Annotated in this window: 40 protein-coding genes and 2 tRNA genes (1 of these 42 running past the window's edge); 28 read left to right on the forward strand and 14 right to left on the reverse strand. The window is 53.6% G+C overall.

Annotated features, from left to right (window positions below; translation table 11 throughout):
- Window positions 1-438, forward strand: the end of a protein-coding gene (locus RT657_RS09720; RefSeq protein WP_288474920.1) for a glutamine synthetase family protein. 978 nt of this gene lie to the left of the window's left edge; 438 of the gene's 1,416 nt are visible here — the last part of the coding sequence; the start codon falls outside the window, past its left edge; its stop codon occupies window positions 436-438.
- A gap of 403 nt (window positions 439-841) precedes the next feature.
- Window positions 842-2,200, forward strand: a complete 1,359-nt coding sequence (locus RT657_RS09725; RefSeq protein ID WP_313654103.1) for an APC family permease — start codon at window positions 842-844, stop codon at window positions 2,198-2,200.
- 110 nt (window positions 2,201-2,310) lie between these two features.
- Here RT657_RS09725 and ygbI read toward each other — a convergent pair whose 3' ends face one another.
- Window positions 2,311-3,072: a DNA-binding transcriptional repressor YgbI gene (gene ygbI, locus RT657_RS09730; RefSeq protein WP_313654105.1), complete on the reverse strand. Its 762-nt coding sequence runs from the start codon at window positions 3,070-3,072 to the stop codon at window positions 2,311-2,313.
- A gap of 266 nt (window positions 3,073-3,338) precedes the next feature.
- Here ygbI and ltnD point away from each other — a divergent pair, with 266 nt between their 5' ends.
- From ltnD to RT657_RS09755, 5 genes are all read left to right on the forward strand, one after another.
- On the forward strand, window positions 3,339-4,244 hold the full coding sequence (ltnD, locus tag RT657_RS09735) for an L-threonate dehydrogenase (RefSeq protein ID WP_313654107.1): 906 nt from the start codon (window positions 3,339-3,341) through the stop codon (window positions 4,242-4,244).
- A complete protein-coding gene (otnK, locus tag RT657_RS09740) occupies window positions 4,244-5,506 on the forward strand; it encodes a 3-oxo-tetronate kinase (protein WP_313654174.1) in 1,263 nt (420 codons plus the stop codon). Before ltnD ends, otnK begins: the two co-directional genes overlap by 1 nt.
- Window positions 5,499-6,143, forward strand: coding sequence for an aldolase (locus tag RT657_RS09745; protein ID WP_313654109.1), 645 nt, complete (start codon window positions 5,499-5,501; stop codon window positions 6,141-6,143). Before otnK ends, RT657_RS09745 begins: the two co-directional genes overlap by 8 nt.
- The gene (locus RT657_RS09750; protein ID WP_313654111.1) at window positions 6,143-6,928 is read left to right on the forward strand and encodes an HPr family phosphocarrier protein; all 786 of its coding nucleotides are present in this window, start codon (window positions 6,143-6,145) and stop codon (window positions 6,926-6,928) included. Before RT657_RS09745 ends, RT657_RS09750 begins: the two co-directional genes overlap by 1 nt.
- Before the next feature lie 125 nt (window positions 6,929-7,053).
- Window positions 7,054-8,412, forward strand: coding sequence for a GntP family transporter (locus tag RT657_RS09755; protein ID WP_313654113.1), 1,359 nt, complete (start codon window positions 7,054-7,056; stop codon window positions 8,410-8,412).
- Window positions 8,413-8,478: 66 nt separating this feature from the next.
- On the opposite strand, the gene sbcB is transcribed toward RT657_RS09755, so the two are convergent.
- On the reverse strand, window positions 8,479-9,906 hold the full coding sequence (gene sbcB, locus RT657_RS09760; protein ID WP_313654115.1) for an exodeoxyribonuclease I: 1,428 nt from the start codon (window positions 9,904-9,906) through the stop codon (window positions 8,479-8,481).
- Between the two features lie 539 nt (window positions 9,907-10,445).
- A complete protein-coding gene (locus RT657_RS09765) occupies window positions 10,446-11,546 on the reverse strand; it encodes an acyltransferase (protein ID WP_313654116.1) in 1,101 nt (366 codons plus the stop codon).
- 756 nt (window positions 11,547-12,302) lie between these two features.
- On the opposite strand from RT657_RS09765, the gene dacD reads away from it, so the two are divergent.
- From dacD to tmaR, 3 genes are all read left to right on the forward strand, one after another.
- Window positions 12,303-13,466: a serine-type D-Ala-D-Ala carboxypeptidase DacD gene (gene dacD, locus RT657_RS09770; RefSeq protein WP_313654175.1), complete on the forward strand. Its 1,164-nt coding sequence runs from the start codon at window positions 12,303-12,305 to the stop codon at window positions 13,464-13,466.
- A 260-nt stretch (window positions 13,467-13,726) separates the two neighbouring features.
- Window positions 13,727-14,785 (forward strand): FUSC family protein, encoded by a 1,059-nt coding sequence (locus tag RT657_RS09775; protein WP_313654117.1) that lies wholly within the window; start codon window positions 13,727-13,729, stop codon window positions 14,783-14,785.
- Window positions 14,786-14,945: 160 nt separating this feature from the next.
- On the forward strand, window positions 14,946-15,272 hold the full coding sequence (gene tmaR / locus RT657_RS09780) for a PTS system regulator TmaR (RefSeq protein WP_004571340.1): 327 nt from the start codon (window positions 14,946-14,948) through the stop codon (window positions 15,270-15,272).
- A 101-nt stretch (window positions 15,273-15,373) separates the two neighbouring features.
- Here tmaR and RT657_RS09785 read toward each other — a convergent pair whose 3' ends face one another.
- From RT657_RS09785 to RT657_RS09795, 3 genes are all read right to left on the reverse strand, one after another.
- Window positions 15,374-16,435 carry a LacI family DNA-binding transcriptional regulator gene (locus tag RT657_RS09785; protein ID WP_313654118.1) on the reverse strand — a complete coding sequence of 354 codons (1,062 nt, stop codon included), beginning with the start codon at window positions 16,433-16,435 and terminating at the stop codon, window positions 15,374-15,376.
- Window positions 16,436-16,569: 134 nt separating this feature from the next.
- A complete protein-coding gene (locus tag RT657_RS09790) occupies window positions 16,570-17,484 on the reverse strand; it encodes a ketopantoate reductase family protein (RefSeq protein WP_313654119.1) in 915 nt (304 codons plus the stop codon).
- Between the two features lie 138 nt (window positions 17,485-17,622).
- Window positions 17,623-18,396 carry a PhnD/SsuA/transferrin family substrate-binding protein gene (locus RT657_RS09795; RefSeq protein ID WP_313654120.1) on the reverse strand — a complete coding sequence of 258 codons (774 nt, stop codon included), beginning with the start codon at window positions 18,394-18,396 and terminating at the stop codon, window positions 17,623-17,625.
- A 311-nt stretch (window positions 18,397-18,707) separates the two neighbouring features.
- Here RT657_RS09795 and RT657_RS09800 point away from each other — a divergent pair, with 311 nt between their 5' ends.
- A complete protein-coding gene (locus RT657_RS09800) occupies window positions 18,708-19,730 on the forward strand; it encodes an LLM class flavin-dependent oxidoreductase (protein WP_313654121.1) in 1,023 nt (340 codons plus the stop codon).
- 370 nt (window positions 19,731-20,100) lie between these two features.
- The gene (katG, locus tag RT657_RS09805) at window positions 20,101-22,320 is read left to right on the forward strand and encodes a catalase/peroxidase HPI (protein WP_313654122.1); all 2,220 of its coding nucleotides are present in this window, start codon (window positions 20,101-20,103) and stop codon (window positions 22,318-22,320) included.
- 587 nt (window positions 22,321-22,907) lie between these two features.
- On the opposite strand, the gene RT657_RS09810 is transcribed toward katG, so the two are convergent.
- Window positions 22,908-22,983: transfer RNA gene (locus RT657_RS09810), tRNA-Asn, on the reverse strand.
- A gap of 331 nt (window positions 22,984-23,314) precedes the next feature.
- Between RT657_RS09810 and RT657_RS09815 the strand changes: the two genes are divergently transcribed.
- Window positions 23,315-24,436: a Gfo/Idh/MocA family oxidoreductase gene (locus RT657_RS09815; protein WP_313654123.1), complete on the forward strand. Its 1,122-nt coding sequence runs from the start codon at window positions 23,315-23,317 to the stop codon at window positions 24,434-24,436.
- A gap of 42 nt (window positions 24,437-24,478) precedes the next feature.
- Here RT657_RS09815 and RT657_RS09820 read toward each other — a convergent pair whose 3' ends face one another.
- From RT657_RS09820 to RT657_RS09830, 3 genes are all read right to left on the reverse strand, one after another.
- On the reverse strand, window positions 24,479-25,309 hold the full coding sequence (locus RT657_RS09820) for a glycosyltransferase family 8 protein (protein WP_313654124.1): 831 nt from the start codon (window positions 25,307-25,309) through the stop codon (window positions 24,479-24,481).
- 12 nt (window positions 25,310-25,321) lie between these two features.
- A complete protein-coding gene (locus tag RT657_RS09825) occupies window positions 25,322-26,704 on the reverse strand; it encodes a D-arabinono-1,4-lactone oxidase (RefSeq protein ID WP_313654125.1) in 1,383 nt (460 codons plus the stop codon).
- Between the two features lie 82 nt (window positions 26,705-26,786).
- Window positions 26,787-27,419 carry a TetR family transcriptional regulator gene (locus RT657_RS09830; protein WP_313654126.1) on the reverse strand — a complete coding sequence of 211 codons (633 nt, stop codon included), beginning with the start codon at window positions 27,417-27,419 and terminating at the stop codon, window positions 26,787-26,789.
- Between the two features lie 150 nt (window positions 27,420-27,569).
- On the opposite strand from RT657_RS09830, the gene RT657_RS09835 reads away from it, so the two are divergent.
- The gene (locus RT657_RS09835; RefSeq protein ID WP_313654128.1) at window positions 27,570-28,109 is read left to right on the forward strand and encodes a DUF2058 domain-containing protein; all 540 of its coding nucleotides are present in this window, start codon (window positions 27,570-27,572) and stop codon (window positions 28,107-28,109) included.
- 12 nt (window positions 28,110-28,121) lie between these two features.
- Here the strand turns inward: RT657_RS09835 and RT657_RS09840 are convergent, their stop codons facing one another.
- Window positions 28,122-28,820, reverse strand: coding sequence for an RluA family pseudouridine synthase (locus RT657_RS09840; RefSeq protein ID WP_313654129.1), 699 nt, complete (start codon window positions 28,818-28,820; stop codon window positions 28,122-28,124).
- Between the two features lie 406 nt (window positions 28,821-29,226).
- On the opposite strand from RT657_RS09840, the gene RT657_RS09845 reads away from it, so the two are divergent.
- Window positions 29,227-29,487 (forward strand): hypothetical protein, encoded by a 261-nt coding sequence (locus RT657_RS09845; RefSeq protein WP_313654130.1) that lies wholly within the window; start codon window positions 29,227-29,229, stop codon window positions 29,485-29,487.
- 379 nt (window positions 29,488-29,866) lie between these two features.
- Here the strand turns inward: RT657_RS09845 and RT657_RS09850 are convergent, their stop codons facing one another.
- Window positions 29,867-31,789 (reverse strand): methyl-accepting chemotaxis protein, encoded by a 1,923-nt coding sequence (locus RT657_RS09850; protein WP_313654131.1) that lies wholly within the window; start codon window positions 31,787-31,789, stop codon window positions 29,867-29,869.
- 1,268 nt (window positions 31,790-33,057) lie between these two features.
- On the opposite strand from RT657_RS09850, the gene RT657_RS09855 reads away from it, so the two are divergent.
- The 5 genes from RT657_RS09855 (at window position 33,058) to RT657_RS09875 (ending at window position 37,106) form a co-directional block, all read left to right on the forward strand.
- Window positions 33,058-33,840 (forward strand): alpha/beta fold hydrolase, encoded by a 783-nt coding sequence (locus RT657_RS09855; RefSeq protein ID WP_313654133.1) that lies wholly within the window; start codon window positions 33,058-33,060, stop codon window positions 33,838-33,840.
- A gap of 99 nt (window positions 33,841-33,939) precedes the next feature.
- Window positions 33,940-34,521, forward strand: a complete 582-nt coding sequence (locus RT657_RS09860) for a peptidylprolyl isomerase (RefSeq protein ID WP_313654134.1) — start codon at window positions 33,940-33,942, stop codon at window positions 34,519-34,521.
- Between the two features lie 25 nt (window positions 34,522-34,546).
- Window positions 34,547-34,873: a hypothetical protein gene (locus tag RT657_RS09865; protein ID WP_313654135.1), complete on the forward strand. Its 327-nt coding sequence runs from the start codon at window positions 34,547-34,549 to the stop codon at window positions 34,871-34,873.
- A 10-nt stretch (window positions 34,874-34,883) separates the two neighbouring features.
- Window positions 34,884-35,720 carry an MBL fold metallo-hydrolase gene (locus RT657_RS09870; RefSeq protein ID WP_313654137.1) on the forward strand — a complete coding sequence of 279 codons (837 nt, stop codon included), beginning with the start codon at window positions 34,884-34,886 and terminating at the stop codon, window positions 35,718-35,720.
- Between the two features lie 174 nt (window positions 35,721-35,894).
- Entirely contained in the window at window positions 35,895-37,106 is a 1,212-nt protein-coding gene (locus tag RT657_RS09875) for an acyltransferase (protein WP_313654139.1), read from the forward strand.
- A 151-nt stretch (window positions 37,107-37,257) separates the two neighbouring features.
- Here the strand turns inward: RT657_RS09875 and RT657_RS09880 are convergent, their stop codons facing one another.
- On the reverse strand, window positions 37,258-38,145 hold the full coding sequence (locus RT657_RS09880) for a LysR family transcriptional regulator (protein ID WP_313654141.1): 888 nt from the start codon (window positions 38,143-38,145) through the stop codon (window positions 37,258-37,260).
- Window positions 38,146-38,608: 463 nt separating this feature from the next.
- On the opposite strand from RT657_RS09880, the gene prpD reads away from it, so the two are divergent.
- Genes prpD through RT657_RS09900 form a run of 4 tightly spaced genes read left to right on the forward strand, consistent with a single transcriptional unit; the run spans window position 38,609 to window position 43,614 of the window.
- On the forward strand, window positions 38,609-40,036 hold the full coding sequence (gene prpD / locus RT657_RS09885) for a 2-methylcitrate dehydratase (protein WP_313654143.1): 1,428 nt from the start codon (window positions 38,609-38,611) through the stop codon (window positions 40,034-40,036).
- Between the two features lie 47 nt (window positions 40,037-40,083).
- Window positions 40,084-41,226 (forward strand): hypothetical protein, encoded by a 1,143-nt coding sequence (locus RT657_RS09890; RefSeq protein ID WP_313654145.1) that lies wholly within the window; start codon window positions 40,084-40,086, stop codon window positions 41,224-41,226.
- Complete coding sequence (locus RT657_RS09895) at window positions 41,223-42,203, forward strand: hypothetical protein (protein ID WP_313654146.1); 981 nt, start codon at window positions 41,223-41,225, stop codon at window positions 42,201-42,203. Before RT657_RS09890 ends, RT657_RS09895 begins: the two co-directional genes overlap by 4 nt.
- A gap of 28 nt (window positions 42,204-42,231) precedes the next feature.
- Window positions 42,232-43,614: an MFS transporter gene (locus RT657_RS09900; protein ID WP_313654147.1), complete on the forward strand. Its 1,383-nt coding sequence runs from the start codon at window positions 42,232-42,234 to the stop codon at window positions 43,612-43,614.
- Between the two features lie 233 nt (window positions 43,615-43,847).
- Here RT657_RS09900 and RT657_RS09905 read toward each other — a convergent pair.
- Window positions 43,848-43,923, reverse strand: a tRNA-Asn gene (locus RT657_RS09905).
- 503 nt (window positions 43,924-44,426) lie between these two features.
- Between RT657_RS09905 and RT657_RS09910 the strand changes: the two genes are divergently transcribed.
- The 4 genes from RT657_RS09910 to nac all read left to right on the forward strand — a co-directional run bounded on the left by RT657_RS09910 (window position 44,427) and on the right by nac (window position 49,281).
- Window positions 44,427-45,350 (forward strand): sugar ABC transporter substrate-binding protein, encoded by a 924-nt coding sequence (locus RT657_RS09910; protein ID WP_313654149.1) that lies wholly within the window; start codon window positions 44,427-44,429, stop codon window positions 45,348-45,350.
- A 32-nt stretch (window positions 45,351-45,382) separates the two neighbouring features.
- Entirely contained in the window at window positions 45,383-46,867 is a 1,485-nt protein-coding gene (locus RT657_RS09915; RefSeq protein WP_313654151.1) for a sugar ABC transporter ATP-binding protein, read from the forward strand.
- Window positions 46,868-46,890: 23 nt separating this feature from the next.
- Window positions 46,891-47,916, forward strand: a complete 1,026-nt coding sequence (locus RT657_RS09920; protein ID WP_313654176.1) for an ABC transporter permease — start codon at window positions 46,891-46,893, stop codon at window positions 47,914-47,916.
- 447 nt (window positions 47,917-48,363) lie between these two features.
- A complete protein-coding gene (gene nac / locus RT657_RS09925; RefSeq protein WP_313654153.1) occupies window positions 48,364-49,281 on the forward strand; it encodes a nitrogen assimilation transcriptional regulator NAC in 918 nt (305 codons plus the stop codon).
- Window positions 49,282-49,661 lie beyond the last annotated feature (380 nt).

Genomic DNA, 49,661 nt, shown 5'->3' on the forward strand with positions numbered 1-49,661 from the left:
AACGTCAACGCCTATCGTCGCTTTGTACCGGATGCTTATGTACCGTTGCAGGCGTCATGGGGGCACAACAACCGGACCGTGGCGCTACGCGTCCCCTGTGGTGATATCGACAACCATCGTATTGAGTATCGGGTTGCGGGGGCGGATGCAAACCCCTATCTGGTGGTCTCGGCTATACTGGCCGGAATGCTACACGGACTCGATACCCAGTTGCCGCTGCCGCACCCGGTCACCGGCAACGGTCATCAGGCCGAGGGGCTGGCGCTGCCGATCCGTCAGAGTGATGCCCTGTATGAGTTCGACAGCAGCTATCCGCTGCAGAAGCTGCTGGGTGAACGTTTTGCCAGCGTCTGGCATAGCTGCAAGAACTATGAACTGATGCAGTTTGAGCGGCTGGTGACAGCGACGGAAATTGACTGGATGCTGAAAAACGCCTGATGCCCCTGTTATAGGCAATCTGACGTACTTTTTTTGCATAAGATGCCCCGATGGCTTGAATTCCTGCCGCGGGTTAGGGCAGAATACGCGGCCTGCAAAATCAGATGATAACCGTCGCCTCCAGCGTCGGTTATTTTTTTTGCATCCAGTTTTAACAGAGCGTTTTTGCTGACTTAACCGAGGCCGGGCACGCACCCGGATAGATAAACACTGAAAACACGCATACGCGTGAGATTGAGGATTACAAAGATGGGGATGTTTTACACTCTGCCAGCCAATGCTGGTACGCGTTTTCGTGATGACTACGGCGCCGTGTCCACTACCAGCCTGACTCCCTGTCGCTTAATGCGCAGTTGCCCTGTGACCCAACCCAGCCAGGTTGTCGCACATGGGGGACTGAAGCATGTCGCTTAATACCTCCGCCGCACCACAGCGTGCGCAGCTCAAAAAAACACTTACGTTACTTCCGGTCGTCATGATGGGCTTAGCCTACATGCAGCCTATGACCCTGTTCGATACCTTTGGCATCGTTTCCGGGCTGACCGATGGTCACGTCGCCACCGCCTATGCTTTCGCGCTGATTGCGATACTGTTCACTGCTGTGAGTTACGGTAAGCTGGTACGCCGCTTCCCCTCTGCGGGCTCCGCTTATACCTATGCTCAGAAGGCAATCAGTCCGCACGTCGGCTTTATGGTTGGCTGGTCATCGCTGCTGGACTACCTGTTCATGCCGATGATCAATATCCTGCTGGCGAAAAACTATTTCGAATCACTGGTGCCGGGTATCCCGTCGTGGATTTTTGTGGTGCTGCTGGTGGGCTTTATGACGCTCTCTAACCTCAAGGGCATCAAAACCGTCGCCAACTTCAACAGTGTGATTGTGGTGCTGCAGGTTGTCGTCATGGTCGGGATCACCGGCATGGTGATCTACGGTGTGGCAAGCGGCGTCGGTGCCGGCACGCTGGTGAGCAGCCGTCCGTTCTGGTCTGAGAATGCGCATGTGGTGCCGATGATTACCGGTGCGACAATACTCTGCTTCTCGTTCCTCGGCTTTGATGGCATCAGTTCACTGTCGGAAGAGACAAAAGATGCAGAACGCACCATTCCGCGCGCGATTTTCCTGACGGCGCTGATTGGCGGTGTGATCTTTATCGCGGCATCCTATTTCCTGCAGCTTTATTTCCCGGACATCACGCGTTTCCAGGACCCGGACTCCTCACAGCCTGAAATCATGCTGTTTGTGGCCGGTAAAGTATTGCAGATCGGCATCCTGATCTTCTCGGTGGTCACGGTGCTGGCATCCGGTATGGCGGCGCATGCAGGTGTATCACGCCTGATGTATGTCATGGGTCGTGATGGCGTATTCCCGGAGCGTTTCTTCGGCTATATCCATCCTAAATGGCGTACCCCGTCGCTGAACGTTCTGCTGGTAGGCGCGATTGCGCTGATGGCGATTAATTTCGACCTGGTGACTGCTACGGCGCTGATTAACTTTGGTGCGCTGGTCGCGTTTACCTTTGTAAACCTGTCCGTCATCGCGCAGTTCTGGATACGTGAGAAGCGTAACCGGACGCTGAAAGACCACGTTCAGTATCTGCTGCTGCCTCTGCTGGGCGCACTGACCGTTGGGGCGCTGTGGGTGAATCTGGAAGAGAGTTCAATGGTGCTGGGCCTGATCTGGGCCGCCATCGGTATTCTCTACCTGGCATTTGTGACCCGCAGCTTCCGTAACCCGGTGCCGCAGTTCAGCGAAGAAATTTAATTGCGCTGACGTTGCCGCCTTCCCGACGCACTCGGGAAGGCGGCAACAGCCTGACATACTCGCTTTTCGCCTCTATCCCCGGCCTGTATCCAGACTCTTTTTAGAGCGGACTATCCCGCCAGCACCAGCTCCCAGCTCCCCGCACTCAACTGTGCCAGTGCCGCTTCGCCGAGTTTTTTGTCGGTGACCACCTGATCAAACGTCTCCAGTGGCAACGCCAGAAACGTCGCGATCCTGTTATATTTCGAGCTGTCACTCAGCAGTACCCGCTTGCTGCTGACATCGCAGACGGCCTGCTTGACCATCACTTTATCTTCATCCGGCGTAAAAAGGCCGCGCGGCCCCCAGCAGGAGGCGGAGATAAACGCGATATCGATGGCCAGATGCCGCAGGCTGCGCGCCGCCGACTCCCCGACACAGGAGCGGTTTTCACGACACACGGTTCCGCCCGTGTGGATCACCCGGCACTGACTCGCCTCCATCAGCAGATTCGCCACCATAAAATCGTTGGTCACAACCAGCAAATCATCGCGATCCACCAGCTCCCTCGCCAGAGCCAGGGTGGTGGTGCCCGCATCCAGATAGATGCAGCTGTTACGGGGAATATGCCGTGCGGCGGTACGGCCGATCGCCCGTTTCTCATCGTTAAACAGGGTGCTCTTCGTCAGATGCGAGGGTTCAGCCGCCAGGCGATCGGCAGAGCGCACGCCGCCGGAGACGGACAGCACGGCGCCCTGTTCCTCCAGCTTCTGCACATCGCGGCGGATGGTCATGTGTGACACCCCCAGCCGTTCTGTAAGTTCGGCAATACTGACCACGCCGCGATCGGCCACCAGCGCAAGAATCTGTTGATGACGTTCAACCGGAATCATATCTGCTCCCTGACAATTACCATTTTTTCACATTGTAAGGGATCTGCCAGTTAACCAGAACAGAAAATAACAGCTGCCTTGAAGCGCCGTGCTGCAAAGAGTTCGGCAGCCCACGCAAAGCGCGGCTGAGCAGGCAATGTTAAAAATTGTTCTGCTTCACACTCACGATGTTTTTTTGTGAGACGAGACACGTTTTTACCGGCAGGAAGCTGGCAGGATTAACAGTAACAAACAAATAATCACTTAATTTAACAGTGGGGGCTGACATGCCAGCTGAAAATATCTGTGTTATCGGGTTGGGCTCTATGGGCATGGGGGCCGCTCAATCCTGTCTGCGTGCCGGGCTGAATACCTGGGGCGTGGATCTCAATCCCGCCGCGCTGGAGACCCTGCGTCAGGCCGGTGCGCGCGATGCGCAATCCTCGGCGTCCGCGTTTGCTGACCAGCTCGACGCCGTTTTGCTATTGGTGGTCAACGCGCAGCAGGTCAATGCGATCCTGTTCGGCGAGGATGGCCTGGCAGCAAAACTGCGTCCCGGCACGGTCGTCATGGTCTCCTCCACGCTCTCTGCCCGGGATGCGCAGCAGATCGAACAGCAGCTGGCGCACTTTCAGCTGTTGATGCTGGATGCACCGGTTTCGGGCGGCGCGGCCAAAGCGGCCAGCGGAGAGATGACGGTGATGGCCTCCGGCAGTGACGCCGCTTTCGCAAAACTTCAGCGCGTGCTGGATGCGGTGGCGGCCAGCGTCTACCGCGTCGGCAGTGAGATCGGCCTCGGCTCAACGGTGAAAATCATTCATCAGCTGCTGGCGGGTGTCCACATCGCCGTCGGCGCAGAAGCGATGGCGCTGGCCTCCCGCGCCGGTATCCCGCTGGAAACCATGTATGAGGTGGTAACCCATGCGGCGGGCAATTCGTGGATGTTCGAAAACCGTATGAAGCATGTCGTCGACGGCGACTACAGCCCGAAATCGGCCGTCGATATCTTCGTGAAAGATCTGAACCTGGTCGCCGATACCGCGAAGTCGCTGCACTTCCCGCTACCACTGGCCTCTGTCGCGCTCAACATGTTTACCGAAGCCAGCAACGCCGGTCATGGACGTGAAGATGACAGCGCGGTCATTAAAATCTTCAGCGGCATCACCCTGCCGCAGGCCGGGGAGAAAAAGTGATGCGTCTTGGTGTGATAGCAGACGACTTTACCGGGGCGACCGATATCGCCAGTTTCCTGGTGCAGAACGGTCTCAGCACAATTCAGTTTAACGGCATCCCCGGCGGGGAAGTCGTCACAGAGGCACAGGCGATTGTGGTCAGCCTGAAGAGCCGCTCCTGTCCGCCGGAACAGGCTGTTGCGCAGTCGCTGGCCGCGCTGGCGTGGCTGCAGCAGCAGGGCTGCCAGCGTTTCTACTTTAAATACTGCTCGACCTTCGACAGCACCGCGCAGGGCAATATCGGTCCGGTGACCGACGCGCTGCTGGCGGCTCTGGGTGAGACGCAGACGGTGATCTGTCCGGCGCTGCCGGTGAACGGACGCACCGTCTATCAGGGCTATCTGTTCGTCGGCGACCAGCTGCTGTCGGAGTCGGGTATGCGGCACCATCCGGTAACGCCGATGCATGACAGCAACCTGCTGCGCGTGATGAACGCGCAGGCCAGCGGCAATGCGGGCCTGATCGCAGCGGCGCAGGTCGAACAGGGTGCCGCCGCGGTTCGTGAGGCGCTGGATCGGCTCGCGGAGCAGGGCGTCAATTACGTGGTTACGGACGCGCTGCATCAGAATCACCTGCTGACGCTGGGCGAGGCCGTGCGGGATCTGCGGCTGGTGACCGGCGGTTCAGGACTGGCGATCGGTCTGGCGCGGCAATGGGCGGGCGCACAAACGGATGCCGGTGCTGAACAGGCGGGGCGTCCGCAGGGCGCGCGCGCCGTGGTGCTGTCCGGCTCCTGCTCTCAGATGACCAACCGCCAGGTCGCCGCTTATCGCCAGCTGGCGCCGGCCCGCGAAGTGGAGATTGCGCCCTGCCTTGAGGATGCAGAGGGCTATGCCCGGCAGCTGTGCGACTGGGTGGAGACTAACCATCATCAGACGCTGGCGCCGCTGCTGTTTGCCACCGCGGATGCGCAGCAGTTGCAGGCGATTCAGCAACGCTACGGCGCCGCGCGCAGCAGCGAGGCTATTGAACAGCTGTTCGCCGCCGTCACCCGTGAGCTGAAACGGCGCGGCTGGCAACGTTTTATCGTGGCGGGCGGTGAAACCTCTGGCGTGGTGGCGCAGAGTCTGGGTGTGACGGCCTTTCACATCGGGCCAACGATCTCGCCCGGCGTACCCTGGGTTCGCGACATTCATCAGCCGCTTTCACTGGCGCTGAAATCGGGCAATTTTGGCGACGAAGATTTCTTCCGCCGGGCGCAAACGGAGTTTACTTATGTCTGAATCAATCTCTTCCGCTGAGCAGCGGGCGCGCGACGAGATGGTGCGTCTGGGTGCATCTTTCTTTCAGCGCGGCTACGCCACCGGCTCGGCGGGCAATCTGTCGATGTTGCTGGAGGATGGCAATCTGCTGGCGACGCCGACCGGCTCCTGTCTGGGAGAACTGCAGGGCGACCGCCTGTCGAAGGTGACGCCCCAGGGGGAGTGGCTGTCCGGTGATAAGCCCTCCAAGGAGATCGCGTTTCACCGCGCGCTCTATCTGAACAATCCCGACTGCCGGGCGGTAGTGCATCTGCACAGCCACTACCTGACGGCGCTCTCCTGCCTGGAGGGTCTGGACACCACAAACTGCATTCGTCCCTTTACCCCCTATGTCGTCATGCGGGTCGGTGACGTGCCTGTGGTGCCTTACTACAAGCCGGGCGATGAACGACTGGCTGAGGATCTGGCCGCGCTGGCGCCGCACTACCGTGCTTTCCTGCTGGCGAACCATGGCCCGGTCGTCGTGGGAAAATCCCTGCGCGAAGCGGCCGACAATACGGAAGAGCTGGAAGAGACGGCCCGTCTGATATTCACCCTGGGCGATCGTCCGATCCGTTATCTCAACGAAGCCGAAGTGGCTGAGTTAAGGAGCCGATAATGCCAAAGTTTGCTGCCAATCTCTCAACACTGTTCACCGAACTGCCTTTTGCTGAACGCTTCGCGGCGGCGGCGGAAGCCGGTTTTACGGCGGTCGAGTTCTTGTTTCCTTACGACTATCCCGCCACGCAGATCAAAGCGTGGCTGGATGAGAACCAGCTGCAACTGGTGCTGTTTAATACCGCACCCGGTAATGTCGCGGCGGGAGAGTGGGGCGTATCGGCCATCCCTGGCCGGGAAGCGGAAGCCAGGGCGGATATCGATCGCGCCCTGAGCTACGCGCTGGCGCTGAACTGCCCGCAGGTGCACATCATGGCGGCGACGGTACCGCCCGGTGCCGACCGTCAGCGTTACGTTGACACCTTTATCGCCAACATGCGCTATGCAGCGGAACGCTTTGCGCCGCACGACATTCATCTGCTGATCGAGGCGCTTAATCCTGTCACCAAACCTGGCTATCTCTACGCCAGCCAGTATCAGACGCTGGAAATGGTCGATCAGATCGATCGGCCCAACGTATTCATCCAGCTTGACCTGTTTCACGCACAGCGGGTAGATGGCAACCTCAGCCATCTGATCCGCCACTATGCCGGACGCTATCGCCACGTGCAGATCGCCTCGGCTCCGGATCGCCATGAGCCGGATGAGGGAGAAGTTAACTATCCCTGGCTCTTTGCGCTGCTGGATGAAGTCGGCTACGACGGCTGGGTGGGCTGCGAATATTTTCCGCGCACCACTACCACGGCGGGCCTGGGCTGGTTCGCCCCCTGGCGCACACGCCACTGAACACCCGCAGCGACGCATCCCGTTTGTCCGTCAGACAGGGTGAATCGCTGCAGCTTAATGACACCAGTGCTGAATCAACAAAAAACATAACTTACTGAAAATTATAATTAATCAGAGGTCTTCCGATGTCCACTACGCTGCTGTTATCCATCGCGCTGGTCAGCGTGATTCTGCTGTTGTTGCTGGTGATCAAAGCCAAAGTTCATCCCTTTATTGCTCTGCTGATTGCCAGCCTGTTTGTCGCCATTACCACCGGTATCCCGGCCGAAAACATCATGAAGGTGATACTGGGCGGGATGGGGAGCCTGCTCGGCAGTATTGCCGCCATTATCGTGCTGGGCGCAATCCTCGGCGCTATCATAGAGACGTCGGGCGGTGCGGACCGGCTGGCGAACCGCTTTGCTCAGCTCTGCGGGCCACAGCGCATGGTCGCTGCGCTGACGACCGTCGCCTTTATCTTAGGGCTGCCGGTATTTTTTGACGTCGGATTTATCATCGTGGTGCCGCTGATTTACGGTTTTACCAAGGTGATGCGCGTCTCGCCGCTGAAATTCGGTTTACCGATGGCGGGGATGATGCTGATGGTGCATGTGACGGTGCCTACCCATCCGGGGCCGGCAGCGGCGGCGGGCCTGCTGAATGCGGACCTTGGCTGGCTGATGATGACCGGTATCGCCCTGTCGATTCCCACGGGCATTGTCGGTTACTTCGTGGCTAAAGCGTTAAACCGCAAAAAATATCACCTCTCCGTTCAGGTGCTGGAACAGCTGCAGCTGACGGAACCCTCTGCTCAGACGCCGTCGGGCAGCCACAAAGAGGCGCCGGGTGCGCTGCTGATTTCGGGCTTAATCGTTCTGCCGATCCTGCTGATTATGCTCGGGACTTTACTGCCACCGCATCTTACGCCAGGCAGCCTGCCGCTGCAGATCCTGACGCTTGTCGGGTCGCCGGCGGTTGCGCTGTTGATTACGCTGGCGCTTGCCGCCTGGCTGCTGGGACTGCGGCGCGGCTGGACGACAGAGAAGCTGGAGACGCTGTCGAACAACGCCATCTCTTCCGCGGCCGGTGTGATTTTAGTGTCAGGCGCCGGTGGCGCATTTGGCAAGGTACTGGTGGAGTCGGGCGTGGGTAAAGCGCTGGCCGGTTCCCTGCAGACCATTCATCTGCCACTCATTCCGGCAGCGTTTATTCTCTCTCTGGCGCTGCGCGCCTCGCAGGGCTCGGCAACGGTGGCGATTGTGACAACCTGTGGACTGCTGAGTACGGCTGTGACGGGGCTGGGGGACATGCAACTGGTACTGGTTGCGCTCTCAGCCTGCTTTGGTGCGCTGGGGCTGTCTCACGTCAATGACTCCGGCTTCTGGGTTGTTACCCGTTATCTTGGACTGTCGGTCGCTGACGGGCTGCGTAGCTGGACGGTACTGACGACATTGATGGGATTAAGTGGTTTTGCGCTGACCTGGCTGGTATGGACGCTGCTGTAATTTACGCTGTTTCAACAGAAGAGAGTCTGACCCGGCACAGGTGGCCGGGTCGATGCATGGGGAGCGTCAGGAAACCAGCTCCTGAGCATAAAGATAGAGGGCTTTTAGCTGTCCCATCTTTTCGGTATCTGCCTCATGCAGGTTAGCCAGAGCCTCCAGCTCCTGTAAAAAGGCCTGTACGCGATCGCCGTTAAGCACTTCGCGGCGGTGCGCTAACCAGCGCTGCTGTTCGGCATCATCCAGCGTGCCGGGGAAATTACGTGCGCGATAGCGGAACAGTAGCTTCGCCACCCGTGCGCTCTCAAAGCTCAGGTCCAGCGCAGGCAGGTTAGCCGGGGCGGTCTGCCGGATGATGTTCATCCCGGCACGGTCGGCATCACTGAAGAAACCATCATAAAGCTGCGTGTCCACGTCGTCTGACGGCGTGAAAGGTTCAGCCTCGGCAAACAGCGTCACCAGTTTTTCCCGTACCTCGGGCTGCTGACGCAGCAGGGCCAGATTATCCAGACAGTGCTGACGATCGATATTCAACCGGGCCGCATCCTCCGGCCGCAGTGTGCTGGCAGGGGCCAGCACCGGACACTTATTGATATGCACCAGTTTCACCGGCACCGCAGGCAGATCGCCCAGGTCATTTTTCGGCGTGTAAAGACGTTCGCGCAGCGTGTCGGCATCCAGTTGCAGCAGCGGCGACATGTCACCCGCCAGATCAACCACGATCAGCGCATTGCGGTTATCAGGATGCCAGGCCAGCGGCACAATCCAGCTGGTATTGCCGCGCGCGGCGCCGAACATGCCGGAGACGTGAACCAGCGGCTTCATCTGCGGAATATCGATCAGGTTCATCAGCTTGTTTTTGTTCCGATGGGTAAACAAAAACGAAAACAGCTTTGGCTGCTTCTCTTTGACCAGCTTCGCCATCGCCAGCGTGGCATAGACATCGGACATCGCATCATGCGCATTTTCATGCGCCACACCGTTGGCTTTGGTCAGATGTTCCAGCCGGAAACTGGGAAAGCCCTCTTCATTTTCTGGCCAGTTAATGCCTTCCGGGCGCAGTGCGTAGCAGGCCCGCATGACGTCGAGCAGGTCCCAGCGCGAGTTGCCGTTTTGCCAGCTCCAGCCATAGGGATCGAAGAAGTTGCGATAGAAAATATTGCGCGTCACTTCGTCATCGAAACGCACATTGTTATAGCCCACCACACAGGTCTGCTCCGTGGTGAACAGCGTGTGGATACGCTCAGCAAACTCGGCTTCATTGACGCCGCGACTCATCGCTATCTGTGGCGTGATGCCCGTAATCATGACCGCTTCGGGCTGGGGCAGATAGTCATCAGGCGGACGGCAGTAGAACACCTCCGGTTCGCCGACCGGATTGAACTCGCTGTCGGTGCGCAGGCCAGCAAACTGAGCAGGGCGGTCACGTGAAGGACTGGTGCCAAAGGTTTCATAATCGTGGAAGAGGAAAGTAGGCTGTACGCGGTCGTTATTCAAATTTCATATCCGTTTATTGCGTTCACTGACTTAATGAACAGAGTGCGATAGAACGGCTCACTGTTCGTTCTGTATCGGGTTACGCGCCGCAGGGTGAACGCATCATTATCTGACCTGACGGAAAATTCTGTTGGATAGTGCCAGTATAGCGGCCCGAACGGCGTCTGAGGCTACCTCTATGGTAAACCATAATTCGATGTGGCTGAAGTTCAGGCCAGGGTGATTTTCACAGGTTAGCTGCTGCGTGACAGCACCAGCGTATCCGGATGCACTTATCTGATAGGAACATGCACTCAGATATCCAGAGTAGCCAATTTTCATCAGGTAGATAAGCAAAAACGTTGAATTCCCCCGAAGGATTACTATGTGAAAAAATGCAGATATAGCCGGTGTTTTTAAAACTGAATTAATGCGTACGCGCTGCAACGGTTATAATTTCTTCAGATTTTCGGGTGTGGATGAGAACCTGTAGTTAAACAGGCTCTCCGAATTGATGAGGGAACGTATAATTTGCAGTTTAAAAATGGCTTAACTAAATATTATATCTTCTTCACCAGGAAATTTTTTTCGAAAAAATGCCATGAAAGAGCGGATAAGGCTAACGTAAAGAAAACGGTGACTGTCATCGACTGAAGGGGATGCAACCAGGGTAGCTTTTCTTTTACTGACAGTAATACAGGATAGTGCCATAAATAGATGCCGTATGAGATTGTTCCACCATAATAAAAAGGCGTCAGAATTACCCTGATGCTTTTTTTGACTTTTAATGAGCAGAGAAAAACAATCAAGACACCGAAAGTGATTGCGATGCATGTCCTGAAAAAAAGAACCATTAACGGATGAGGCCAGAAAGAGGAATAATTAAGGTATGTGGTGAGTAAGAAATAGAGCATGATTGAAAAAGAAAAAAATAAAATAGCAGGCGTGAATTTATAGGAAAAAACATTGACTGCGTGCCGGGATCGGACAAATCGCGCAATAAGGTATCCCACCAAAAATTCGTCAAGCATACCTGGCAATTGCGTGGCCCAAACAAACGTATGGAAAAAATTACTGAATACGCCTGCATTGCTGCAATAGATAATCATGAGGCGCCAGCAATAAGTTATCAACAGGGCTGCGATTATAACTTTGTAAACATTGCCATTTCTCAGGCAGGCGGCTAATAATGCGATAAGAATATAAAACTGCATTTCAGCACCCAGTGACCAGTTGACACCATTGATATCACCGTGAGTGAAATATGAAAAATTGTGTACAAATAAAAGATGGGATAGCAGATTTACGGTAAAGTGATTGTATATCAGGGAAGGTGATAAAAAAATAATGAATATCAGAATGGTAAGATAGTGCAGAGGGATTATTCTGCAAAGTCTTTTTTTCATAAAAGCACGACGGAACCCCTTCACACCGTTTCTGTCAATCTGTGAAAATGCAGCCAGTGAAATAACAAATCCAGAGATGACAAAAAATATATCTACACCAATCCACCCCATTCGAAACCAGAATGTCCCATAATCAGTTGGAAACGTTGTCCAGGAGAAATGCTCTATGCAGTGATACACTACGACCGACATAGCGGCGAAAAACCTTAATATATCAATTGAAGGAAAGTGATACTTAACCTGAGAGTCGGCCATGTCAGCAGATGTCCATAATTAATTTTTCACAATAAATAGATTTCAATTCTAACATGCATTGTGAATGAAGTGTTAATTTTATGTTATTTTTTGATTTAAATAGGATTTTCGCCATGCGATAATTTTTTTTGACAGCGATGAAAAAGGCCGAAGCAGACTTTTTGATGAAAAACTTTATGGTTCATTAACTTCAGTGCCTGGCTCTTTATGTTTTTTTCCAGTAAATTGCTGGCTTACCCCCTGTCAGGGGGGAGTAGTTTTTACAATTTATTTAAAGCAGAAGTAATGAGCAGTAACTGCGGATTTCATTACATGAAACATTAAGGGCTGCTTACTCCCTGACTCTTTCTCTTGGATTTTTAGTGTGCTCTTTTTTTGGTGTTTTCACGGTTGACATCTGGCTGAAGTTTTATCTTTCAGCAGACTGTTTTTTTGATGTGTAAAACGACAATGCGATATTATCTGAATACGGTCATCCTGACATTTTTCATGCAAGGCATCATTTTTGTGAAAGAGTTATTATCTTATGGTGCGGGTGTGTGAGTGAATATTTCTTAATAGCATTTTTATCTGAACCAGGCGAGTGGCATTACTTCACTCGGGCTGGACTGAAGTTGAAACGTGCATAAAACCACACCTCTTCTATTCATACTTTTTTTCAATTTAATCAAACCTTCACAACGCTTTTGCCGTAAAACGTGCGGCTGTTTCCGTTTCGTTTTAGAAATGTTCTCCCGTGTAATTAAGGATGAAGTGTTGAAAAGGCGCCTGCTGTTCACCGTTACCGCTACTGTTTTCTGGGCCTCGCTGGCACAAGCTGAGGCGATTCCCTTTCCTGTTACGCCTCCGGCGATTGATGCAGCGTCCTGGGTTCTGATGGATGCCACGACCGGCCAGGTTCTGACCGCAGGTAATCCCGACGAACGCCGTAATCCCGCCAGCCTGACCAAACTGATGACCGGCTATGTGGTGGATCGCGCGATCGATCAGAAGAAAATCAGCCGCGATGACATGGTCACCGTCGGGAAAGATGCCTGGGCGGCGGGCAACCCGGTGTTCAAAGGTTCCTCGCTGATGTTCCTGAAGCCAGGCGACAAGCTAAGCGTCCGGGATTTAAGCCGCGGCGTCATCATCGATTCCGGTAACGACGCCTGTGTTGCGCTGGCTGACTATGTCGCGGGCAGTGAAGCCAGCTTTGTCGGCATGATGAACCACTATGTCGAAAAACTTGGCCTGCAGAACACCCATTTTGAAACGGTTCATGGTCTGGATGCGCCAGGCCAGTACTCCAGCGCGCTTGATATGGCGAAACTGTCACGCGCCATCATTGATGGCGAGCCTGACTTTTACGCTATGTATAGCGAAAAGACGCTGACCTGGAATGGGATTACCCAGAACAACCGCAATGGCCTGTTGTGGGACAATAATCTGCATGTGGATGGACTGAAGACCGGTCATACCGAAACTGCGGGCTTTAATATCATCGCCTCAAACGTGGTAGGCAAGCATCGCCTGATTGCCGTGGTGATGGGCGGAAAAAGTGCGAAAGGGCGTGAAGAGCAGGCGCGTAAGCTGCTGGTCTGGGGGCAAAACACCTTTGACACCGTCCAGCTGTTCCATGCCGGTAAGAAGATTGGCAGTGAAAACGTCTGGTACGGCAATCCGCATCAGGTCGACGTGGGCACGGCAGAGGATGTCTTCCTCTCTCTGCCGCGCAGCGATGTACAGAGTGTGAAAGCGAAATATGTCATCAACCGCAAAGACCTGGAAGCGCCGCTGAAGGCCAATGAGGTCATCGGTGAAATTCAGGTGATGGATAAAGATCAGGAGATTGCGCACTATCCGCTGGTGGCGCTGAGTGCGGTTGAACCGGCAGGTGTGCTGACCCGTCTGACAGACTATCTGAAGCAGAAATTCTGATTAGCCGACTTCCGGTTCACGAACGGGCAGCCAGCAGGCTGCCCGTTTTGTCAGCGTGGCGCCCCGAGTCGGCTGCGGACGGGCGGCAGACGTTAAAAAGCCGTGTGGCATTGTTTTAATCTGCTGACAGGGATGTGAGGAGAATGTTGATAATTGTAAGGGAACGTCAAAACGAATCTGAAACGGCCTGGCGGGGCTGAGTCTGCGGCTGATTCAGGGTTAAGATAGCCGCATCGTTATCCCGCAACCGGAAAGTCACTTTGCGTTCTGACAAGCCTATCTCAACACTGGAGTTCTGGTTTTATCGCCACTACCGCTCCGTCCACGGCATCCGTATTGCCATCGCCTTTATACTCTGCTTTATCTTTGTCCGCGCGACAGGGATTCCGGAAGGCACCTGGCCGCTGATTACGCTGGTGGTGGTGATGGGACCGATCTCGACCTGGGGTAATGTTTTTCCGCGGGCGCTGCAGCGCATCAGCGGCACCGTGGCGGGCTCCATCTCCGGCCTGATCGCCCTGAAGCTGGAGCTGATCTCCATGCCGGTTATGCTGGCCTGGTGCGGCCTTATCATGGTGATCAGCGGCTACCTCACGCTGGGCAAACACCCCTATATGGCGCTGTTAATCGGCATCACGCTGAGCGTGGTGGTGGGGGCACCGACCGGCGATTTCACCGTCGCTCTGTGGCGCGGCGGCGATGTGATTCTGGGGTCGCTGATGGCGCTGCTGTTTACCGCTATCTGGGCGCAGCGCGCCTATACCCACTGGCGCATTCAGCTTTCAGATACGCTGGCGGCCATGGCGAAAATCTATCACGCCGGTTTTTCGCCCAACCTGGTGGAAAAGCCGCGTCTCAACAAGCCGCTGGGCAAGCTGCTGAGCAGCGTCATCAAAATGCGGGCACTGCTGGAGCCCGCCAGCAAAGAGACGCGCATCCCCAAGTCGGTGCTTGAAGCGATTCAGACCATAAACCGTAATATGGTTTACACCATTGAGATGCAGATTAATGCCTGGTGGGCTTCGCGTGAGAGCCATCTGATCATGCTTAACGCGCCCGCGCTGCGCCGTATGCAGCAGACCACAGAGAACACGCTGCGGGCGCTGTCGGTGATGGCGATTGAGGGCATTACGGATGAGGGAGGGGCGAACAGCCATGAACTCACCGAAATCAGCGCTGAACTGCGGCGGCTGATCGCCGATGCGCGCAACGACGGACTGGAGGAGACGCCCATCTACGGTTACGTCTGGCTGACGCTGGAACTGGCGAAACAGCTGGAGCGGATGACCGATCTGATGCGGATGGCGCTGCGCAAATAATCACCTCAGACAATGACTTAATGTGAAACCGGGTTTCTTTGCGCTAAGATAAGAGCCAGTCTGAATTTAGCTGTGAAAATTGCTTACCTGGCGGGCTAGCCGCTAAGCTGATCGTTTTGACTCTCTCCCTGCGTCAGCAGGCTCAAAGAAAGGTGCCATCATGGAAAATGCCAAGCAATCATTTCAGGACGTACTGGAGTTCGTACGTATGTTCCGCCGCAAAAACAAGCTGCAGCGTGAAATTGTCGACAACGAGAAAAAAATCCGCGACAACCAGAAGCGCGTCCTGCTGCTGGACAACCTGAGCGAGTATATCAAACCGGGCATGAGCGTTGAGGCCATTCAGGAAATCATCGCCAGCATGCGTGTTGACTATGAAGATCGCGTGGATGAGTACATCATTAAAAACGCCGACCTGTCGAAGGAGCGCCGCGAGCTGTCGAAAAAAATCAAAGCGATGGGCGTGGGTGAACATCCGAAAGCCTGAGGAGAGATCGCACGTTAGTGTGCGATCTGTCTGATGCGAACCCGCATCCACTCCGGTGATGCGGGTTTTTTATTGCCTGCGGCCGCGCAGATTCAGCAGGTTTACTCGCCTGCCAGCCTGCGGGCAATGCTCTGAAGCTGTTGCGACAGTACCGCTAAATCAGCCTGCTTATCGCCCGGCGGAGCCGTGGTTTCGCGGATCACCAGGGTGGTTTCCAGCGCATCGTTTTCCGGCTCTCTGCCCTGCAGCCGGGCCAGCATCCGCTCAACGCTTTGTGCGCCCAGCGCATGCAGGTCCTGTCGTACCGTAGTCAGCGGCGGCTGATACCAGGCGCTTTCGGCCGTATCGTCATAGCCAATCACCGAAATCTCGCCTGGTATCGCCACACCATACTGATGCAGCGCACGCATCGCACCCAGTGCCATCTGGTCGTTCGCCACCAGCAGCGCCTGCGGCAGGTTAGCGGGAAGCTGTGTCATCAGCGCCTGATAACCGGATCGGGCACTCCAGTCACCGCGCAGCGAACAGTAGGGCGTTAACTGATGTTCGGCCAGCGCCTGTCGCCAGGCGTTCTCACGCTGACGGGCCGACACCGACCGCTGTGGCCCGTTCAGCAGGCCAATCTGACGATGGCCCAGTGCCACCAGATGCTCAACGGCGGCTCGCGCACCTGATTCGTTTGGATACTGACACTGCGCCACGGTGGCCTGAGGTTCAACATCCAGAAACAGGACTGGCTTGCTGCCACAGAGCAGCTGGATCTGCTGCGCCGCCTCCGCCTCGAGTGGCAGATTAATCAGCAGCCCATCGACCCGCTGCGCCAGCAGTTCGTTCACGGTAGCGGCCGCATCGTTGCCGCTGTCCATCGCAATCACCAGATGATACCCCGCGCTGGCGGCGCGCTGCTGTATCGCCGAGGCGATTTGCGCCGGGGCCATCAGCGCCAGATCGCTGGTGGCCAGACCCAGAGTGCGCGTCGCCTTGCCCGCCAGCTGCTGCGCCACACGATTCGGCACGTAATTGAGTTGCTGCATCGCTGCCTCAACCTTTTCCCGCGTGCGCAGAGAGACCTGTTGCGATCGATTTAAAACACGTGAAACGGTCTGGTAGGAAACGCCAGCCAGTTGAGCGACATCATCGAGGGTCACAGAGCGGGAAGTCATTGAACTCTCCAAAAAATTGAGCGATGAGTGTAGCAAATTTTCCCGCTGCGCTGCTGCTGTAAGCCACAGTTTCACCGCCACGCGGGCCGGACGCACTGTGGCATCCGGTCAGCACAGGTACCCGGCCCGGGAGGTTATCGCTGCTGCAGATAGACCTGCAGATTGACATCCACGGCATTCAGCAGCGGCGTGACGAGGCTGTGACGTTTTGCCCGCAGCAGCAGGTCGCCAATCACCTGATCGGCCTCAATATCATAGCCCTGGGTGAGATCGCGGTACATAGAGGAAGTCATCGGCGTCGCCGGGTTATTTAACATTTCAAAAATGCGGGCGGTCGCTGCCGGACGCGGCTGATAGCCTTCGGCGGTGATGACGCTCAGGATCTCGGCGAAAACCGCCTGCAACAGGGCTTCGCCTCCGCGCGAGGTAAGGATCTGTCGGGTGTCCCCGCGCGCCAGGCAGCAGACCGCGCCGAGCGTACTGAGCAGCAGCCACTTCTCCCACAGCTCATCCATAATGTTATCGCTGAACCGGCTGTCGACACCGGCCTCACGCAGCGCCGCATCAACCCGCTGCAGTCGGATATCATTGTTGCCATCCAGCGCACCGTAATAGATCTGATGCAGCGGCGTCATCTGAATCACTTCGCCATTCTCACCCAGCGTAGCGTTGATTTTGCACAGGCCGCCGATCACCTTATCCTCGCCAAAACGTTGTTGCAGCGTGGCGATGTGCCGCATTCCGTTGAGAATCGGCATGATCAGCGTCTCCGGTCCGACCGCAGGCGCAATGTCATTCATGACCTGTTCAAGGCCAAAACTTTTTACCGTCACGATAATCAGATCATAATGGCCCGTCAGAGCAGGGGCCTGAACCAGTTGCGGCTGCAGCGTTTCTGTGCCCTGCGGCGTCTGTAAGACCAGACCGTGAGTCTGAAGCTGCTGATAACGCCGCTCGCGCACCAGAAACGTAACGTCCTGGCCCGCCTGCGCCAGTCGGCCACCAAAATATCCGCCGGTCGCGCCAGCACCTGCCATCAGAATACGCATTTCACTCTCCCTCTGCTGAAAACCTCTACCTTAAAACGCCGGGACCGGGCTTGCCAGTGCTAACCGTGTTAAGCGGCGAGGGACGAGCAGGGCAGGCGCAGGCAGAGGGAAGAACGACTGAGGAAACAATCAGGCAGATTACAGACGGGTCACGCCCCACCCTGCAGCCTGCTGTTCCCACGTCAGTACGCGCTGATAGTCGTGACGCTGCATTGGGCTGAATCCGCTAATCAGGCTGGCGTCGCAGACGTGCCGCCAGCGGGGATCGCTGACCAGCTGATGCAGGACTGCACACAACATCGCATGCTGAGTTGCAGAGGTCCGGGCGGACGTGATTAGCGGCAGCCCTGGTGCCGCGGGCGTTTCACCAATGATATGCAACCCGCGCAGTTCATCCGGCGCATAGCGCGCCAGCAGCGCCCAGCTCACGCAGTCGATAGCCGCGATATCTGCCCGTGCCTCACGCACTGCCGCCAGTGACTGACGATGACCGCCGCTCAGCAGAAGCCGCGAAAAGGTGATGCCATGCTGTGCCGCCATCCAGCGCAACGCATTGTAGCCCGAGTGAGAATCCAGACTGTTCGCTACCGCCCGCAGGCCGTGAAAATCGGTTAGCAGAGCCTGTGGGTCCCGCGCAACCAGCCAGCTGCGATAGTCACACCCGCTACAACCGGGTGCCTGATAGTGAAACGCGCCGACCAGCCGGACTGCAGGAAGCTGGCTCATCAGTGGATAACCACAGGTCTGGCTCAGCAGCAGGCGGTCATCCCGCCAGTGCGTCAGCAGATCGTCGGGCCAGACCGGTTGTGCCGCTGTGCCGTATTGTGCCAGCAGCTCAACCATCGCCTCCAGCAGGGACTGTGTGGCGGGCGGCGAAATCGCGTACATCGGAAACGCGAGCAGGTCACACATCACTCCTCTCCCATAGCAGAAATCGGCCTTGCGTCACCACCTCAGATCGTGACCCGTGCGCCATGACGATCGCGACCGGGCAGGTGAACGACGTTAGACGCCTGGCACGGGACAGGGATCTGAGGGTAGTGCAGATTCCGCAGCCGCACAGGAAAACAGGGCCTGACTTCCCTGCAGTGTCGCTATGTCGAAAATCCTGAATATGGCGCTGAAAGATATTGACTATCAGTGGCGGCGCAGAGGGCGTAACCTTGGCTTATCAGAAATTGCCTCTGTTTACGGGCATTTCAGGCCCGTCAGGAGAAACACAGATGAAAAATATTGGCTTCTTATCTTTTGGTCACTGGACGCCGTCGTCGCAGTCCGCCACGCGTACTGCGCAGGATGTGCTGCTGCAGTCGATCGACTTAGCGGTGGCCGCCGAAGAGCTGGGCGCAGAGGGTGCCTACTTCCGCGTTCACCATTTTGCCCGTCAGCTCAGCTCGCCGTTTCCGCTGCTGGCCGCGATTGCTGCACGCACGAAAAAGATTGAGATTGGCACCGGCGTCATCGATATGCGCTACGAGAATCCGCTTTATATGGTCGAGGATGCCAGCGCAGCAGACCTGATCTCCAATGGTCGTCTGCAGCTGGGCCTGAGCCGCGGTTCCCCTGAGCAGGTGATTGATGGCTGGCGCTATTTTGGCTTCGAACCGAAAGCGGGTGAGAGCGATGCGGATATGGGCCGTCGTCACACCGAAGAGTTTCTGGAGGTCCTGCGTGGTGAAGGCTTTGCTAAGCCGAATCCACAGCCAATGTTCCCGAATCCACCGGGATTGCTGCGCCCTGAGCCGCTATCTGAAGGTCTGCGCGACCGCATCTGGTGGGGCTCCGGCTCCAATGCTACTGCCATCTGGGCCGCAAAAATGGGGATGAACCTGCAAAGTTCTACCCTGAAAGATGATGAAACCGGCGAGCCATTCCATATCCAGCAGGCGAAGCAGATCCGCGCCTACCGTGAAGCCTGGAAAGCGGCGGGGCATACGCACACGCCGCGGGTGTCAGTCAGTCGCAGCATCTTTGCGCTGGTGAATGATATGGACCGTGCTTATTTTGGCCGCAGCGGTAACGATCGGGATTCCGTCGGCTTCCTTGATGAGAAAACCCGCGCCATCTTTGGCCGCAGTTACGCTGCAGAGCCGGAGGTGCTGATTAAGCAGCTGGCGCAGGATGAGGCGATTGCCGAAGCCGATACGCTGCTGCTTACCGTGCCGAACCAGCTTGGCGTCGCCTATAACACGCATGTGATCGAAGCGATTCTGAAGTATGTCGCACCGGAACTCGGCTGGCGTTAACTCTCTGCAGGCGCGTCCGCTTACCCGGATGCGCTTTTTTTCACCCCGTTTTTTGCTGCAACCCTTTCCCCTTTTTTCCCGCCCCCCTCCGCCAGTAGCCTCACTCCAGATGAGTGTGACAGCGCCAGCGAATTGTGACGCTGCGAAGCGATGCGGGTTGAGAAACCGTGGCGGTCAGAATAGTCTCAGGGGGCGCCTGCCGCTCCGCTCGCCTTCGCCAGTGGGGCGACAGAGGTTTTTTCATTGTTTTCAGCTTTTGAATGAGCTTCATAAAAAGGTAAAAGCTATCAAACAGATAGGGTGAGACAGGTGTGCGTTCCTGAAAATCCTCTATAGAGTAGCGATGAAAATACAAAAAAGAGGTGTGACCATGAGCAATTCCGTTGATGAAGATGCAAAAGATGCAAAGCCGATCTCTGAAGCCGATCGCGAAGCGCCCGAGAGCAAATGTCCCTTTCATTCGGGCAAGCCTGCGCAGTCCAATCAGGCACCGGGCGGTGGCACCACTAACCGCGACTGGTGGCCGAATCAGCTCCGTGTTGACCTGCTGAATCAGCATTCATCCCGTTCAAACCCGCTCGACGAAGCCTTTGATTACCGTAAAGAATTTGCAAAACTTGATTACGCTGCCCTGAAAGCTGACATCAAAGGGCTGCTGACCGAGTCACAGGCCTGGTGGCCCGCCGACTGGGGCAGCTATATCGGCCTGTTTATCCGCATGGCCTGGCACAGCGCCGGAACCTATCGCTCCGTTGACGGGCGCGGTGGTTCAGGTCGTGGTCAGCAGCGTTTTGCGCCGTTAAACTCCTGGCCGGACAACGTCAGTCTGGACAAAGCGCGTCGCCTGCTGTGGCCGATCAAGCAGAAATATGGTCAGAAGATCTCCTGGGCCGACCTCTACATTCTGGCGGGTAACGTCGCGCTGGAAAACTCAGGCTTTCGCACCTTCGGCTTTGGTGCCGGACGTGAAGATGTCTGGGAACCGGATATGGATGTTAACTGGGGCGAAGAAGCCGCCTGGCTGGAACATCGTCATCCGGAAGCCCTTGCTCAGTCGCCGCTGGGTGCTACCGAAATGGGTCTGATCTATGTCAATCCGGAAGGGCCGGAACACAGCGGCGATCCTGCTTCTGCTGCTCCGGCAATTCGCGCCACCTTTGGCAATATGGGCATGAACGATGAAGAGATCGTGGCACTGATTGCAGGCGGCCATACGCTGGGTAAAACCCACGGCGCGGCACCCGCCAGCCACGTTGGCGTCGATCCGGAAACGGCACCTATCGAAGCGCAGGGGCTGGGCTGGGTGAGCAGCCACGGCAGCGGTGTCGGTCCCGATGCCATCACATCCGGTCTGGAAGTGATCTGGTCGCAGACACCGACCCAGTGGAGCAACTACTTTTTCGAAAACCTGTTCAAATATGAGTGGGTTCAGACGCGCAGCCCGGCGGGGGCAATTCAGTTTGTCGCTGCGGATGCACCGGAAATCATTCCGGATGCCTTCGACAGCGCGAAGAAACACAAACCGACCATGCTGGTTACCGATCTGACACTGCGTTTTGATCCGGAGTTCGAAAAGATTTCGCGTCGTTTCCTCAACGATCCGCAGGCGTTTAACGAAGCCTTTGCCCGTGCGTGGTTCAAGCTGACTCACCGTGATATGGGGCCAAAAGCGCGCTACATCGGACCTGAAGTGCCGCAGGAAGATCTGATCTGGCAGGATCCTCTGCCTGCACCGGTTTATCATCCTACCGTTGCGGACATTGCACAGCTGAAAGAGAAGATTGCCGCAGCTGGTCTGAGCGTCAGCGAGCTGGTGTCTGTCGCCTGGGCGTCGGCTTCAACCTTCCGGGGTGGCGACAAGCGTGGCGGTGCCAATGGCGCACGGCTGGCCCTGCTGCCGCAGCGTGAGTGGGACGTCAATGCCGTCGCCGCGCGCGTGCTGCCGACGCTGGAAGCGATTCAGCGCGAAGCCAACAAAGCTTCTCTGGCGGATGTGATCGTGCTGGCGGGTGTGGTTGGTGTGGAACAGGCGGCGAAAGCGGCAGGCGTATCCATTGATGTGCCCTTTACCCCTGGCCGGGTGGATGCGCGTCAGGATCAGACCGATGTTGAGTCGTTTAATCTGCTGAAACCGCGTGCAGACGGTTTCCGTAACTACGGCACCGGCTTTGGCAAAACCACTACCGAAAGCCTGTTGATCGACAAGGCGCAGCAGCTGACGCTGACCGTGCCAGAGTTAACAGTGCTGGTGGGTGGCATGCGTGCGCTGGGCGCTAACTTTGATGGCAGCCAGCACGGTATTTTCACGCAGAATGTCGGTTCACTGAACACTGACTTTTTCGTGAATCTGCTGGATATGCGCACCGAGTGGAAAGCCGCCGATAGCCGCAATGAGGCGTTCATTGGCCGCGATCGCGTCAGTGGCGAAACCCGCTATACCGCCACCCGTGCCGATCTGGTGTTTGGTTCCAACGCGGTGTTACGCGCCTCAGCGGAAGTCTACGCCAGCAGCGACGCCCACGAAAAATTTGTCAGAGACTTCGTGGCTGCCTGGACCAAAGTGATGAATCTGGATCGTTTCGATCTCTGATTGTCCTGAAACCTGAACCAGTCTGAAATGCGACTGCACCCCAAACGCTGGCATGCCAGTTGAGTAAGGTGCAGTTTTTTTGCGTTCCTCTCTGTAAGCCTGCACGCTGTAATCAACAGGTGGAAGAGGCGCTGCAATCCTTCTATCCGTTCTGACATCATCCTTTGCATCCCGCTGAGCTGAAAACGCTGTTGTTATCGCCAGGCAGCGACGCCGGTATGCCCTTCGACAAGGGGCTGACCGTTAAACCTCACAACCGTCCGTTCTGTTCCTTTGAGGAGCGGCATGGGTAATGCAATCCGCACGCTGAAGTGAGCCTTTTCATCACCTACGGTGGAAACGTTGCCCGTGCAGCAGGCTTAACCGTACACCCGATGGCGCAGGTTGCAGATTAGTGTGCGTGATTCGCTGTGATCAGCCTGGGCCGCTGGACACGGACGCCAGCTAAGGGCGGGGGCAACTCCCTGAAACGTTCGTCAATGACGTGCTGGCCCGGCTGGAAGCCATGCTGTCCTGAAGAGCGGCGAGGAGGAAACGATAGCCAATAAAAAACCCGCTCAGGTTTCCCTGAGCGGGTTTCTTGAATCTGGCTCCTCTGACTGGACTCGAACCAGTGACATACGGATTAACAGTCCGCCGTTCTACCGACTGAACTACAGAGGAATCGTTGGAACGGGGCGCATAGTAACGGCCACGCCCGGCCATGTCAAAGCTCTTTTTCATAAATCCTGCTGACTGCTGAAATAGTCGCCACTTTGCTGTGTCAGATTCCGGAACCGCGCCTAAGCGGGATGACGAGGTCGCTGAAACCGGCGAAGAAACTGAGGTGTTTATGAGGGGTTCTGGCAGGGTACGGCGCTTGTCAGACGGCATAAGGCGTGATTTTAACCAATAGTTTTTTACTGCCGTCACAAACTGTTATTTCCGGCTTTGTCAGCCGCAAAACTGAAACGTAGATTTCATTTCATCCCTGAACTGAATTTCTGGAGTTGAAATGAACAAAGTCAGAATCGGCATGATCGGCAGCGGCTATATCGGACGTTGCCACGCCATTGCCTATGCGCAGGCGCCGACCGTGTTTGCGCTGAAAGGCGAAATCGTGCGGGAGATGCTCGCCGAGGTGAATCCTGAGCTGGCGGCCCGCCAGGCCGCTACCTTTGGCTTTGCACGCTCTACGGGCGACTGGCGCACGCTGGTCAGCGATCCCGCCATTGACGTGGTGGACATCTGCGCACCCAACTTTCTGCACAAAGAGATGGCGCTGGAAGCGATACGTCACGGCAAGCATGTCTATTCAGAGAAGCCACTCTCCCTGAGTGTGGCGGATGCGCAGGAGATGGTGGCGGCCGCGCAGGCCGCTGGCGTCAAAACCCTGGTCGGCTTTAACTACATGAAAAACCCGACCAGCCAGCTGGCGAAAGAGATTATTGCCGGTGGCGAGATCGGTGAGGTGGTGCATTTCTACGGTACCCATAATGAAGACTATCTCGCCAGCGCGGAAACGCCGCGTGACTGGCACTGCCAGAAAGCGCTGGCGGGACTCGGCGCGCTGGGCGATCTCGCCGCACATATCGTTAACATGGCGCACTATCTGGTGGGGGAGATTACGGAGGTGAGCGGCGATATGATGACGGTCATCACCTCGCGGCCAGACCCTAAAGCCCCCGAAAAGCGACTGCCGGTAGAAAATGAGGATCAGGCCAGCGCGCTGCTGCGGTTCAGCAACGGTGCGCACGGTGTAATTGAAACCTCACGTATCGCCTGTGGTGCAAAAATGGGCCTGACTTATGTCGTAACCGGCACCAAAGGCACGCTGCGCTATACCCAGGAGCGCATGGCCGAGCTGGAACTCTATCTGCATGATGAACCTGCGGGTCGGCAGGGATTCAAAACCCTGCTGACCGGCCCCGCCCACCCGGACTACGCCAGCTTCTGCGTCTCCGCCGGGCACGGTATTGGCTTTAACGACCAGAAAACCGTGGAGATTCGCGACCTGATCAACGGGATTGCGGCTGGCGATCGGATGTGGCCCGATTTTGCGGAGGGGTTACAGGTACAGAAGGTGCTGGAAGCGATTGCGCAGTCTGCGGAACAGCGCCGCTGGATGACGGTGTAATGGCGGGCAGGGCGGGAAACCAGTGCTTCCCGCCCGTGAACATCAGATCAGGCCGCTTTTTTCCCACCACAGCCTGTCGAGTGCATAAAAGCGGTCGCGCTCACTTTCGGGCTGGTTAAGATCGCGTTTCCACGGCTTGGCCAGAATATAGTGCAGGTTCTTCACCTGATTATCCTGCCAGAGGCCGCTGTGCTGGAACGGCAGGGTTTTTAGCGCGTTGTAGATATAAGAGAGCGGCTTCCAGCGTCCGGCAAAGACTTCGTTCAGCAGATCCTGCTCGGAGAAGGGATAGGCACTGAGATCGTCAATGGCGGCAATACGCTTTTCCAGCGCATCGAACACCGCGTTATCGGGCTCAAGCACCAGAAAACCGCCATTCAGATAGATGTCCAGTTCTGCAGGCGCGCTTTCACCCCGGGCCTGCCAGGTATAATGGCACTGCTCGGGCTGCCACTCTGGCGGATAAGAGGCGATTTTATTCGGGTTACAGCGGCAGGCGTGGCAGGCAGCCAGCGCATTCTCGCCGAGATCCAGGGTAAACAGCTCATCCATATTTTTCAGCACCAGCATATCGGCATCCAGAAACACCACACGCTGATAATCGGTAAGCTGCCAGGCACGCAGCTTGGTCCAGACTTCACCGAACTGCGCTGACGCGTAATGCTGAGCCAGATCGTCGCGTGGATAGATCGGCTCGACCGGCTTAATCATACAGCCCGCATCCCGCAGAATCTGACAGTCAGCCTCAGAAATCGCGGGCGTGGTCATGACCACCAGCGGCCACTCGCTCTGGCTCTGTTGCAGTGAACGGTGCAGCGCTTTGACGCCCACCAGATAGTCGGGTTGTGTTAACAGCGTTACCCAGGCAAACATAGTGTTCCTCAGTCAGTCAAAAAGTGGCGTGATGTAGTCATTGCCCAGCCGACCCTGCGGATCGAGCTGGCTTCGCAGGGCGCGGAAGGCGTCCCACTGCGGATAGAGCTCACGCCAGTTATAGCGATCTTCATCGTAATACTTACCCCAGTGCGGGCGACCCCCCTCTTCGGCGAGCAGCTTTTCCACTTCCGTCAGGAAGTGCAACCCTTCCTGCGACAGCGAACCATCGTCAGCGTAATAGACCACAAAGCCAAAGAAACAGGTGGGCTGATCCGACGCCGGGCTGAGCCAGGCGGACGACGCGCCGGTACAGCGCAGGATAATGGGGTAGTGCATGTGCGGACGATTCTCCGCATACCACGCCTTAATCCGGCGAATGATGGCGGGGGTTTTTGCCAGGGGGACGCCAATCTCCACATTGATCTGCGGCACCGCAATTCCACGGCAGAAAAGCTGATAAATGTCACCGGTCACATCGGTGAAGTCACGGAAGCGGGTAACGGTGCGAAACTGTTTACCGCCTTTGCCATGGATCTGCGTATCGCGATGCATGTGTGCCAGCGTCTGATCGATGGTGTCATTAAGACTTTCATCAACCTCACCTTCATGTTCCACCACCTGACGTCCCTGTGCTTCGTAACGCTGACGCTCTTCATCACTGGCTTCATGTGCGTTCCAGACGTGCATCAGGTTATCGTCAACAAACCACCAGGCTTTGCTCAGCGTGTAGTCGTCGTTCCAGCGCAGCAGATCCTCTTCCAGCGTGTCGGCAGAGACGGCGTTTTTATGGCAGGTAAAAATGCGGAAAGGCTGAGTTCGCAGCGTGACTGCCGTGACAATGCCCAGCGCGCCCAGAGAAACCTGCGCCGCCGGGAAATCGGCGTCACCGCGCACAAACTCGCGCACGCTGCCATCAGCCAGCACCATGCGTATGGAAAGCGCTTCATCGGCAATCGAACTCTGCTGCAAACCCTGGCCGTGGGTACCGGTCGCCATTGCCCCGGCGAGCGTCTGTATCGCAATAACACCTGGCGATGAAGCCAGCATGCGATTCATTTCAGTCAGGCGGCGATAAACCTGCTCCAGCGGCGTCGCACCCGCAAAGGTGACGCTGTGGTCATCACTGGCAATCAGGCCGCGCAACGCACTGAGATCCAGCAGCAAATCATCTTTGCCGACCTTCAGCATGCGACCGGGCGAGAGCTTGCTGCCAATCACCCGGATCTGACCGCGTGATGTCTGAATAAGCTTCTGTAACTCCGCTTCACTGGCGGGACGCCGCACCTGATTGCTTGTACCGATTTGCGCATTCTGCGCCCAGTTCCACAGCGCATCATCGTCGGGTTCAACATGGGTCTGGCGAAGCGGATAGAGGCGTGCGTCTCTGCTCACAACAGCGTTCCTTTTACAGGGGTTAATGACTTGGATTTACTAAGCGTAGACCATGAGTAAGCGGAGCCCGGGCAATGACCTGTTATTTCAGGATGTAGCGGAGCGTTGCGGTGACAGCCAACTGACGATTGCGGCGGATACTCTCCTCTTCGCTATTATCAGGCGTGAACAGGGCGCTGAAGGTATAGCGGTTTGAGACGTGATGCACACAGATACTGCTGATCAGACGATGGACATCAATAGTCTGGACATCGGCAATGAAAATACCCTGCTGCTGACCACGTGACAGGATGTCATCCAGTAGATCCAGCGCGCTGCGGTTAACGGTTTTAATCTGCGGCGACTGCGTGATGTAACGGCCACGCAGCAGGTTCTCGCTGCAGACCAGCCGGATAAAATCGGGATGCGCGACGTGATAATCGAAACTCGCCTCCACCAGGCGCGTCATCGCCAGCTTCGGCTCCATCACCGCCAGGTTCAGACCCGTTTCATGCTGGCGGATCTGCTGATAAACCTGCTCCAGCACCTCAATGTAGAGCTGTTCCTTGCTGCCAAAGTGATACACCACCATGCGTTTGGTGGTCTGCGCATGTTCGGCAATCTGCTCCAGCCTGGCGCCCTGCATACCAAACTCCGCGAAGGTTTTCAGTGCGCCGGCAATAATGCGTTTCTTCAGCCCTTCAGGGTCATTTTTACGTTTTGTTAGTTCAGACATGGTGCTCAACAGGATAATTTTGACCGGAGAATGGTAGCACAGTGCGCAGGAGGAGCCCGCTATTGCAGAGGCCGCAAATGCGACAACCTGGCACAGGCCGGATGATTGCAGGTATAATCCGGCGATAATTTAACAGGTTCAGAGACGACAATGACAAAACTCACCTTGCAGGAGCAGATGCTGAAAGCGGGACTGGTATCCAGCAAAAAGATGGATAAGGTTAAGCGAACCGCAAAAAAATCCCGCGTTCAGGCCCGCGAAGCCCGGGCAGCGGTGGAAGATAACAAAAAGGCCCAGCTTGAGCGGGACAAGCAGCTGAATGAGCAGCAGAAGCTGGCTGTGCTATCCAAAGAGTACAAAGCCCAGATCAAACAGCTGATCGAAATGAACAGAATTGACGTGTCGCGTGGCACCATCAGCTTCAACTTCACCGATAACAACCTGATTAAAAAAATCATGGTCGACAAGCCGACGCAGAATCAGCTGATCAATGGCCGCCTCGCTATCGCCCGTCTGGCAGGAGAGAAGGAAGGTGAAAGCCAGTACGCCATTATCCCGGCCAGCGTGGCGGACAAGATTGCCCAGCGCGATGCCAGCGCCATTGTTTTAAACAGCGCCCTGAGCGAAGAGGCTGAGGATGAAGATGATCCTTATGCGGACTTCAAAGTCCCGGACGATTTGATGTGGTAACGCCCAGGCGGTTCAGAATGGGCTGGGCACGGAGAGCGTCATGCGTTCGCCGCTGACCGGATGCGTCAGCGTCAGTTCGCTGGCGTGCAGCATCAGCCGTTCTGCCTGCTCTGCGCCAGGCAATAACCGGCCGCCATAAAGATCGCAGCCCAGGATCGGATGGCCCAGTTGCTGACAGTGAATACGCAGCTGGTGGGTACGTCCGGTTTCCGGCGTCAGCGCAACCCGCGTCACCGGCAATCCACCATGGCCTTCTCCCGGAAAGATTTCCCGTTCAACAACCCGATAGCGTGAACGCGCGGGTTTTCCTGTGCCCGGGCAAATCACCATTCTGGGAAACTGCGCCGGATCTTTCGCTATCGCGGCCTCTATCACCCCTTCCTCATCAGCCAGATGGCCACACAATAAAGCCTGATAAGTTTTGCTGACGCGACGCTGGCTGAACTGATGGCAGAGCGCCGCGTTGATCGCCCTGTTTCGTGCCACCACCATCAGCCCGGATGTACCAAAGTCGAGCCGGTGAACCAGCGTACAGCCAGGAAAATGTGCCACCAGACGATGATGCACGGAATCACGATTCAGCGGGTTTTTACCTGACAGACTCAGCAATCCGCTGGGTTTATTAATAATCAGCAGATGCTCGTCTTCAAAAAGCAGGGTAATTGCCTCCACGCAGGGCGGAGCAATGAACGTATCGTTAATGGCAGACATCGGACAACCAGCAGGAAAAAGAGAGCGGATCATACCTGATCACCGGGTCAATGACGACGCCGCCACAGACAGTCAATCTCCTGTCAGAATTCACCGCCCTCTGTTACAGAGGGGGCGCTTGTCTGTTGCGAGGTCAGGTGGCCGTAAGCGGTAAAAACAAAGCAGACCGTCGCCGCCAGCAGCGTAAGAAGAACAGAAAGTTTCATGGTGATGCCCGGAAGCGGGAGAATCACCAAGTCTGGCAGGCGGGGCGATCGGCGACAAACAGAACAATCCGGAAAAAAGATTAAGCACATTTGTTCAGCAGGTTACGGAATTATTAGTGATTTATTCGGGCAGTTCTTCTTTTAACGACTACAGTCTCTGGTGAGGTTGTCATCAATTCGTACCTAATGGAGGATTTTCTGTGTTAATTCAAAACGACGAGAAAGGCCACGTCATTATTGGTGAAGCGGCACTGAGCCTTGCCCTGGGTAAAAAAGAAATCAGTATCGCAACACTCTTTACTCAGTTGGGTTACATGGCGAAATCTGAAAGCAACGCGGATCGGCTGGCGCAAATCTCCGAGGCCAGAAAATGGCTGAGTAGTTTTAAGTCACCGACGATTGCTCAACAGCAGGTGCCGTACCTGCAGACACTTGCAGGCCTGAACGACGAACTGAACTAGCAATAACTGAACTGACACCAGTAGACGTAGTCCGGCTCCGGCCGGAAAACGACGAAGCGGACGACCTCATCGGTTGCGCGAGAGCGTATACCGGCCGGAGAAACTGTCACGGACGACACTCCTCCCGCCACATTCCCTTTTTTTCACCTCAAACCTCAGACAGACACAAAATCATCAGGCGCTGACCAGACTGTTTCGGCTCCCTCTCTCGTTCATCTCGTCCTGATGCTGCCCGGTTAGCCTCATCCTGTAGTGTCATTCACGCATAAGCGGAGACAACACTTCCTGCATTAAAGGGAGAATGAAAGGGTGAAACATCCCGGCCAGTCTTTTCCGGCAGACTGGCGGAATGATTATTCAGTTGTGGCTGGGCCCGCCGTCAGAAGCTTTCCCAGCCGGCATCTGAGGAGGCTTTGACCGGCATAGCGGGCACCAGGCGTGGTGTTACAACCGGTGTGGTCCGGCTGACGCCGTTCTGCACTGCAGAGAGCCGGAATACCGCTACCGTTTTTTCCAGCTCGTCGGCCTGAGACTCCAGCGACGTGGCAGCGGCGGATGACTCTTCAACCAGTGCGGCATTCTGCTGGGTAGTAGAATCCATCTCGGCCATGGCGGTTGCAATCTGAGAAATACCGCGGTTCTGCTCATCTGAGGCCGCAGCAATCTCACCCATAATATCCTTGACCTGGCTGACCGAACGCACAATCTCGTTCATGGTTGTCCCGGCGCGTTCCACATATTCAGAGCCATCATGTACCCGATCAAGCGACTCGCGAATCAGCGTTTCGATCTCTTTAGCGGCCAGCGAACTGCGCTGGGCCAGGTTACGAACTTCGCCAGCGACAACCGCAAAACCGCGGCCCTGTTCACCTGCGCGCGCGGCCTCGACGGCGGCATTCAGCGCCAGAATATTGGTCTGGAAAGAGATGCCGTTAATGACGTTGATGATTTCGCCAATTTTGCCCGAGCTCTGGCTGATGTTATTCATCGTGTTAATAACGTCATGGATAATTTCACCCCCGCGTCCGGCATTGACTGACGCCTCTGTCGCCAGCTGACTGGCATGATGGGCGTTTTCCGCATTCTGCTTCACGGTTGAAGAGAGCTCTTCCATACTGGCTGCCGTCTGAACTACCGCGGCAGACTGCTGTTCGGTACGGGAGGAGAGGTCGGTATTCCCTGCCGCAATTTCGGCGGAGGCACGAGCCACGCTGCTGACGCCATCCCGTACCTTCGTAATAATGGTCTGCAGACTGGTGCTCATGGCATCGACGGCCTGCATCAGCTGGCCTAATTCATCTCCCCGCGTGGAGTTCAGCGAGGTGGTTAAATCCCCCTCGGCAATACGCTGGGCAACATTGAGGGTCTCTTTTATCGGGCGTGTAATACTGCGGGTAATCTGCCAGGCGATCAGCAGACTCAGCACGACGCAAATCAGTGACGCAAAGCCAATGCGCCATTCCGCCTGTTTGATGAAGGAAGCAGACAAATGGGACTGGAAAGCAAAAATATCGGATACGGCGCTGTTTAATCGTTCTGCGGCCGTGGTCAGTTCGGCGGATTCCTCTTTCTCTTTCACGGTGGCCGCAAGATAGAGCGTCACGGGCTGGCGCTGCTGGGTCAGAATGGTGAGGACGGCGCGGGAAAGCTCATCGATAGCCGGCTGGCTGAAGCTGTTCAGCTGTTCGCTCAGTGTGGTAATGAGCGTGTACTTTTCAATGACCGCGTCCCGGCCAGCCTCAGAGGGCTTGTCCAGAAACGCTTTTTCAATATTCACAAGATCGAATAATTCCACTGCCAGTCGGGAAAGGAGGAGTGCGGCTTCGGGGGGCTGCGCCAGATCCAGTGATTTGAACTGATGCGCCACCCTGTTCAGCTGGTCGGTTTTTATTAATTCCAGCTCGCGGGTGGTTGACTGAGCGGCGGTCAGAAACTTCTCACGCTGTTTCAGATACTGCTCAAGCAGTTGTCCCATCATAGAAACTTTCTGCTGGCCAGTTTCATCCCATTGAAAGGCAGAAAGGCGCTTATAAAGGACTTCAAGTTCCGTCAGCGCCTGAACGTTGAGTGCGGCAAACTTTGGATCTTTTGTGTACTGGAAAAGGGTTCGGTTCAGGCGCGCCTTACTCAGCACGTTGACCATCTCCACCGTCACAGAGCGGCGTGCAGAGTTGTCTTTGATGCTGCGAAAGCAATCAAAAGCCATCATGGTAATAGCAAGCGAAGCCGCGATGACGATAATAAATCCGGTACCCAGTTTTTTTCCGATTTTAATGTCGGAGATGCGTTGAGAGAGACCCATAGGTTCTACCTTTAGTGAGGAGCAGAAAACGGAAACAGATAAAATGAAGGCTGATTTTCTTATCGTCACGCGCGGGTTAATCTTTAATTCTATTTGTCATATACCAGGGGGTTGGTTGATTAGCGTGATAGTATTTCAGCAGGTTATTACTCTGCCTCCGGAGTGAGAAATAAATATAAATTAATGATTTTTTTGTTTTTATTTTCTGGTTAAATTATTTAAGCCCGAATGGGTAAATAGTTGATCTGAATCAATTCATCAATTTTCTGGGCCAGAAAAGCCTGATTAAGTAAAGAATGATAAAATGATAACGCAGTGAATTGCAGTAAAATTAATCACTAATCTGCAAACAGAGCTGATTCATGTTGAAGGCCGATAAAAGACGCCTGCCATGCCGGATGGCTCAACAGATGTTGCCTGTATCAGACGCCCAGGAAGTGACTTATGTGAAGCAACGCACATAGTATCAGAGTATGCGCGTTTACTTTCCTGAGCCGTAAATCAGACAGATGAAGATGTATGACCGGGTAAGACTCTTGTTAACTTACCGCATCCAATAGCAATGTCGCGCCCTCTTATTATTGAACGCAGAGCCAGTGCAGGCTGTTTTTTCTTCGTACACCAGTTAAGCCATTATCCTGAACTGAACAGATGGAGCCATCGGATTACATTGATAGCCCCGGCGGATAAAAAAGAGCCTGAAGAGATCGGGGCGACGGATGAAAACCATTCTTTCAGACATCTGACGGACATTAATATGAAAATGTCTTGATCAGTATTTTTTCTGGCATGAAGAACATTCATTTAATGGGTTCTTAATCAGATTAAATTATCTTTTAGCAAAATAAGTAACGTCATTTCTCTTTTAAGAAAATCTGGTTATATTTTTCTTATACACGCCATCTGATCTGCCTGCAGATAGTTTCATTCATGAACAGTCACGCACTGAGATAACAATCAGAGCATCAGCGCATAATGCGCGCCTTAAATCGCTACGCAATAAACGTCACATTGATAAAATCGATAGCTGCATCGAAATTATTCGCTAGAGGCAGAGCGTTAAGTGTTTTATTAATGATAGCGCCAGCTGGAGTGATTTGAAAAGAGCAGCAAAGTTATTTTCCGGAACCGGATAACTGTTTAAAGAAGTGCCTCTCCTGAAAGAGCGTTGATAACCTTTCGCCGGAAAGTGAACTTTCTTTTTTTTCATTTTCTGGTTGACGGATTATCACTGCCACACAACGCAAAAATAAGGGCGTATTAATCAGATGTTTATTCGACCGCTTAAGTTGACCCAGCATGTTGATGTGCAGGGAAAAGAAAATGCGCCAGTATTGGTGCTTCTTCACTCGTTGGGAACAGATTTGCACCTCTGGGATTTGCAGATGCCACGTCTGATTGAACGCTATCGGGTTATTCGCCTGGATATCCGTGGTCACGGTTTAAGTGCCATCGACGCCATTAAGTTTTCAATGTCAGATTTAGCCGATGATGTCATAGCCGCGCTGGACTACCTCCACATTGACACATTCTATGTTGCCGGCGTCTCAATCGGGGGAACCATAGCGCAGTGGTTAGGTTACAGAATCCCGAAAAGAGTGCTGGGCATGATTATTGTGGATACCGCATTGGTTAATGCTGCGCCGCCAGCACTCTGGCGAGCCCGGGCAGAAGATGTCTTCCAGCACGGTATCGAGCACCTTGAAATGGGCATTTTAAGTAAGTGGGTGACACCGAAGTTCCTGGATTCGCCCTATGCTGACGGAATGAAGCAGATGCTACGGCGGACGACAGTCGAAGCTTTTGCGGGTTGCTCGTATGCGATTGCTGATACGGACTTAACCAATATGAACATCCCGGATATCAGAGCGGTGGTGGTGAGGGGAAGCGAGGACCAGCTTACGCCACCGGATTACGCACAACGGCTTGCCAGAAAAAGAAAAGCACAATTGCATAATCTTGAGGGGGCGGCGCATTTGCCTAATTTCGAACAGCCTGAGGCGCTGACCAATGAGATTATCTCTTTTATAGGAGTGGATAAAAAACAGTAACCCGGTAAGCAGTCACTTAACTTGCAGGATAAATGCAAAAGTGAACCACTGCATCGGGCATTACGGGCTAAAGGCCTGATTCAGAATCGGGAAAAGCAGATGAATCGTCGAATGTTTATTGGCGGAGGACTGGGGCTGTGCGCAGGCGCAATCATACTCCCGGCTCTGTCTCAGAAAGTCATGCAGGAGAGCGATCTCCTTGAAATGGAAATGGAAAGCGGAATAGTCAGTATTCGCTTATTTTCCGATCTGGCCCCAGCCCATGTCGGGCGTATCAGGGCATTGGTGCAGGCCAGATTTTACGATGGTATGCCGTTTGCGAGAGTCATAAAGGATTTTATGGCTCAGACCGGTGATCCATTGAATATGACGCGAATCAATCCGCGACAGCTACCCCCTCTGGTTGCTGAGTTCAGCTCGCTGCCGTTTGAACGGGGTACGGTCGGTATGGCCAGATCACGCCATCCACACAGTGCGACCCACCAGTTTTTTATTACTACGAGCAGGGCCAGATATTTAGACCAGAACTTTACAGTTTTTGGCAAAGTGACAGGGGGGATGGATCTGATAGACCAGCTTCACGGCGGATTGCATGAGACGGGGAGGGTACTAAACCCGCAAACAATAAAACGCTTACGATTAGCGCCATTCAGATCAGACTGGCGAGTTTCAGAAAGTTAATATTATTGCGGAGAGATGTCTCAGGATGCCCAGTATCACTCTATATACCTCAGAAAATTATCGGTTTGATTGTGAAGCCTGTGAAAAGTTTTCAACGATCTTAGCGGATCTTGCACAAAAGATACTTAAGGCCAAACACGACAATATTCATATCAGCTATCTCACCGCCGAGATAGGCTTTGGCACGCCCATTTATTTTGAAGCCAGGCTGAGGCAGGAAGTGTTCAGAACGGCCGATCTGATGGAAGAATTCATGCATCAGGTTGATGTGCTAATCAAGGAAATCACAGGGGTTTCAGCACGAATCCGCTGTTTTTCTTTTGACGCGAGTAATATTTATGGAAAGAACTAAGGAGCAATTTATGAACGCCAGTTTTCCTGTGAGAGATCTTGGCAATGTCAGTGTGACAGCACTCAGCGATGGATACCTTGAAGTCGGTTTCAACCTGCTCTCAAATGTTGATGAAAAGGAGTGTGAAAAGATACAGCGCGATGCAGAAATCAGTGAGCCGAATGCTGTTCACATCAATACATTTTTAGTGCGTTGCAATGGAAAAAATATTCTTATCGATAGTGGTGCGGGTGGAGTAAAAGGCTGGGGCGGCGGATTAATAGCCAATCTTGCCAGGTTAAATATTGAGCCTGAGGATATTGATGCAGTTCTTCTGACGCATGCTCACCCTGACCATATTGGTGGACTGTTAAATAGTGAAGATGAAGCTCTGTTTAACTGTGCGGAATTAATTATAAGCAGCGATGAATACAATTATCTTGAGAGTGATGAAAATTTCGCCGCTGTCAGCGATCGCATAAAAGGAAATTTTCTGTTAGCACGAAGCACATTCAAAAAGTATCAGAAAAAAATTCGTTTAATCGACAGTGGCGAGGTGTTTCCTGGTATTTTTGCCATTCCTTTAAAAGGGCACACCCCGGGCCATACAGGCTACCGGATTGAAGGCGAGCATAACAGTCTGGTGATATGGGGGGATATTGTTCATTTCCCTCATATTCAGCTCAGCAGGCCAGAAGTGGCGATAGCATTTGACTATGATCCGCAGATGGCGGCTGAGACACGGACACGAATGCTTGAGGCAGTGAGTTCAGATAAAGTGCTTGTCGGGGGGATGCATTTCGGCGAACAGGCTTTTGGTTATATCGAAAAGCACGAGCCGGGATATCGCATTGTGCATAAAGAATAGATTAATGTGTCAGATTAGTTTGCTTCAATAAACGTTATTTTTATCAGGGCAACGTGATGGTCAGTTGCAGCATTTCGGCCGGGCTTTATCATTTCACGTTGCCTGGGTTATTAACCCTGTCACGCTGCTATCTGTCAAAATGACTGGTATCTGTTTATATTTTAGGGAGAAGCTATGAACGCTGAAGTAAATAAAGAAACAATTATCGATCTTGATCCTGATAAAGGGAAGTTATCAGGAGAACGCGCAATGCTTAAAGAAAGCGCAGGCTGGCTACCCAAACTTCCCTCTCTTACCGGCAGTCGCTTCTGGGCGGCATTACTGGTTTTTTTGTTTCATTCCTCCCTGCCAGGTGATCTTGCACCTTTTTCAGATCCCCTTATTCAGCATGGATTCACTGTAATTGTAGGGAAAGCAGGGTGGCTTGGCGTGTCATATTTCTTTATTCTTAGCGGCTTTATAATGGTCTGGTCAGCAAAAAAACAGGATACTGCTGGCGATTTTTATCTGCGGCGTTTCGCAAAGATTTATCCTACACATTGCCTGACCTGGATTATGGCATTCATCCTTGGTGCGGTAAGTTTGTCTCAGTATAAGCTCTGGTTTTCGAATCTTTTTTTACTGAATACATGGATCGATGATGTACATTATTTTTTTGTTGGGAACCGACCGAGCTGGTCTTTATGCATAGAAGCCATGTTTTATCTTTCCTTCCCATTTCTTTTCAGGGCAATGAAAGCGATACCTGAAAAATATGATTTGCAGGGTTTAATTATCGTTACTTTAGCTTCCCTGCTGGTACAAACAGGTATCTACTATTGGGTTGAACCTAATCATTTAATGGGAGCTTTTCCCATTTCTCAGCGTCACTTCTGGGCGTCCTATATTTTTCCACCATCACGTATATTTGAGTTTGTTGCCGGGATGTTTGCTGCCCGGTTGCTGATTAACGGTCGGGCATTAATCCTTACCAAAACAGCATCAATGACGTTGCTTTTAGTCACTTACATTGGGTCTATGTTTGTGCCTTATCAGTTCAGCATGAGCGTGGTTTTCATTATACCTGTTTGCCTTCTGATCATCTCGATGGCAGGCGATGATCTTAAAAACCGCAATACCCCATTGAACTCAACAATGTCAGTATGGTTAGGGGAAATCTCCTATTCGTTTTACATGGTTCATTTCCTTGTGCTTTTCTACTTCCTGAATCTCACGGCAGGTAAAAAGTTTGACCTTTTTCAGGGTGTGGCGCTTATCGCAGTAGCACTGATTCTTTCAGTATCATGCGCTGGATTTTTGTACAAATATTTTGAGGTTCCCGTGATGAAGTGGATTCTTGAGAAGTGCAGAACGAAGAAGTTAGTTATTCTGCCAGAAACCGTGTGAGAAGCATCAGGCAGTTAAGCCTGTTGTTCCGGGAGTCTTAGCAGATTAGAAATCAGGCTGTCAGGAGAGGGGGCGAACGTTGGACGTGTGTTCTCCCGCTCTCTGTTAAGGCACTTGTGATAAGGATGTACAGGATATAAGGCAGTAAGCGTCAGTAACCGGGAGCATTCAGGCGTGGATCCTGAAACACTGAATTCATAATCCCTTTGAATTTAGTCCCCTCAACCTGCATTGAATCTGTGCGGTAAACCAGCTCTATTTTAAAGTTACTAAACTGTCCGTCGAGCTCATGAATTTTAATTTTATTCTGTATTTCACTGCTGATTGAGCAACGTAATACCATTGAAACACCTTTACCTGCGGCGATGCTTGAGAACAGTACCGGATAGGATCCGCATTCCACCACGCGTTTGGGCGTAATCCGGGCCTCGTTGAACAGCTGATTATAATTTCGCGTAGTCGTTGCGCATTTTTTACTACTCAGTAAGAAAACTTCCCCGTCCAGACAAGAGAGGTCTTTGATGTCGGGATAATCTTTTTCAGTAATAATAACCAGTTCGCTTGTCAGCAACGTGGAAGCTGTATGGTGTGCATTCGAAAACCCGGCACCAATGATAACAGCATCAAACTCTTTATGGTCAAAGGCATTCAGCAGACTGATGGTATTTCCGACCGAAATGTCAATATTCCAGCCAAGGTCATGGCCCAGGTCAATCAATGCACTGACAATATAGGGCGGCAGGCACTCAATGATACCGATACGTATATTTATCTGCTTGCTTTTCGAGCAGTGAAGATTGTTTTTACAATCATCTGCCAGGTTTAATATCTTTCGCGCATAGTCATAAAGTATCTGTCCCTGTGCGGTAAGTGAGCACCCATCGGCTTTTCGGTCTAATAACGTGACATCAAGATTATCTTCCAGGCTCCTGATTCGGTGGGAAATACTCGATTGCACACGATTAAGACGTTCGGCTGCCTGGGTTATGTTCCCTGTCTCCACGACTGTCACGAATGCAAGAAGCTCACTTATCTTCATTTAAAACCTCATGCGTAAAAGTGGTCTATCATTACAGCAATTATTTATATTCTTCTTTAACAAATTTGTCACTCCTTTTACAAGGCTGGCTGGCAGAGGTTGACCAGACAGAAGATAAAGCAATCCATGATGACAGCAATTAAATATTCAATTTAACAGGCATTAATCCTGGCTATAAAACTTATTCGATATATTGTGCTTTTTTGCTTTCTATTTAATCTGCACTACCAGGCCGAAAAACGGCCCTTATTTCTTTGCGGTTTTACCTGTCATCAATATTTTCGATGAGTACCCCGGTTTTATTCGCTGGTTTTTTAACATCCCGACATTTACGCTTTGAATAAGCGAAATCAACTATTTCTATATAAATCAATTGATTGTCAATTTTTGTAAATTACTTTCTTATGTAGTGAATCACTATTGTCGCTTTATGGAAAATTCTTATTCAATTATGGGGTGAATCATGGCGCATGCCGGGTACGATGAAGTATTGGTACAACTGGTTGATTACGTATATGAGCAGACATCGTTCGATAATGAAACATTACGTCTGGCACGTTATTGCCTGCTTGATTCAATAGGTTGTGCAATCGCAGCCTCGACGGATAGTGACTGCATGAGGCTGATGCAGGGTGCTCAGTTCAGTCAGAACGATAACGGTGTGCCTGTTGCGGGTACAGCGTTAAAGCTGGGGCCCGTTGAGGCTGCTTTTCATATCGGTTCAATGATCCGCTGGCTGGAATTCAACGATACCTGGCTGGCGCAGGAGTGGGGACATCCTTCTGACAGCCTGGGGGCAATTCTGACCGCCGCCGCCTGGCAAAGCCTCATGGACAGTCAGTCATCAGCGATGAATATGACCACGGTACTGAATACGATGATTCGTACCTATGAAGTTCATGGCGTGTTATGCCTGTCAAACTGCTTTAATGCGCTGGGTATTGACCATGTGGTACTGGTTAAAATGGCTTCGGCTATCGCTTCAGCACAGCTCATGGGCTTGTCAAAAGATCAGGCACTCAGTGCGCTATCAAATGCTGTTATTGATGGACATGCGTTGAGGACATACCGCCATGCGCCCAATGCGGGAACGCGTAAATCCTGGGCTGCAGGAGACGCAACAGCGCGTGGTCTGCAACTGGCGCTATTTGCTCAGACGGGAGAAATGGGGTATCCCACTGCGCTGACGGCCAGTCGCTGGGGATTCAACGAGGCGGTATTAAGAGGTAAACCTCTCAATCTGTCACGCAGCTTGTCCGATTTTGTGATCAAAAATATTCTGTTTAAAGTGCCTAATCCTGCTGAATACCACGCGCAGACGGCAGTAGAGGCGGCGATCAACCTGCGTGCACGAATTCTTGCGGAAGGTTTCTCCCCGGAAAGCATTGAGTATGTACGCGTGGAAACAACGCGTCCGGCCATGCAGATTATTGATAAATCCGGGCCGATGAAGAATTCTGCGGATCGCGATCACTGCCTGCAATATATGGTTGCAGTAGGACTGCAAACCGGCAACCTGACGATTAACGACTTCCATGATCCTCTCGCCTCTGATACAGACCTGGAAGCATTGCGCTTAAAAATTACCTGTGCTGAACGCCCCTCATTTACTGAAAGTTATTACGATCCTGAAAAGCGCGCCATTCCTAACTCTCTCTTCCTGAAATGTTACGGCAGAGATGAAGAGTTCTCCGAAACCATTGAATATCCGCTGGGTCATGTTCGCCGGCGTGAAGAGTGTTTCGATGCGCTACTGACTAAATTCCATCTGAATCTTTCAGGCAGCCCATTACGTGATCGTTCTGCCGTGCTGGCTGGGATCCTGACGTCTGAATCGAAGCTGGATGCCATGACCGTCACCGATTTTTTGAAACTGTTCTCCTGGAACTGATTAGTACCTGAAAACCTTTCAATGAATTATCACGCTCGGAGTTAAAGATGAAAAAAGCAATACTGGCAGGCTGCGGTGCAGAAATTGGCGCGAACCTTCTAATCCAGAATGATCCTGAGAAGGATGGATTTGTTATTCAGACCGTGGTGACAAATCCGCCGTCGCTGGACAAACATTATCCTGATTTGCGTCCTATTGATGGCATTGTGGCCCGTCTTGCCATGGCCTGTCCGGGCATCCAGTCCAGCGTCACTGTTATCAATGATGAAACACTTCGTATTCAGGAACGCGAGGTCACTTTTTACTTTGGTGATCTTGCAAAGACAATACCTACGCAGGCAGGCCGTTTCGATATTGGTTTTATTGCAACGAGTAAGCTCGATATGGATAAGGAGAGCCCTGTTGCCCGTAATATGCAGGAAATTGCCGATGTCGTGCTGGGTGTGGCTGAAGCTAATGCGTTGCCGAGCATCTATGGCTGTCTGGAAGATTTGACGCGTGACGAGATTGGCTCCATCGATCGTAAGGTAGTCCGTTCGGGCATGTATTGTCTGGGTTCCTGTCAGACTAATGGGATGCATGCCTCACTGCGTGTGCTCATTGAGGCGCTCAGAACCCTTCATTGCAATGCTTCACATATTCTGTCAGTCGAAACCGATATTGTGCATCCGGATACGCCAAACGGTGTGCTTGGCACCCGATCATTTGAGGGGCGTCAGCAGGATGCCCGGGACAACCTGCGCCCGAGTTTTTCTCAAATCGCGATGAGTCAGGATAAGGTGATGCCCTGGGCACCTCTGGTAAATACGGTTTCATTACGCGCACCGGTACATGCTCCCGGTTATCAGATCAATCGCTTTATCGTCAGGGATGGTGGCGCGTTAACCAGTAGTCTCATTGAGGCTGCGATAGAAAAGGTTAACAGTACCCATCCGCATGTGGTGAAAGCTTCGCGTTCACCATTGGGTAGCAGAGCCTATGCCTATGAACGCCGTTGTTCAACCGTCCTGAGCGATCAGAACCATCTGCTGATTCTCAGACCCCCCCATCTGGCTAGCCAGAATCTGAGTGAAATCATTATCCAGTCATTTGTTAATAACACTGTTGGCTATAGCGCCGTCGTCCGTGCCGTGGCACGGCGTATTGCGTCCGGCCTGCCCGTTGCCACTTTTCAGGGGATTGAAAAATGACCCGCTCCCACACCGTTGATTTTCTGAGTTCAGGTTTTGTCGTGAAGACAGCCAGATCCGAACAGTTTAATGGAAAAATAAAAGCCGAAGTCGAACAGATTCGCGTATTACACGCTATTTATCCGCAACTTATGGTGCCTGTCCTTCATGACGGACTGGCTGCGGGACGGCAGTTCTATATTCTCGAGAAAATGGACTCCCTGCCGTTATCAGGAATTGTGTTTGATGAGCAGCGCTCACTGGCCGGGCGCCGGATGATCGTGAGAAACGCGCTGGAGAAGATACAGGAGGCCATTAGTCTGGAATCAGAAACCTCGTCAGTGATGGTCAAGGGCATGGCCGACAGATTGCGGGAAGAGTGGGAAGGGACACGCTTTGCGCATGCGCTGTTTGATAAACCCGTGCTGCTGAATGGCGCGAGCTTTACCACTACCGCGCGAGATGTTTATGAAAAAGCCCTGAAAATGGCGCAGACAGAAGTGTTCAGATCGGCGGACAACGCCCATTTCAATTTCCATTTTGGCAATGTGCTTTATAACGAAGAGTGTGCTGAAACGCGTTTTATCGATCCGGATTTTTCAGTTCGTGGCCTGGATCCGCTTTTTGGCTTCTCCCGATTTGCCTTTTCTTTCTGGCATGAGTTGGCGGCAGAAGTAAAAGATGCCGTTAAAGTCGTACCGATGGCGGATGCGCTGATGTTTGTACTGGCCAGGCCTGACTACGCAAATATTCTCAGTGAAATTCCGGAACTGGGCAGCATTTCAGGCCTGTTGCCACTGATGGGAGAGAGCATGCGTAACCGGTTTTATGTGCTCACCACCTACTGTTTTCTGAGAAGCATACGTATCAACGGCAGTAAACAGACCTGGAATATGCCACGTACTCCCGTCGTAGCCAGCCCTGAAGAAGTATTGATGCTTGGGCTGCTGGCTTATCTGGAAGGCACGGTTGCTGAAACGGTCACGCTCTGCGCGTAAACCCCACTTAATTAAGGATATCCGGGATATGTCGTTGGTTAGCAGTAATACATTAGAACAAGGTTTTGAAACACCAAGGCGCTATCTGGCAGCCGCAGCCATTCTGATAGGCGTTATTATGGCAGCGCTGGACGGTTCCATTGTAAACATCTCCTTGCCCTCTATTGCTGAGGCTTTACATGTCGATTCAGCCTCAGTCATCTGGGTAACCAACGGCTATCAGGTGGCTAGCGCGGCGACCATGTTGATCTGCGCATCGCTGGGATCGCGGATAGGAGAGCGACGCTTCTATACGCTGGGAATGGTGCTTTTTACGCTGGCATCACTGGGTTGCAGCCTCTCTTCAACGTTCGGCATGCTGGTGGCTATGCGTATACTTCAGGGGGTAAGTTATGCCGTGATGATTAGCGTAGGATTAGGTCTTTACCGGGTTATTTTTCCGGCGAACACCTTAGGCACAATTCTGGGACTCAATGCGCTGGCGTTTGCCGTGGGTACGGCTATTGGTCCTGCACTGGGTGGCCTGATCATCTCATGGCTCGACTGGCCGTGGCTGTTTTATATCAACATCCCTCTGGGCGCACTGGCAACCGTTCTCGCGCTGATTTCACTTGGCTCCGATGATGAGCGCGAAAGCGGCTTTGACTGGGGGGGCGCAGTCATGTCAGCGGCAGCCCTGGGACTTCTGGTTATTGCTGTCGATCAAATCGGACGCTGGGACCATTCCACACTTATCCTGTGCGCTGCTGCTTCCGCTATTCTGATGACTATTTTTATCATCAGGCAGAGGCGCTCAGAACATCCACTCTTGCCGCTGGATATTTTTCATTCAAAGCGTTACTCCTTCGCGGTGATTTCATCCTTTTCAATGTTTATTGCTCAGGGAATGGCGCTGGTTGGTCTGCCTTTTGTTCTGCAGCATACCTGGCATTACTCTGTACTTGAATCGGCATTCATCTTCACGCCCTGGCCGATTGCTGTCGCCATCTGTGCACCGATGGCAGGGCGGCTATCAAACAGGTTAAATCCTACCCAGATTTCGACGATCGGCGTCGTGATTTTCAGTCTGGGTTTAGGGTTACTGGCAATGCTACCTGCGGCGGCAACAATGGGGGATATTGTCTGGCGTGTCGCAGTCTGCGGAATAGGTTATGGACTCTTTCTGCCGCCGAACAACAAGGAGATGTTCTCAAACGTTGCCACGAACCGGACCGTAACGGCGTCAGGGCTTTTATCGACAGCCAGGACCGCTGGACAATCAATCGGTGCTGCCCTTGTTGCAATGGTTATCGCCTTGTCAAACGGACTGACCGATGGGGCGGAAGCGCAATTTGCCATGTATGTTTTTGGCGTGGCCTGCCTGATTTCAGCACTCTCATCCGTTTCAAGCATGCTGCGTTTGCATCGGTAATCAGTTGCCCTGACGGGCTCACAAAAAATTGATCAATAACGTACGAAAGCAGAATAACGAAGGTTGCTGCCAGGCTCCGGCCTGGTGGCAGCCCTGGACATCAGATAACGACGTCAGGGCGTAAAGGAAAACTCAGGCAACGATGCCTCACTACGCTGACAGCATCTCACCGGCTTCCAATCTGCAACAGCAAAAAGCCCGCTCAGGTTTCCCTGAGCGGGCTTTTCTAATTCTGGCTCCTCTGACTGGACTCGAACCAGTGACATACGGATTAACAGTCCGCCGTTCTACCGACTGAACTACAGAGGAATCGCTTGAACGGGGCGAATATTAACGGCACCGATCCCGCTTGTCAAAGCCCTGTTTACTGAATTGCGTTCAGATGCTCGTAAAAGCAGCGGATTGGTGATTTTTTCCCGAATCTGCTGGCTTTTCAAACTGCCAACAGGATCTCACTTTGCAGGCATTTCTCCGCAGATGTTAGAGGCATGTCAAAGTTTTGTGGTTTGCCGATGTTAAAACAACCATTTCAGTGCTTTTATGATAAAAATTTCAAAACGGATATATATGGAACAAATAAACTGCTTATCATCACGGTCGTCACTATCGGCCGGAACTGAAACGGCATTTTGAAAGTAACTCTCTGTAGATCAAGTGATTGTGAAAAGGAGCTGTCGATCACAAAAATAGTCTGAACCCGAAGTCTTACCTCCAGTTTCCCGAAACAGACGCCAGTCAGACTGGGTGAATGTAAAAGATATTTTTCATTCTCAAAGCGCGGCTGAGCAAGTTAACAAATAAGAAGGGTATCTATGAACATCAAAAAAACGATTGTCGCCTCACTGTTAGCCTGCATGTTACCTGCCGCAGCAATGGCAAAAGATATCTCAGTGGGTGTCTCAATGGCGCTGTTTGACGACAACTTCCTGACCATCCTGCGCAACTCGATGCAAAAAGAGATGCAGAAAGATAACGTCAAAGGGCAGGTTGAAGATGCGAAAGGTGACGTTTCACAGCAGCTGCAGCAGGTACAGAACTTTATCGGTCAGGGTGTTGATGCCCTCATCGTCAACCCGGTCGACACCAACGCGGTGAAACCAATTATGGATCAGGCAAGCAAGGCGGGCATCCCGCTGGTCTTTGTGAACCGCCGTCCTCAGGCGGAACTGACCGGCAAAATGGCTTACGTCGGCTCCGATTCTGAACTGGCCGGACGCCTGCAGATGGAAGCGCTGGCCAAGGCGATGAACGGAAAGGGTAACGTTGCCATCCTGATGGGCGATCTGGCGAATGAAGCAACCCGTGACCGTACCAAAGGCGTAGAGCAGGTCGCAGCGAAATTCCCGGGTATCAAAATCGTTCAGAAACAGACCGCTAAATTCACCCGCAACGACGCAGTGGATGTCGTGAGCAACTGGTTAACGGCGGGCGACCAGATCAACGCTATCGCCTCGAACAACGATGAAATGGCGATTGGTGCGCTGCAGGCGCTGGGCAAAAACCCGGATAAAATCCTGATCGCCGGGGTAGATGGAACGCCTGATGCACTCCAGATGCTGAAGCAGGGCAAGATGGTCGCGACGGTTTTCCAGGACGCGAAAGGGCAGGGTGAAGGTGCCGTACAGACGGCCATCAAACTGGTGAAAGGTGAGCAGGTTCAGAAAGTGATCAACATCCCTTACCAGCTGATTACCAAAGAGAACATGGAACAGTTTACTAATCGTAACCTGAAATAATCGTTCCCGACCCAGCTGTACGGAGGTGATAAATGAACGCGTTTGCGCTTGAAGCCGAAGGCATCAGCAAGTTCTTCCCCGGCGTTAAAGCACTCGACAACGTGTCGTTGCGGGTGCGTCCGGGCACAGTACATGCCTTGATGGGCGAAAATGGCGCGGGCAAATCCACTTTAATGAAGTGCCTTATCGGGATGTATCGTCCCGATAAGGGCACCATCAAAATTAAAGGGGAGCCGGTGCAGTTTCAGGACACCATGGACGCGTTGCGTTCCGGCATTTCAATGATTCACCAGGAGCTCAACCTGGTGCCTTACATGACCGTCGCTGAGAATATCTGGCTGGGCCGCGAACCGATGAAGTTTGGCTTCGTCGACCACGTCCGCCTGAACCAGGTGACGCAGGAACTGCTGAACCGCCTTAACATCCGGCTCAAAGCCGAGCGGATGGTCGGGGAACTGAGCATTGCGTCGCAGCAGATGGTTGAAATAGCCAAAGCGGTTTCGTGGGACTCAGACATTGTCATCATGGATGAGCCAACCTCCGCGCTGACGGAAACCGAAGTGGCGCACCTGTTTACCATCATTCGTGACCTGCGCGAGCAGGGCAAAGCAATCATCTATATCAGTCACAAAATGGATGAGATTTTCACCATCACCGATGAGGTCAGCATCTTCCGTGACGGCAGCTGGATTGCCAGCGACCAGACGGCGAAATATACCCGCCAGTCACTGATCACCCAGATGGTAGGACGTGAACTGACCCAGTTGTTTCCGAAGTTCAACAGTGCTATCGGCGATGAGGTGCTGACGGTGCGCAACCTCAGCTGTCGCGATCGCTTTACCGACGTCAGTTTCAGCGTACGGCGGGGAGAAATCCTCGGCGTCGCCGGGCTGGTGGGTGCGGGACGCAGCGAGGTGATGGAGAGCCTGTTTGGCATGGAGAGCTTCGATAGCGGCGAGATCTTAATTGATGGCGTGCCGGTCACCATCGACTCACCCTCTACCGCTATTGAAAAGGGCATGGCGTTTCTCACCGAAGATCGTAAAAAATCCGGACTGTTTCTGGTGCTGTCGGTGATGGAAAACATGAGCATCGTCAACATGCCCGAATACAGCGGCAAGAGTGGCTTTGTCAGTCATGTGAAGATGGCGCAGGACTGTATGGATCAGATTCGCCGTCTCAACATCAAAACCCCGACCATGGATCAGATCATCAACAACCTCAGTGGCGGTAATCAGCAGAAGGTGCTGATTGCCCGCTGGCTGCTGGCACAGCCGAAGATCCTGATTCTGGACGAACCAACGCGCGGCATCGACGTTGGTGCAAAAGCAGAAATCTACCGCTTAATCAGTGAACTGGCCAACCGTGGCGTCGCAATCATCATGGTCTCCTCTGAACTGCCGGAAATTCTGGGCATGAGTGACCGGGTGATGGTAATGCACGGCGGGCGTATAACCGGCATCCTCGATAAAGAAGACGCCGATCAGGAAACCATTCTGTCGTTGGCATCCGAATGAGGCGCGAGACCACTATGAGCAATATGAAAGCTACTGCCACTCCGGCAGCCCCGCAGCAACCCTCTTTTTTTGCCAGCCTGCGCCATAAATTGCCGAAAGATACCGGCATTTTTGTCGTGATGGTCGGGATTGCGCTGATTTTTGAGATGTTTGGCTGGTACGTGCGTGACCAGTCTTTCCTGCTCAACACCAACCGTCTGATCCTGATTGTGCTGCAGGTGGCGATTATCGGTATCATCGCCGTCGGTGTGACCCAGGTCATTATCACCACCGGGATCGATCTCTCCTCGGGTTCCGTTATCGCACTGGCGGCGGTAGTGGCTGCAAGCCTGGCGCAGACCTCTGACAGCCTCTCGCCGATGTATCCCTCGCTGGTCAATATGCCCGCGGTGATTCCTATTGCGGCGGGTATCGGCGTCGGGCTACTGGCCGGTGTGGTTAACGGGGTATTAATCACCCGTACCGGTATCCCGCCTTTTATCGCCACGCTGGGTATGATGGTGTCGGCACGTGGTCTGGCGCAGTATTACACGCAGGGCAATCCAATCAGCTTCCTGTCCGATGGCTTTACCTCAATCGGACAGGGTGCCATGCCGGTGGTCATTTTCCTTGTGGTGGCACTGCTGTTCCACATCGCGTTGAAACATACCCGCTACGGCAAATATGTCTACGCTATCGGCGGCAATATGACCTCGGCGAAGGTCTCCGGCATCAACGTTAATAAGTATCTGATTATCGTCTACACCATTGCTGGCGCGCTCTCTGGCCTGGCGGGTGTGGTGCTGGCGGCGCGCGTCAGCAGCGGTCAGTCCAGCATGGGGATGTCCTACGAGCTGGACGCTATTGCCGCAGCCGTTATCGGCGGCAGCAGCCTGATGGGTGGCGTGGGACGGATTACCGGCACGTTAATCGGCGCCGTTATTCTCGGACTGATTAAAAGCGGATTTACCTTCGTCGGCGTCGATGCCTACATTCAGGACATCATTAAAGGCATCATCATTGTGGCGGCAGTCTCTATTGATATGCGCCGTAACCGCAAAAAACGCTAACCGGCAGGCGCTGCCCTCTTCAGCATCCTGGAGAGGGCAGCCTTTGCCCTCATCTGTATACGCCACGCATAAGAAATTGCGCTGATAGCGATTACACCGTTTTCCCCCTTTTTATCCCACTTCGCTGGCCCGACGGGCCTGGCAGCGGTGTAAGCTTTACACGGCACTGAACGTGACTCTTTTCGTCATCGTTTTTCTGCACGTCTGGTTCGCAGCGTCTGCACTGTCGCAGTGCGGACAGATGCCGTCCCCGAAACGACGCACTATCGACGATCCTTATTAACCCATTCGGGGTAATCAGAAACGCTTATTTTTCCTGCCGTTAGAAAATATCCTCACACTGCGCGCCCGATACCCATTAAACCTGGCCTGCATCTTGCAAAATCTCTGCTATCAGGGCGAAGGGCTAAGACCTTTTCGCTATTCGGGGTGATTGATGGAGGCAAGATGAATTTAAGACGACTGAAATACTTTGTGAAAATCGTCGATATCGGCAGTCTGACCCAGGCAGCAGAAGTGCTGCATATCGCCCAGCCTGCACTCAGTCAGCAGGTAGCGACGCTGGAGAGTGAGCTGGATCAGCAGTTGCTGATTCGGACCAAGCGTGGCGTGACGCCGACTGAGGCAGGCAAGATTCTTTATGGTCATGCGCGGACGATTTTGCGTCAGTGCGAGCAGGCGCAGACGGCGGTCATTAACGCCGGTCAGGTGTTAAGTGGTCAAGTGTCGATTGGCCTGGCTCCGGGTACAGCGGCATCATCGCTGACCATGCCGCTGCTGCAGACGGTTCGCGATCAGTTTCCTGACGTGCTGGTCTATCTGCATGAAAACAGCGGCAGCGTACTGAATGAGAAAGTGATGAACGGTCAGCTGGATATGGCGGTGCTGTACGATCGCGCGCCGACAGCAGGGATCAACAGCATGCCGCTGATGAAAGAGGATCTCTATCTGGTGGGGGCGATCGACTATCCGGGCGCCAGCGTTGACCTGTCTGATGTCGCGCAGATGAGTCTGTTTTTACCGCGTGACTACAGCGCGGTGCGTAAGCGGGTCGATGAGGCATTTTCACTGCGCCGCCTGAGTGCGCGTATCATCGGCGAGATCGAGTCGATCTCTACACTGACCGCCGCGATTTCAAGCGGAATGGGCGTGACGGTATTACCCGAATCTGCCGCCCGTGCGCTGGTGGGTTCAGCCGATGCCTGGATGTCGCGCATCAACAGTCCGTCACTGAGTCTGCCGCTTTCGCTGAACATCTCGGCGCGGTTGCCGCTGTCGCCTTCCGCGCAGGCCGTTAAAAATATTCTGCTGTCCCTGCTCAATAAGCCGCTGAGTGAAGAGCGTGAGCTGATGCTGGTGGGGTAAGAGGGCTGTCGCAGCTCAAAACAGGTGGGGTTGGTTGTGTAGCGGGCGGACGCCTCTGGTACACCGTCGCCGGTGGGTTTTCTGCCGGGTCTGGCAGTACAGGCCGCTGGTGGCGGAGGAATATTACGCTGGGGCGCGGTGCAAGGGCTTCGTTTTACATCGGGCTGGCGCTAAGCAGGTTTCGGATAGCAGCGGTGGCACGCTGAGAAGGTTTCGCCCGCCAGGCGAGCGGGAGTTTCAGGTTGCCCGCGCGGGCGGACGCGTCAAGGGGCGGACGCCCGCCCCTTAACAATCCCGGCGTCCGGCTGCCTCCGCGCCCCGCTGTGCGGGGTGCCCTCGTCACGCCCTGCGGCCTGCGGACCGTCCGGACGCGCCATCCC

The sequence above is a fragment of the Pantoea sp. genome, from assembly GCF_032114055.1.
Classification (GTDB): domain Bacteria; phylum Pseudomonadota; class Gammaproteobacteria; order Enterobacterales; family Enterobacteriaceae; genus Pantoea.

Coding starts and splice junctions, on each gene's coding strand:
- RT657_RS09725 (WP_313654103.1), top strand. CDS start 842: ATGTCGCTTAATACCTCCGCCGCACCACAGCGTGCGCAGCTCAAAAAA.
- ygbI (WP_313654105.1), bottom strand. CDS start 3,072: ATGATTCCGGTTGAACGTCATCAACAGATTCTTGCGCTGGTGGCCGAT.
- ltnD (WP_313654107.1), top strand. CDS start 3,339: ATGCCAGCTGAAAATATCTGTGTTATCGGGTTGGGCTCTATGGGCATG.
- otnK (WP_313654174.1), top strand. CDS start 4,244: ATGCGTCTTGGTGTGATAGCAGACGACTTTACCGGGGCGACCGATATC.
- RT657_RS09745 (WP_313654109.1), top strand. CDS start 5,499: ATGTCTGAATCAATCTCTTCCGCTGAGCAGCGGGCGCGCGACGAGATG.
- RT657_RS09750 (WP_313654111.1), top strand. CDS start 6,143: ATGCCAAAGTTTGCTGCCAATCTCTCAACACTGTTCACCGAACTGCCT.
- RT657_RS09755 (WP_313654113.1), top strand. CDS start 7,054: ATGTCCACTACGCTGCTGTTATCCATCGCGCTGGTCAGCGTGATTCTG.
- RT657_RS09765 (WP_313654116.1), bottom strand. CDS start 11,546: ATGGCCGACTCTCAGGTTAAGTATCACTTTCCTTCAATTGATATATTA.
- tmaR (WP_004571340.1), top strand. CDS start 14,946: ATGGAAAATGCCAAGCAATCATTTCAGGACGTACTGGAGTTCGTACGT.
- RT657_RS09785 (WP_313654118.1), bottom strand. CDS start 16,435: ATGACTTCCCGCTCTGTGACCCTCGATGATGTCGCTCAACTGGCTGGC.
- RT657_RS09790 (WP_313654119.1), bottom strand. CDS start 17,484: ATGCGTATTCTGATGGCAGGTGCTGGCGCGACCGGCGGATATTTTGGT.
- RT657_RS09795 (WP_313654120.1), bottom strand. CDS start 18,396: ATGTGTGACCTGCTCGCGTTTCCGATGTACGCGATTTCGCCGCCCGCC.
- RT657_RS09800 (WP_313654121.1), top strand. CDS start 18,708: ATGAAAAATATTGGCTTCTTATCTTTTGGTCACTGGACGCCGTCGTCG.
- katG (WP_313654122.1), top strand. CDS start 20,101: ATGAGCAATTCCGTTGATGAAGATGCAAAAGATGCAAAGCCGATCTCT.
- RT657_RS09815 (WP_313654123.1), top strand. CDS start 23,315: ATGAACAAAGTCAGAATCGGCATGATCGGCAGCGGCTATATCGGACGT.
- RT657_RS09820 (WP_313654124.1), bottom strand. CDS start 25,309: ATGTTTGCCTGGGTAACGCTGTTAACACAACCCGACTATCTGGTGGGC.
- RT657_RS09830 (WP_313654126.1), bottom strand. CDS start 27,419: ATGTCTGAACTAACAAAACGTAAAAATGACCCTGAAGGGCTGAAGAAA.
- RT657_RS09835 (WP_313654128.1), top strand. CDS start 27,570: ATGACAAAACTCACCTTGCAGGAGCAGATGCTGAAAGCGGGACTGGTA.
- RT657_RS09840 (WP_313654129.1), bottom strand. CDS start 28,820: ATGTCTGCCATTAACGATACGTTCATTGCTCCGCCCTGCGTGGAGGCA.
- RT657_RS09850 (WP_313654131.1), bottom strand. CDS start 31,789: ATGGGTCTCTCTCAACGCATCTCCGACATTAAAATCGGAAAAAAACTG.
- RT657_RS09855 (WP_313654133.1), top strand. CDS start 33,058: ATGTTTATTCGACCGCTTAAGTTGACCCAGCATGTTGATGTGCAGGGA.
- RT657_RS09860 (WP_313654134.1), top strand. CDS start 33,940: ATGAATCGTCGAATGTTTATTGGCGGAGGACTGGGGCTGTGCGCAGGC.
- RT657_RS09865 (WP_313654135.1), top strand. CDS start 34,547: ATGCCCAGTATCACTCTATATACCTCAGAAAATTATCGGTTTGATTGT.
- RT657_RS09870 (WP_313654137.1), top strand. CDS start 34,884: ATGAACGCCAGTTTTCCTGTGAGAGATCTTGGCAATGTCAGTGTGACA.
- RT657_RS09875 (WP_313654139.1), top strand. CDS start 35,895: ATGAACGCTGAAGTAAATAAAGAAACAATTATCGATCTTGATCCTGAT.
- RT657_RS09880 (WP_313654141.1), bottom strand. CDS start 38,145: ATGAAGATAAGTGAGCTTCTTGCATTCGTGACAGTCGTGGAGACAGGG.
- prpD (WP_313654143.1), top strand. CDS start 38,609: ATGGCGCATGCCGGGTACGATGAAGTATTGGTACAACTGGTTGATTAC.
- RT657_RS09890 (WP_313654145.1), top strand. CDS start 40,084: ATGAAAAAAGCAATACTGGCAGGCTGCGGTGCAGAAATTGGCGCGAAC.
- RT657_RS09895 (WP_313654146.1), top strand. CDS start 41,223: ATGACCCGCTCCCACACCGTTGATTTTCTGAGTTCAGGTTTTGTCGTG.
- RT657_RS09900 (WP_313654147.1), top strand. CDS start 42,232: ATGTCGTTGGTTAGCAGTAATACATTAGAACAAGGTTTTGAAACACCA.
- RT657_RS09910 (WP_313654149.1), top strand. CDS start 44,427: ATGAACATCAAAAAAACGATTGTCGCCTCACTGTTAGCCTGCATGTTA.
- RT657_RS09915 (WP_313654151.1), top strand. CDS start 45,383: ATGAACGCGTTTGCGCTTGAAGCCGAAGGCATCAGCAAGTTCTTCCCC.
- RT657_RS09920 (WP_313654176.1), top strand. CDS start 46,891: ATGAAAGCTACTGCCACTCCGGCAGCCCCGCAGCAACCCTCTTTTTTT.
- nac (WP_313654153.1), top strand. CDS start 48,364: ATGAATTTAAGACGACTGAAATACTTTGTGAAAATCGTCGATATCGGC.